Raw genomic sequence first — 57,671 nt, forward strand, 5'->3', positions numbered from 1 at the left:
CCTTGGTAAAGCCCATACCTTTGTAACGTTCAACAAGTAAGTTGATCGTTGCTTGGTATGCTTTCGCGTCTTCAAGAAGGCTCGTCACATCACGAAATAGAATGCCTGGCTTTGGGTAGTCTTGGATGCTTTTGATGCTAGATTTGATCAGTGAAATTGTTTCTGTAGTCATAATACCGATTTACTTAGATTGGCTCATCGCCCTCTCTAATCGCAGTATCACGAGGGCAACGAACAATAGGTTTTCACCACTATGTGCTTATTTTCGTAAAAGTCACAGGCGCTGAAAATACAAACGCCCACTCGAAGAGCGGGCACACTATTCTCTACAATCTTAGTGATTTTCTTCTCGGTCAGCAACCAACTCAATCACAGGCAGACGCATAAACCAGCTGAGTAAAACGATTAGCATCACTAAAAGACCAATTTTTACCCAAACGAGGGGGACAACAACGATTGAAACCATGAAACTAAGCGCAATAAAAATCGCACCACGCTTTTTTACTTTTGAAGTAACAGCCCGATGCTTATGCCAATTGTCGAGAATGGGTCCAAACGTTTTGTGGTTATGTAACCATTGATGAAATGCGGGGCTACCACGCATAAAACATGCGCTAGCAAGCAAAATAAAAGGTGTGGTGGGTAAAAGTGGAAGGGCTATGCCGGCTATGCCGAGCACAATACAGAGTCCACCAACAGTATTGAAAAAGTAACGCTTAATACGAATGGTGAACTCCGGTACAAAATAGCTAGGATTAAAAGCCTGCGTAACCATTCATTACACGAAGCCAGGTTAGCGTTGCAGGAAGTGTTGGGATCAAAAGAACTGCAATAAAACCTAAAAAGTAAAAAATATTATAAGGCTCTTTAAAATCTTTGTCTGCCATGATGTGTCTTCTCACTAGTTGACTTTGCTTCTCCCAAGGCACAGCGTTAAATTATCGTTGCACAAATGGGTCATTATTGTTTTAAGCGCTGACTATACATTAAACAGCCAAATCTAAACACCAGTAAAAAGTAAGGTTATTGAACTAAACGTATGTTGTTTTGGTGGTTCTAAAAAGATAATAAGCAGCGTAAGGACGCTGCTTATTGGTTTGCAAGTCATAATTATACTAGTCGGGATTTCCGGGTAATACTTAAACTAAAACTTGAAGAACCTAAACACCCGATAGACAACTGTCCTGCAACACTAAGCGGTAAATCGCGGGTGATGAAGTTTTTCATACTTCCTCCCCCTAAACGGTTACCTGCTGCGATGTGTTGATTCGTATTTCCGTCAGACCAATGGCTATCTAAACCCGCAGGCAATATAGAGACCGAGGATGAAGCGAGGTCGGCGACACCAAACACAGCATTGACTGCACCCGCACACTCCGAACACTCAATTCCTTTTTCAATGATCCCTACCATGTCCTTGAGATCAGCACTGAAACTTTTCAAGTTACGGAGATAATCGTCAAACAATGCCCTAACGAGCAATGTCGTCGCAACTCCATCATTAGCTTGGGAAGCAGAATCAACGAGATAAAACGCAAATTGACCATTCATTAACCAACGATAATCGAAAACCAAGGGCATCACATCCGTCGATTGCAATAAACGGTACGAGCAGCGCCAATCTCCCTGAGCAGCATCCTTCTCTGGCAATAGCGCTTGCAGTAAATCTCTTGCCGCACTCGGATTCTGTTGTAAATATTCCAGATGCCAATACAGTTCTTGTTCATCTGGGATTTCACCACCATCATCAACTCTAAACCACTGACTTGAAAAGTCACGTTGTTCTGAGAAGTGACTATCGGTATCTTCTAGCGTATTCTCTATCGCCTGAGATAGGTGCTCATAATTACCTATCGGTTTAGGAAGAAAATCTTTAATACCAAATCGCAACGCTTTCGCGACATCGGACATTTCATCCGTGCCTGATACCACGATAAGCGGCATATATGGGTATTCGAGACTAACTTCTTCGACGAACTCGATACCATCTAAGACCGGCATCGATAAATCACATAAGATAAGATCGGGTTGGCATTCCCTGAGTTGTTGAAGCGCTTCTAGACCGTTTCCTGCTTCTACTACTTTAAAACCCTGACTTTCTAAATAGGCATTGGTTACTTTACGAAATATTGGATCATCGTCCACCAACATTATTAGTTTTTGATTAATCACTTCCTGTGCCGAGACCATTGCCGTTTGACTGTGAGTCTTAAACATACCTTTATCCCTCACAAAGCTCAGTCAAAAAAACAGATTTATTATTAAGTCATTATTTTTGTTGTGTTTACTTCCAGCAAAACGTGTCACAGCAAGACCTGAGGCCGCTTCGCCTTGTTATAAAACTTAGCTCGGAAACTGCATTAATACAAATATTACGGCGTATAACAGTATTTACTCAAACAGGGTTGCTGTGTTCAAATGATGCAACATGTTGACTTAAAGCAAGCTTTGATCACAAAGTTAATTATAAATTAACCGTAATCGGTAATTTAATGTGTCTGGAAATATGAAATTAGATGACTTAAACCTGTTTCGACTGGTTGTCGAAAATGGGAGCTACACCGCAACTTCGCGAAAAACCATGATCCCGGTTGCGACCATCACCCGACGCATTCAAGCGCTAGAAGACTCTGTCAATCTTCGACTATTGAACCGTCATGCTCGCAAACTCTCGCTCACTGAAGCAGGGGAACGTTTTTACCATGAGTGCTCTCCTTTACTACAAAGGCTAACAACCGCAGCAGAGGAAATCACTGACGACTGCCGAGGAGCATCCGGCAAGATTAAGATATCCGCACCTTACAACTTAACTAAACGAATGATGATGCCGATGTTCAACAGCTTTATGAAGCAGTACCCGGACATCAACATTGAGCTAACGACAGAGAATAATGCGGACAAGCTTGACCCTACTGAATGGGATGTAATTTTTCGAGTGGGACCGCAACGCGACTCTAGCCTCATCGCTCGTAAGATTGGCGAAGTGAAGGATATTCTCGTTGCAAGCCCTGACTATCTAACCTCGAATCCTGCGCCACATCATGCAGAAGAGCTCTCTAACCATTCATTGCTAAAAGGGTACCCGCTTATTAAGTGGACCTTGATTAATAGCAAAGGCGAGTCTGTGGTGAATGTTGATCGTGGTCGTTTTCAAGCAAACGCGCTCAATGTGGTGCGCAGCGCTTGTTCCGAAGGTTTAGGCATCACACTAATGCCAGATGTCATGATCAAAGAGTACATCGAGAGCGGCGATTTGGTACGCGTACTGCCAGATTGGAGTGCAAACCCGCGCGACATTTATATGCTTTACAACCACAAAGATCACCTGCCAGAGAAAGTTCGCCTCTTTATTGACTTTGTGATCGCTTATAACATTCACTAATTAGATAGCGAAAACAAAAACCAGAGCCGAAGCTCTGGTTTTTTTACGACTTAAGAAAGCGCATCCTATGCGCCTTCGTTATGAAGCTCTAGGTTTGCTAAATCCTGTTGGATTTCAAGTTGTGTTTTCGCATCATCATTACGAAGACCATCTAAGAAATCTAGGTATTGTTGGTCGATATCACCCGTTACGTATTCGCCGTTAAACACGGAAGTATCGAACTGAGTAATGTCTTGGTTTCCAAGACCTACAGCCTCTACCAAATCTTCTAGACGTTGATAAATAAGCGCATCGGCACCAATCTGCTTACAAATTGTATCGTTGTCACGGCCATGGGCAATAAGCTCTGTAGCACTTGGCATATCAATGCCGTATACGTTCGGGAAACGAACTTCAGGAGCCGCTGAGACCATGTACACTTTCTTGGCACCAGAATCACGAGCCATCTCAATAATCTGCTCTGACGTTGTACCTCGAACAATAGAGTCATCCACCAGCAACACATTCTTACCTTTGAATTCCGAACGAATAGCATTCAACTTGCGACGTACTGATTTCTTACGTTGTTGCTGGCCAGGCATGATAAACGTACGTCCAACATAACGGTTTTTCACGAAACCCTGGCGATAAGGGATATCGATCGCTTGAGCGATTTGCAGTGCAATGTCGCAAGACGTTTCAGGGATAGGAATGACAACATCGATATCAAGGTTTGCGTAATCTTCACGAATACGTTCGCCCAGCTTTTTACCCATTTCAACGCGAGCGCTGTATACCGAAATTTTATCGATGAACGAATCCGGACGAGCAAAGTACACGAACTCGAAAATACAAGGGTTAAGCTTAGGATTATCTGCACACTGCTTCGTGTAAAGCTCACCGTCAAACGTTGCGTAAATCGCTTCACCAGGTGCGACATCACGGACGAAATCAAAACCGACCGCATCCAATGCCACCGATTCAGACGCAACCATGTACTCTGCTCTGCCGTTAACTTCACGCTTACCTAAACACAGCGGGCGAATACCGTGTGGGTCACGAAATGCAATCATACCATGACCAATGATCATGGCGGTCACAGCATAAGCACCGCGAATTGTGCGATGAACATTGGTGACTGCGCGGAATACGTCTTCGGTCGTGACATTTCCTTTTACTGAGTCAATTTCGTGCGCCAGTACATTTAGTAATACTTCAGAGTCTGAAGTGGTATTGATATGACGGCGATCTTTTTCAAACAGCTTCTGACGAACTTCGTTAGCGTTGGTCAAGTTACCGTTGTGGGCAAGTGTAATACCGAAAGGAGAGTTTACGTAGAAAGGTTGAGCTTCTGAAGCACTTGAACTGCCTGCTGTAGGGTAACGAACATGACCAATTCCGACCTCGCCTTGCAGGCGCTGCATGTGTCTTGCTTCAAATACATCCTTGACTAAACCGTTCGCCTTACGCAGACGAAAACGATTGCTTTCTATGGTACAAATACCAGCGGCATCTTGGCCACGATGCTGTAACACCGTTAACGCGTCATAAATAGACTGGTTTACAGGCGTTGTGCCCACGATTCCAACAATACCACACATGTCCTAATCCTCGATTTGCGACAGTAGCTGGCACTACTAGATAGTGCCAGACAGAAAACTTGATGTTGCTTGTAAATGCTCGAAGAATGGGGCGATGATACGGCTGAACTCAGGGATCAACTGTGAATCTTTCCACCAATCCGAGCTTGGGAATGCAGTAAACGCATCCATAAAAAACAGCACCGCAGAAACAATTAAGACTCCGCGTAGACCACCAAATACAATCCCGAGAATTCGGTCCGTACCTGATAGCCCTGTTTTTTGTACCAGTTGACCAATGACGTAATTCACCACTGCACCAACTACCAAGGTTGCGACAAATAACGCCGCAATCGCCGCTCCGTTACGAAACATATCATCTTCGATGTTGGTGAAGTACACCGCCAATTTGGCATAGTAATTACTGGAGATAAAAAACGCTCCGAACCAAATCACCAAAGACAAAGCTTCTTTAGCAAAACCGCGAACTAAACTGATCAGAGCTGAAAATCCGATCACACCTAAAATGATAAAATCTATCCAATTCATCTTTTCTTCATCTTAAGTTGGCGCGCATTTTAACAGAAAAAATGCTGACGCAAACGTTTTCTTATGGATTTAATGGCTTAAATTTAAGCAATTGACCTTTTGAACCTGTAATTTTTTGTAATTCTTGAACTTGTCGTTCAAGTTTACTTTTTGACACATCAGGGCCAACAATCACTCTCGTAAACTCGTTTTCTTTCTTTGTGTGAGCTTGATAACCACGCTTTTGCAAATCCGCGACAAGCGCGACAGCATTTTCGTGATTCTTAAGTGCCATCAACTGAATGATCCAAGCTGAATCTTCATATTGATTTTTCTCTTGAACAGGACGAGTGACGACCTCAACTTGCTCTGGTTGTTTGATGACCTCAGGTTTAGATGTTGGCACTGGCTCGGGCTCAGAAACGGCTACTTGAGCATCCTCACGTTCTTGCACTACAGCTTCAACCGGAGAATCCGGTAACGTAATGTCGTCTTCCACTGGCTCTAATATTTCGAAGTTTTCCACATCACTATCAAGTTCTGGTTTGATAGGAATACTGGCAAATTCTTCTTTGTAGTGCAGTTTCTTACCATCTAGCACATCGGGAAGAACAATGACTCCGACTGCGACTAGAATGATGGTGCCGACTAAACGACTTTGGAATTTACTTGCCATCAAAATACCTTTACTTATTTATTATTTGATTGCCAATGTTCCAATACCTCTCCGACGGTATGGAATGAGCCAACCACCAGAATAACGTCTCCTGTCTTTGCGTGGCTTCTCGCACTCTCGAAGGCGTCAACAGGGTTTTCAAAATGAACTTGCCCATCAGGTAAGTATTGGCACAATTCATCAGCGGTCGCCGCTCTCGGTCCAGTAAGCGACGCTGGATACCATTGTGTTGCAACTGGAGTTAGAGCTTCAATGGTTGCTTTAATGTCCTTGTCATGCAGCATTGCAACCACAATATGGATATTCTTACCCAAATATTGTTGCTTCACTCTCTCTACCAAATACTCAGCAGAGTGCGGGTTATGAGCGACATCAAGGACTATTTCAGGTTCGTGATGCAGTACTTGCATACGCCCCGCCAAACGCGCATTATTCAAGCCATTGACAATATTTATGTCAGTGATTTGCAATTCCGAAGCCCCTAGTGCCATCAGTGCAGTGGCTGCATTTTGTAATGGTAGCGATGGGATTGGTAAATCCTCTAACTCAAATGCCCCACTGCTCCACTTCCAACCATTATCAGTTAGTTGGTAATCGTACTGAATACCTACCTGGAAGAACTCAGAACCAATATCGTCAGCATGAGCCGCCACGGTCGCTGGTGGCGTCGGTTGACCACAAATTGCTGGCTTCCCTGAACGGTAAATGCCCGCTTTTTCAAAACCAATAACATTGATGTCATCACCAAGCCAATCCACATGATCGATCGCTAAGCTCGTAATAACAGAAACATCATGGTCAACAACGTTAGTGGCGTCTAGACGGCCGCCAAGTCCTACTTCAAGCAAGACAACGTCAACTTCCTCTACTTGGAAAATACGTAGCGCAGCAAGCGTACCGAATTCAAAGAGGCTAAGGCTCACATCACCACGCTGCTTTTCTACATAATCGAATGCTTCACAGTGCTTTGCATCTACAACGTCAACGCCATTAATGCGTACACGCTCGTTGTAACGAATCAGGTGCGGAGAACTGTAAACACCGACTGAATAGCCAGCATCAAGTAAAATGGCTTCCATTAACGCACACGTTGAGCCTTTGCCATTGGTTCCGGCAACGGTGATTACGGTTGGAGCTGGTTTGGTAAGATTGGCTTTGTTTGCTACCGCTTGGACACGGTCTAAGCCTAGATCAATTGCTGAGGAATGAATATTTGCTAAATAATCAAGCCACATCTTTAATGAAGATGTGGCTTGAGGAGTTGGGTTTTGGGTCATCTAACTTTAACCATTAAATTCTTTGGTTTTTATGTTAGTTGTTACTTTACCCTTTTTCGTCCGCTTCTGGTACAGAATATGGCTCTTCATTTGGAGATTCGTTAACCGAAACCACCAAAGGAGACTTGTGGTTAGTCATCTTAGCGATAAGACCACCCACACGCTGACGCATTTCACGACGGTCAACGATCATATCAATAGCACCGTGATCAAGTAGGAACTCACTACGCTGGAAACCTTCAGGAAGATCTTCACGTACAGTTTGCTCGATTACACGACGACCAGCAAAGCCAATGAGGGCCTTAGGTTCACCGATGTTGATATCACCCAACATAGCCAAACTTGCTGAAACACCACCCATTGTAGGGTCAGTTAGAACCGAAATAAACGGCAGACCCTTTTCTGATAAACGCTCAAGCGCAGCACTGGTTTTTGCCATTTGCATAAGAGACATTAATGCTTCTTGCATACGAGCACCACCACTTGCTGAGAAACAAACAAGCGCACAGTTATTTTCAATGGCTGCATCCACGGCTTTCACAAAGCGAGCACCAACGACTGAACCCATTGAACCACCCATAAAGGAGAATTCAAACGCACACGCCACAAGCGGCAGACCAAGCAATTCACCCTGCATCACAACTAGCGCATCTTTCTCACCGCTATTTTTTTGTGCAGCAGAGATACGCTCTTTGTATCGCTTAGAATCTTTAAATTTCAGTTTATCCTGTGGCTCAAGTTCAGAACCTAATTCAACTCGATTACCTTCATCTAAAAATGTTTCCAAACGACGACGCGCTTTCATACGCATGTGATGGTTACACTTTGGACAAACTTCTAAGTTACGCTCTAGCTCTGCATGGTATAAAACCTGTTCACAAGAGGTACATTTAGTCCACACGCCTTCTGGGATAGAAGCTTTGCGTGAACTTACTAGATTGCTTTTCTCTAAAATCTTTTCAAGCCAACTCATGGAAGACCTTTTCTCTCAACTCTTCCGCTTCATTGCGAAAGATATAAATTCGACATAATACCGACGGATTAAACCATATCTTGCAGCTACTGTAGATAAAAAACTGGTTGTACCTATTTTTGATATCGTAAATAGCGTATGTTTTCCGTTCACATTCAATGTAAACACTACCGATATTTTGAAATAAGTTTGTAAAATTAGTTCAAATTATCTGGTAAAAACAGTGGACCGATCGGCACTTCAGGTAACCCAAACTCTTCTGGGTAGTCTACATCTACCAGGTACAGACCTTCCGCTTTCGCTGTCGCACCCGCTAGTTTGCGATCTTTGGCTTCTAATAACCACTTGATCCATTCAGGACTCTCTTCGCCACGTCCAACTTTTATCAAGCTACCTGTGATATTACGAACCATATGATGCACAAACGCATTGGCTTTAATATCAATAACCACATAGTTTCCATGGCGCGTAACGTTCAGGTGCATCAAGTTTCGAAATGGGCTGCGAGACTGACAATGCGCCGCGCGAAACGACGTAAAATCATTTTCGCCGAGTAGGAACTGCCCTGCTTCATGCATTTTTTTCTCGTCGAGCTCACCATGATAGTGACTAACCCCCGAGTTTAAGATGCCTGGACGTAAAGCATGATTGAAAATAATGTAACGATAACGGCGCGCTGTCGCTGAGAATCTTGCATGGAAATCATCTGAAACTTCCTTAGCCCAACGAACCGCTATATCGCTCGGCATGTTCGCGTTTGCGCCCATGGTCCAAGCTACCATTTTTCGAGTAACGTTGGTATCAAAGTGCACAACTTGTCCCGTGCCATGCACGCCTGCGTCTGTCCGACCAGCACACTGAACTTCAACTGGGTGATTAGCGACGACGGACAATGCTTTCTCTAGCTCTTCTTGGACACTTTTCACTTCTCTTTGGCGCTGCCAACCAAAGTAGTTTGTACCGTTGTACTCGATACCTAATGCGATTCTCATCTTAACCTTCGAACTCTAAAATGGGGCGGGAAGTATATACTCAAGTCACCTCAAGTTGCCAGTTTCACCAAGGGTGACATAAAGGTAGCATCCTACTAACGGGACACAAAAAGGGTAGCAAACGCTACCCTTTTGTTTCGGTTTATCGGCCATTAATGGCATCAATCAGGCTTTTTGCTTCGCGGCGAATATCATCCTCACCGTAAACAATCGCCTCTTCTAGTAGTTTAATCGCCCCTTGAGAATCGTTCATCTCGAGATAGATTTTAGCCAAATCCAGTTTCCCAGCCGCTTCAGCATTGTTATCTACGTCAATATCGCCGATCTCGCCGATAACATCTGGAAACTCGTTCAATCCGACATCGAGCTTAAGGTCTTCTTCTTCGAACTCACCACCTTCTCTGTCGACCTGAGCCATCAATTCATCAATCGTCATAAATTGATTTTTCTTCGGGTCGAAGTCATCCAAGTCGCTTTGCTCTGCCCAGTTTTCTTGCGCGATCTCTGGCTGACTTAGTGCATCACTCGAATTCCAAACATCACGCTGGTCCTCAGGCACTTCTTCAGTAGAACTTACGTTATCAGCGGCGAGTTTAAAGCCATCCCAATCATCTCCAACATCAAGCATGGTTTCAAAATCCATACCTGCACTTGCGATGGTGTCACTGTCTAGTTTACCTTCAAATACTTCTGAGTTTGCGTCTTCCGCAAGAAGGTTAGCCATTGATGATTCATCATCCAAATTACTGAGCGGCTCACCCTCTGTCGCTGTTGGCTGCACTTCTGGGTCAGTATCAAAGCCGTTTTGCTGCGCAAATACTTCAAACAAAGCATCATGATCGTTATCGGCTTGAATAGCTGGTCTCGATGTCTCTGCTTCAACCTTAGGGTTCTCTGGCGCACCCTCGTTCATTGATGCGAGAACATCTTCCTCATTGAACTCTGGAAGATCTTGGTCGTCAAAACTTAACTCTTCATCCTCACCGGAGATTGGTTCTATATCTGCAGTCTCAGAGCTCGGTAATTCTGGCTCTTCTTCCATCGACGCCAAGGCATCTTCTTCGCTGAACTCTGGCAAATCGAGCTCATCAAAATTGAACTCTTCTTCGGACTCAGCTGGCAAGTCGGCTTCAACCTGTTCTGGCTCAACGGACTCGGACGTTTCTAACGCAGGTTCGCCAGCCATAGACGCCAATGCGTCTTCTTCACTAAACTCAGGAAGATCCAGCTCATCAAAATTGAATTCATCTTCTGATTCAGCTGGCAAGTCTGCTTCAACCTGTTCTGGCTCAACGGACTCGGACGTTTCTAACTCCGGCTCATCCGCCATAGACGCCAATGCGTCTTCTTCACTAAACTCAGGAAGATCTAGCTCATCAAAATTGAATTCATCTTCTGATTCAGTTGGCAAGTCGGCTTCAACTTGTTCTGGTTCAACGGACTCGGACGTTTCTAACGTAGGCTCGCCAGCCATAGACGCCAGTGCATCTTCTTCACTGAACTCTGGCAAATCGAGCTCATCAAAATTGAACTCTTCTTCGGACTCAGTTGGCAAGTCGGCTTCAACCTGTTCTGGCTCAACGGACTCGGACGTTTCTAACTCCGGCTCATCCGTCATAGACGCCAATGCGTCTTCTTCACTGAATTCTGGAAGATCCAGCTCATCAAAATTGAACTCTTCTTCGGACTCAGCTGGTAAGTCAGCTTCGACTTGCTCTGGTTTAACAGACTCGGACGTTTCTAACTCCGGCTCATCCGACATAGACGCCAATGCGTCTTCTTCACTAAACTCAGGAAGATCCAGCTCGTCAAAATTGAACTCTTCTTCGGACTCAGCTGGCAAGTCGGCTTCAATTTGTTCTGGTTCAACGGACTCGGACGTTTCTAACGCAGGTTCGCCAGCCATAGATGCTAGAGCATCTTCTTCGCTGAATTCTGGAAGATCTAGCTCATCAAAATTGAATTCTTCTTCTGAATCGTTGGTCGACTCAGTTTCCGGCTCCAATTCAGGTTCATCCAGTAGCCAATCTTCTTCTTGTGGAACACCGAATTCATTTTCTATTGTATTTGGTGTCGGTGTGAAGGCTGGAATGTCTTCCTCTTGCTCAACGTGAGGCTGTACCTCAGCATCGGACTCCACGGATGGTTCTTGTGTTGAATCAGTATCGGTAGCCTCTTGTTGTAGTGATGAAGCTTCCTCTATCTCCGTTTGTGTTTTTTCAACTTGCTGCGGTAAATCGTCTTCACTATCAAATAGAGCGTCAAGTTCAGCAGAAAAATCCGCTTTTTCTTGTTCTGTTGGCAGAAGTTCTTCACTGTCTGACTCAAATAGGTCGTCTAGCTCGCTCATTAAAGGATCATTCTCTGGTGAGAGGTCCTCTAAATCACCAAGAAATTCATCGCTGCTAAATGGCTCTGAAGCAGCCTCTGGCTCGGTTAATGGTTGCTCTTTTGCAGCTTGTTGCGTGTCTGGTTGGCTTTCACTTAATAAAGCGTCGATGTCCAATCCAGACTCAATGTCCTGATCTTCATGAGTTTGTTCTGACTCAACTACGGAAGATGGCTTTTCGTCGGCGTCTGGCTCACCAAAACCAAGTGATTTCAGTAACTCTTCCTCTTCCGATTTATTCTGCTCTGGGCTCTCGTCCTCTCGAATCAGATCATCAAACGGATCTAAATCAGCTTCAGTCTCTTCATCAAGTTCAGAGGTAACATCATCAATGAGTTCATCCAGTAAGTCTGTGCTATCTGCGTCTAACTCTTCGATCGAGTCATCACCTTCAAAACCAGAGATTGCTTCTAGCTCGTTTAGTGGATCAAACTCGTCTGTGTCATCTTCATCAAAATCAATGAGTTCATCGAGTAGCTCTGTACTGTTTTCATCTAGAACAGGACCTTCATTGGCGTCAGCTTCTCGAACTTCCGATTCGCTAGCCGGTTGTTCATACTGGGCCAATAGCTTATCGATATCGTCGTCAGATGCCTCTCCTACACTAAAGTCATCATCCGACACAGGCTGTTTTAACTCAGGCTCATCAGTATCTAAATCGAAGTCATCGTTGCCAAGTTCAGCAAACAAGTCATCAAGCATATCCTGGTCGACAGTGTCACTTGGTAACTCTTCTGACGGCTCATCGGCTGCAAGTAACTCGGCAAATGCGTCGTCTGAAAGCGAGTCTGATTTCTCATTCGTATCATCCGAAAGATCGAAGCCAGACTCATCGTCATCGAGCACTTCTAGTTCTGGAGCAACCTCATCTAAGGCTCGCTCCATTTCTTCTAAACCAAGCGCTTTTTCTTCGCCGTTGACTTGGATACCATTGTTCGATGATTCAAACTCATCCAGACCAACATCTAGGTCGCCGTCATCGCCAATATCTGCAAATGGGTCATCATCCCCTTCTAGGTTGAAATCCAGTTCTTCATCGTCAAGGTTGGCAAAGACGTCTTCTTCTAAATCTGGCTTCTCTTCTTGTGTAGCCTGAGTACTAATATCTTCATCTGCGAACAACTCATCATCAAGTGTGAGTTCTTCATCCAGCTCGTCCGTCGCCGCTAAACCAATTGGCGCAGCTAATGGATCGGTTTCCTGCGGCGATTGCTCAGCAGGCTCTTCCTCTTTGTTTTTAGAACGGCGACCAAGCAACATCACAACCAACAGTGCCAGCAATGCACCTGGAATAAGCGCCGCTAAGCCGACAAGCCAACCATTAGACAAAATCTTGTCAATCGTACTTGGCTGCATGCGTTGTTGCTCAGCAAGGCGCTGGCGCTCTTCAGCAAGCAGTTTCTCGACTTCCGAGCGAATGCGTTCTTCGTCATTCAGCTCATTTTTCAAGGTTTCAACTTCGCTTTGCACTTCTGACAACATTAAGCGAAGACGATGGTTCTTCTCTTCCAATGACTCTAATTCACTTTGTGAGCCTTGAAGTTTGTCTTTTAACGCACTGACCTGCTTTTCACCCTGCGGAGAGGTGTTCACAGGTGGCGCAGGAATAACTGGTATTGTTTTTTGAACCGGTTTTGGTTCCGCAGCTACAGTAGTTTCTGGCTTAGGAGCAACAGGCTTGGGTTCTACTTTTATTTGTGGCTTTGGTTGCTCGGTGACGCGTTGCGCTGGCGTGGCTCTATTTGTCGGCTTCGGCTGTTTTAACTTAGCCTCGTGCGCCTTCATAATCGCAACAGCTTGCTCTGTAGTCGCGCTTTGCACTTGCTCTAGAGACGGTACTCGTAGTCGACTCCCTGGGATCAACTCATGAATGTTTTGGTTCTCAAACGCTTGAGGGTTAATTCGATAAATGGCAAGAAGCGTTTGTTGAACGGTAACACCGCGTGAAGGTCGTAACTCTGAAGCGATCGACCATAGTGTTTGATTTTCACCAGTCGGACCAAAGAAACGTGACGGCTGAGTATTTGCAGGAGGAGCAGGTAATGCTCGCTCAATATCTTCAGCATAGCTCGGAGATGATTGCACTTCACCAGACGGTCCAACAAGACGAATTCCTTCGGCTTGAACCACTGATAATGTCTGAGTCGCGCTCATCAACACAAGGGCTGCTAACAAACGCTTATAATTTTGACGCATAGAAGGCTCAGTTTTGTGCTAAATACAATTTGAAATGGTGATCGGTTAAATATATCGGATATCACATGCAAAACTATAGCGTTGAGAATAAAAAATGTGTGGCTCTCGCCATATTCGTACTAATCTCACACTATTTTGTTTCGTTCGTACAAAAAAGCCTCGCACTGTGCGAGGCTTTGAAATGAACTGTAAGCGACTTAGTAGTAATCGCGGATCAGAACTTCTGCGATTTGCACCGCGTTAGTTGCCGCGCCTTTACGCACATTATCAGCAACAACCCACAGATTTACGCCACTATGATGGCTGATATCGTTACGGATACGGCCAACCATTACATGGTCTTTACCGCCCGCATCGCGAACTTGTGTAGGGAAGTCTTCACCGTGGAACACTTCGATACCGTCAGTTTGTTCAAGCAAGTTAACGACTTCTTGTGCATCGATAGGTGAACGAGTCTCAATGTGAAGTGCTTCTGCGTGACCGTAGAATACAGGAACACGTACACACGTTGGATTGACTGTGATTGATGGATCGTTAAAGATCTTCTGTGTTTCCCACACCATTTTCATTTCTTCTTTGGTGTAGCCGTTTTCCATCATCTGATCGATTTGTGGAATACAGTTAAACGCGATCTGTTGAGAGAATTGCTTCTTGTCTGCGGGCAGACCGTTTAGCAGCTTCGCCGTTTGACCTGCTAGCTCATCGATACCCGCTTTGCCTGCACCAGACACCGATTGGTAAGTTGATACGTTAATACGCTCAATGCCCACCGCATCGTGAATTGGTTTTAGTGCCACCAGCATTTGGATGGTTGAACAGTTCGGGTTCGCGATGATGTTACGGTTACGAAACTCTGCAATCGCTTCTGGGTTTACTTCTGGCACAACAAGAGGAATGTCGTACTCGTAACGGAAGTGTGATGTATTGTCGATAACAATCACGCCTTCATCAGCGGCAATTGGAGCCCACTTGGCTGATAGCTCACCACCAGCAGAAAACAGTGCGATATGCGCTTGAGACCAATCGAACTCTTCTACGTTTTGAACGCGTACCGTTTTACCATTGAAGCGGTAAGTCTTGCCTTCGCTGCGCTCACTCGCGAGTAGGAAGATTTCGCCTACTGGGAATTTGCGCTCTTGAAGCACATCCAAAATTGTTTCACCGACCGCACCGGTCGCACCTAAAATGGCAACATTATATTGCTGGCTCATTGACTTACCTCAATCTGAAAACCTAGTTCTGCTAATGGAGCAAGGTTACATGTTTTGTTACCCACTAGCGTGACAGCGCTGTATTCACGGCGATCCCAGTAGTTTTTACGCATCAGGTCAAAAGCGCCTGGCTTACTGATTTCACGGCGGAAAAGAGCGTCATCTCTACGCACATCATAGATTAACTGCGTGATGTTATGCAGTGTTGCTTCGTCCCAAGCTCTGTCCAATACCATAGTAGGAACAGGCGCGGTTGGCAGTAAATCGCTGGCATGCGCACGTAATTCGTTATTTAAGAACTCACAGTAGCTGTTGAAAATCATCGTTGTACCGCGAGCTTTCCCTTCCAAGCCGTAGCCTGCAACGTGAGGGGTTGCGAATGCTAGCAGAGGCAGAAGCTCCATATCAACCTCTGGTTCAAATTCAAATACGTCGAGTGCCGCTGTAAAGCCATCATTTTTCAAAAGACGTTGCTTCAAAGCAGCGTTGTCAACGATGGGACCTCGAGCCGCGTTAATCAAAATTTGATCGCTGCGGAGACCATTTAATACCTTCTCATCAATCAAATGATGCGTTGGGTATGGGCCATCTTTGGTGATTGGCGTATGTAGTGTAATGATGTCTGAGCTTTCAATCAGTTCTGTCAACGGAGTAAAGCTACGAGGATCACCAGCCTCTTGTTTGAATGGGTCATTGATGAGAACTTTAATACCCATGCCTTTCAAACATTTCTCTAGGTAGCTACCTACTTGGCCTGCACCAATAATACCTACCGTCTTGTCAAATACCGAGAAACCTTGTTGCTGAGCGAGCACCATCATCACGCTGAACGCGTATTCCGCTACACCCACTTTGTTACACCCTGGCGCAGCAGTGAAGAAAATGCCTTTCTCTTTTAAGAGTGCTTGGTCAACATGATCCATGCCTGCCGTGGCCGTACCAACAAACTTCAGCTTGTTTGCTTTGCTGATCAGGTCAGCATTCACTTTGGTGACTGAGCGAATCATTAGGGCATCAACATCCACTAAATCATCGGCGGTCAGTGTACGACCTGGTTTTAGAATTACGTTACCGAGTTGGCTGAATAGCTCTTCAGCATACGGCATATTTTCATCAACAATAATTTTCATAGCGCCAGCGTTCTAACATCCATTTGTAAGAGTTCGTTTATTCGCAAGATGCGAAACTAAAGCGATTGTGCCCTTTTCCCGAAAAATCTCAAGATATAACACCAATAAACCTCAAGGAGGTAACTCCTATAGAATCGATTGACGGGAAGCCTAGAGAAAAGCAGAAACAGAGAAAAGAAAAAGCCCGGCTAAATAGCCGGGCAAAGTTCCAGAACAAAAGGATCCTATCCCGCTCTCCATGGGATAGAGTCTGCGTCTGTTCGATCAGTGTGACTGATCAAGCTCTGGAAACTGGATTGTTGGCGTTTACAGTACTCTCGCAAGGCGCCAACAAATTCAGTTAACCTTGGTACTTTTTAATAACCAAAGTTGCGTTTGTGCCGCCAAAGCCAAAGCTGTTTGACATTACGGTCGTTAGCTCTGCATCACGTGCTTCTGTCACGATGTCCAGACCTTGTGCTGCTTCGTCCAAGTTTGAAATATTGATGCTTGGAGCAATGAAGTTTTTGTCTAGCATAAGTGTTGAGTAAATCGCTTCGTGCACGCCCGCTGCGCCGAGTGCGTGGCCAGTCATTGCTTTTGTTGCAGAGATTGCAGGGCTGTTCTCACCAAACAATTGTTGGATAGCACCAAGCTCTTTCACGTCACCAACTGGTGTCGATGTGCCGTGCGTGTTGATGTAATCCACACCATCAACGTCTTGCATCGCCATCTTCATACAACGAATTGCGCCTTCACCTGATGGCGCTACCATGTCGTAGCCATCTGATGTCGCACCGTAACCTACGATTTCACCGTAGATTTTCGCACCACGTGCCAGTGCGTGCTCTAGTTCTTCAATAACCAGCATGCCGCCGCCGCCCGAGATAACAAAACCGTCACGGTCTGCATCGTATGTACGAGATGCTTTGTCTGGCGTGTCATTGTATTTGGTTGACAGTGCGCCCATCGCATCAAACATCATAGTTTGAGACCAATCTAGCTCTTCGCCGCCACCAGCAAAAACAATATCTTGTTTGCCTAGTTGAATAAGCTCCATAGCATGGCCGATACAGTGTGCAGATGTTGCACATGCAGAGCTCATTGAGTAGTTCACGCCACGAATCTTAAATGGCGTAGCAAGACAAGCAGAAACAGTAGAAGACATAGTACGAGGAACCATGTAAGGACCAACTCGCTTTACGCCTTTGGCGCGCATCGTGTCTGTCGCTACCGTTTGATTGTATGCAGAAGCACCGCCAGAACCTGCAACGATACCGGTACGATCGTTTGAAACCTGCTCTTCTGTAAGACCAGCGTCTGCGATTGCCTGCTCCATTGATAGGTATGCATAAGCAGCCGCATCACCCATAAAGCGCATCTGCTTACGGTCGATGTGTTCCGCCGGGTTGATTTTTAGGTCACCCCATACTTGCGAACGAAGACCGTGTTCTTTGAACTGCTCAGATGCAGTGATGCCAGATTTGCCCGCTTTAAGAGACGCTAGAACTTCTTCGACGTTGTTACCGATACTTGAAACAATACCCATACCGGTGATTACGACTCGTTTCATTATGACATTCCTATAATTCAAAAATCCGCTAGATGATAACTAAGATAGTCAACAAAAGTGGTCAGCTTTCCCATAAATTCGTACAATCGCCCCATTCTTACCGCGCCAAATCACAAATTTGCACCATTATGACTTCAATAAAAAACGCAGAACTTGGTTGGAACGAAGCTGGTACTCCGGTTTCAGACCAATTTGATGATGTTTACTTCTCTAACGTAAACGGTCTTGAAGAGACACGCTACGTTTTCTTAAAACAAAATCATCTCCCAGAAAGATGGCAGGAATTTGACCAAAGACGTTTTGTCATTGGTGAAACAGGATTTGGCACGGGATTAAACTTCTTAGCAGTATGCCAGTGGTTTAGTGAGTTTCGTCGTCAGCATCCGGACGCAACATTGAAAGAGCTGCATTTTATTAGCTTTGAAAAATACCCATTAAGCAAAGCCGATTTAAAGAAGGCGCATGAAGCTTGGCCTGAGCTAGCTGAATACGCGGAAAAGTTACAAAAGCACTACCCTGCCGCTGTGCCGGAGTGTCATCGCATTGTTTTAGAAGACGGCGCAATCACACTCGACCTTTGGTTTGGTGACATTAAAGACTGCATGCCGCAAGTCCCATACAACGAACAAGGTTTGATTGATGCTTGGTTCTTAGATGGATTCGCGCCAAGCAAAAACCCAGAAATGTGGAACCAAGGCCTGTTCAACAACATGGCAAAGCTAGCCAAGCAAGATTGTACAGTTGCCACGTTTACCGCAGCAGGCTTTGTACGTCGTGGTTTGAACGAAGCTGGCTTTACAATGAAAAAGGTGAAAGGTTTCGGCACTAAGCGAGAAATGATCGCCGGCTCTATGGAGCAACGTGAAAAGCAATCGAACCATCTCCCTTGGTTCAATCGCTCAGCATCTAGCAATCTTGATTCGATTGCCATCATTGGTGGTGGTATAGCTAGCGCGGCGTTAGCGAAAACGTTAGTTCGTCGTGGCCAAAACGTCACCCTTTACTGTAAAGACAAACAACCAGCCAAAGGAGCTTCAGGCAATCGACAAGGAGCCGTTTATCCACTGCTTAATGGCCCGCACACGGGCGTTTCGCGTGTGTTTGCTCCTGCATTTTTGTTCGCACGTCAGTTTGTTGAACAAGCAGCACAAGAGATCGATTTTGATCATGACTGGTGTGGCGTAACTCAGTTGATGTGGGATGACAAATCCACAGACAAACTGGAGAAAATGCTTGCGGGTAACTTCACTCCAGAGCTCATTCAAAAGCTGTCCGCCGAGGAAACTGCGAACACTATCGGGTTACCTATTGATATGGCGTCTGTGCACTACCCAATGGGAGGGTGGCTGTGCCCTGCCGAGTTAACTCGCGGGTTAATTAAACAATTGGAGAAGACGTCGTTACTCTCAACGAAGTTTGAACATCTTGTTGAGGCATTAGATTGGGATGAAAAGCGTCAGCTCTGGCTACTAACGGCGAGTGGTCAAACATTTGAGCACTCAACGGTTGTAATTGCGAACGGCCATGAGTTCCAGACATTGAGTCAAACCGCTTCCCTACCAATGGGACAAGTGAAAGGACAAGTCAGTCATGCGCCAGCAACCGAAACGCTGAGTCAGCTGAAAACGGTGTTGTGTTACGACGGTTACATGACACCTGTTAACCCAAGTAATCAACACTTGTGTATCGGTGCAAGCTACGACCGCAGTCACCTTGACTACGAATTTGATGAAAACGCCCAAAAAGATAATGCGGAAAAGCTAGTGAAATGTGTACCGAATCAAACATGGGCAAAAGAGGTAGATATCACTGGTAATCAATCTCGCCAAGGTATTCGTTGTGTTAGCCGAGATCACTTACCATTTGTCGGAAATGTGGGTGACTTTGAGACGATCAAAACGCAATACGCCAACTTACAAAATCAAAAAGAAGAAGAGGTAGAAACCATTCATCAGTACCCTAACCTATTCTGCTTCTTAGGTTTAGGGTCTCGTGGACTGAGCTCTGCACCATTATTAGCTGAAGTGTTAGCCTCCCAGATCTGTGGGGACCCGCTGCCATTACCTGTTGATGTATTGACCGAACTTCACCCAAGTCGAATGTGGGTTCGTAAACTAAGAAAAGGCAAAGCCATTACCGAGCTGTAAGAGTATTCTCTCGTTTTAATTCCCGACACAGATACGTGTCGGGAATCGCTAACTCATTAAGTCGCTCGTACTGAGATTACTTCAGCAGTGCAACTGCCTGTTTCACTTGCTCTGCCACTTCTGGGTTTACAACCTTACCCGATTCCACGTCAAAATTTTCGTAGAAGCTCGGCACAGATAACGATGCCTTTACATCCGCGCCAAAAAATTGTGCAGAACCTGTCGCCGCCGCAAGAACACTTTGTGCACCACCGGGACCTGGGGAAGTTGCTAAATAAACGACAGGTTTGTTTTGAAATACATTACGCTCAATGCGCGTCGCCCAATCGAACAAGTTTTTATAGGCCGCTGGGTACGAACCGTTGTGCTCTGCGAAGGAAACAACGAGAGCGTCAGCCTCCGCCAAGTCACGTAAAAACGCGACAGCCCCTTCAGCTTGACCTATTTCTTTCTCTTTGTCCTCGCTAAACATTGGCGCTTGATAATCGTTTAAGTCTAGAACATTCACTTGAGCGCCTTCGACTTGGTTTGCTGCGTATGTAGCAAGTAGTTTGTTGATTGAGGTAGAGCTGGTAGATGCACCAAATGCGACAATTTTCATGGTTGTAATCCTTTGTTCACGTTTTATGCTGATCAGAATAAAAGTTGAACTGTTTCGCTACAACCACAAAAATTTTATGGAGAGGTTCGAATTTTTCGAAGTAGTAAATGACTAGGATTAAATAAAGGGAAAACGCTGCTTGGGGATTAAGCCTGAGCCTGGAGCTCTTGCCACAAATCACTGACAATCACGCGATCGGCCGGGCTTAACTCGGTACGCGCATCTTCTAAGCTGCTCTCAATGCGTGACTTCAGCTCAGTAATATCGCTAATCCCTTCTTCTTCACAAGACGCCGCGGATAAAGAGATGTGACCACGTAAATAACCACCAGCAAACAATTCATCGTCAGATGCTGTTTCAATTCGAGCATCAATCAGTTCCAGTAGTTTTTCTTCAAATTCAATAATCATGGTGTATCTCTGAGGTTATTAGTGGTTATTTAACGCAAAAGTCCGACGCTTCCAGTGGCTTAGTTTGATAAAATGCGCGCAGGGCATCAGAAAGCATTTTCACTCGCAAAGGCAAGCCAACGTCCAAAATACCTAGCACTTCTTTATGCACTTTTTTCATAAAGCCGAGCCTATCTGGTTCAAAATCGCCGTGTAGATTGTCACAACTCACCGTAAAAGGGAAGCCAGCGCTTTGTGCCAGAATCCATTCATAAGCTTGAGGTCGCACTTCAACTTTCTCAAACTCCGCTTGAACTTCTGCTGTTCGCCCATCGGGTTCATACCAATAGCCAAAATCTTCCAGCAAACGACGCTCTGGACCAGCCACACACCAATGCGAGATCTCGTGTAAAGCAGAGGCGTAAAAACCCCGAGCAAAAATAATCCGATGATGAGGGTGTTCATCATCAGCAGGAAGATAAATAGGCTCATCACCACCTAACTCTAATTTCGTATTAAATTGTTCTAAAAAGGTGTCATTAAAAATGGTGATTAAGTCTTGGTATTCGTGGGTCATCGTCGAGTTTGTACTTCAGTTTGACATGCGCTGCATATTGTCGCTGTTTTTAGCTATGAGGTAAAGGCAACCCCACATTTTTGGTTATTAGTTGAATTTATCTGAACATCGCTTTCTCCATACAATTTCTCATTCGTCAGCGTACTTATTTACCACTACACTCTCGCCTTATTTTGATGCCGTTCAAACCGCTATTTTTAAGCCGTTTGATTACAAACATGTTGCTGGTTTTAATCACTTTTTAAGAGAGATAGAACCGTTTGTAAGTGTTGTTACTTCGCCTACGCTGATTCTCGTAGAACGTAGTGACTTTTTACGTTGAGTGTTTCCCTATGTTGCTAAGTGTGTTGTATATCATTGGTATCACGGCTGAAGCCATGACAGGTGCGTTAAGTGCTGGTAGAAGAAAGATGGACTGGTTTGGTGTTATGTTGGTGGCCAGCGCAACGGCCATTGGTGGTGGCACCGTACGTGACATTCTATTAGGCCACTACCCTCTTGGTTGGGTAAAAAACCCAGAGTTCCTTGCAATTACGTGTGTTGCAGGTGTGCTAACAACAGGTTTAGCGAAATGGGTGATTAAGCTGAAAGGTCTGTTCATTCGCCTCGATGCATTAGGTTTAATCGTGTTTAGTATCATCGGAACAAAAATTGCGATGGGCATGGGCTTGCACCCTGGTATTTGTATGGTTTCAGCGTTAGTAACTGGTGTATTCGGTGGGCTACTTCGCGACTTAATCTGTCGCCAAACACCATTGGTACTGCATGAAGAGCTTTACGCTTCTGTCGCTCTTATCGCATCAGGAATGTACTTAGCGCTATTAGAATTCAATGTTCCCGATGTCACTGCCACTATTATTACACTGGTTACTGGTTACATGTTGCGTATGGCTGCGGTACGCTTTAAGTGGCGCCTGCCTTCTTTCCATTTGGAAACCGAAGGCTCGATTCATTAAGCAAAAACTACTTAAACAAAAAAGGTTGCCTGATAAAATTGTGCCACCCGCGATTCAGTGAGTGGCGTAATTTTATATTCAGTCATCCTGAACAGCGACGAAGGAGCATGATTCAGGATCTATTATCCGAGCACTCTGTTGTCAGAGATGTTTCTTTCTCTTTTCATCGTGCTGAAATTAGATTCCTAGTCTCGCTATAGCTCGCTGGAATGACACAAAGCTCTTAAATCTTCGGTGTTTCAGTTGTTACGCCATGGTTTTGACCACGGTGGCGTAGTAAATGATCCATCACCACAATAGCCAGCATCGCTTCTGCGATAGGCACAGCACGAATACCCACACATGGGTCATGACGACCTTTGGTGATCAACTGAGTTGGTTCACCTTCTTTTGTGATGGTCTCACCCGGCACAGTGATACTTGATGTTGGCTTAAGCGCAATGTTTGCGACAATGTCTTGACCAGTCGAGATACCACCAAGAATGCCACCCGCATGATTACTACCAAAACCTTCAGGAGCAAGCGTATCACGGTGCTGACTGCCTTTTTGGTTTACCACCTCGAAACCGTCTCCGATTTCCACGCCTTTCACCGCGTTGATGCTCATTAGTGCGTGCGCGATGTCTGCATCCAAACGGTCAAATACGGGTTCCCCAAGACCAACAGGCACGTTAGTTGCCACAACCTGGATTTTTGCGCCAATAGAGTCGCCTTCTTTTTTCAGGTCACGGATAAGTTGGTCAAATGCTTCTACTTTGTCAGCATCAGGGCAGAAGAATGCATTGTTCTCGATTTCGCTCCAATCTACCTTGTCGATAGATACATCACCCATTTGTGACAAGTAAGCACGAATCTCAACACCAAACTCATCTTTTAAGTATTTCTTCGCGATTGCACCAGCCGCCACACGCATTGCGGTTTCACGAGCTGAAGAACGGCCGCCACCGCGATAGTCGCGGATGCCATATTTTTGGTGGTAAGTGTAATCAGCATGACCCGGTCTGAACTTATCTTTGATGTCAGAGTAGTCTTTTGAGCGCTGGTCGGTGTTTTCAATTAGCAAACCGATCGATGTGCCCGTGGTTTTGCCTTCAAAAACGCCAGAAAGAATTTTAACTTCATCCGGTTCACGACGTTGTGTGGTGTAACGTGATGTGCCTGGACGACGGCGGTCGAGATCGATTTGTAGATCTGCTTCTGTAATTTCCAACCCCGGAGGACATCCGTCTACGATACATCCCAGTGCGATACCGTGACTTTCCCCGAATGTCGTCACTCGGAAATGTTGTCCGATACTGTTTCCTGCCATTACTTCCTCAAGTTTTTTATCGCCACGCTCTCTCAAAACAGAGCATAGCTGCTTTCCAATTCTTCGTGGATTCATAGTGGCTTTATTACGTTTTGATGTAAAGAGTTAATATCGGCGAGGTATGCATAAAAAAACACCGAGCATAAAGCTCGGTGTTTTAATGTTTAGTGCAAGACTCTATTAGTCTTTGTACAGTTTAAACTCTTCTGCACACTCAACCAGCTGGTCACGCGTTAGCATAAATACGCCATGACCGCCGTTCTCGAACTCAATCCAAGTAAATGGAATCTCTGGGTACTGTTCCATCATATGAATCATTGAGTTTCCGACTTCACAAATAAGAATGCCGTTATCTGTTAGATAATCTGGCGCGTTAGCAAGAATACGACGCACTAGTTTTAGACCATCCGTACCCGCGGCTAAACCAAGCTCAGGCTCATGCGTGAACTCATCTGGCAGGCTGTTCATGTCTTCTTCATCCACATATGGTGGGTTGGACACGATTAGATTGTATTTCTCTTTTGGAAGATCACGGAACAAATCAGAGCGAATTGGGAACACTTGCTGCTCCATACCGTGATCTTGTACGTTTTGCTCAGCCACTTGTAGAGCATCTGTAGAGATGTCGATCGCATCCACTTCTGCTTCAGGGAAAGCGTGCGCACAAGCAATCGCAATACAACCAGAACCCGTACATAGGTCCATGATGCGCGTAGGTTCTTCCACCAACCAAGGTTGGAATTCCGCTTGAATCAATTCGCCGATAGGAGAGCGTGGCACAAGTACACGCTCATCAACGAAGAACTCAAGACCGCAGAACCATGCTTTGTTTGTTAGGTATGCTGTTGGCGTACGCTCGTTGATGCGTTTTACTACGCGCTCAACAATACGCAGACGCTCGCTTGTCGTTAGGCGAGAGTTCAATACGTGCGGAGGCACATCAATCGGCAAGTATAAGGTTGGCAGGATAAGCTGAACAGCTTCATCCCACGCATTATCAGTACCATGACCGTAAAACAGGTTCGCTGCATTAAAGCGGCTTACCGTCCAACGAATCATATCTTGAAGGGTATGCAGTTCCGATACCGCTTCTTCTACAAAAATCTTATCCAAAATTGCCTCCGAAAAGCGCTACAATACTGCCAATAAAGTTTATTAATGAAATTGTTTACCTAATGAGCAAAAAAGACACCGAGAACGATGACGATTTCGCCTTGTTTCAGGAAGCAGTACAGGGCGTAAAAAAGTTGCGACAGGATACCATAATCCAGCAACCAAAAAAAAATACTAAGCAAAAAGAAATCAAGCGCTCCAACCGTGAAGCGAGTGACTCTGAATTTTACTTTTCAGATGAGTTTGTCCCTCTATTAAACGATGAAGGTCCAACTCGTTATGCACGTGACGACGTCTCCACTTATGAAGTCAAACGTCTACGTCGTGGCGTGTATGTACCGGACGTGTTCCTCGATATGCACGGCATGACACAGCAAGAAGCAAAACGCGAGCTTGGTGCGATGATAGCCTATTGCATCAAAAACGAGATTCATTGTGCGTGTGTGCAACATGGTATTGGGAAACACATCCTGAAACAGAAAGCCCCACTTTGGTTAGCACAGCATCCTGACGTTATGGCTTTTCACCAAGCGCCACTAGAATTTGGTGGTGATGGTGCGTTGTTAGTGTTGCTTTCAATTCCTGAAAAGTAACAGGCTTACCGTAGACACGATGAAACGAAAAGGCAGGGATCTCCTGCCTTTCTTATTCTGTCTCTAATTTGCAAACGCTTATTTTGGTTTAGACACTTATGGCGTAATATGCCATAGCACTTCACCATTTTGTGTTTGTAAATCATATTCAATGCACACTAGGCCTGATGTAGGAAACATCGGAGGTGTCATGTCTTTTACAAACTCTGAAGTCAGATAACCGACCAAAGGCAAATGCGATACGAACAAAAGCGAGTCCAATTGTTCGACTTCGATTAACGCACTTGCGAAATCGAAGACATGCTCGGACTGGCCATAAGGTGTAATATCTTCACAAGTTTCAATGCTTTTTGCAGAGAAATACGCACTGATCTCTTGCCAAGTTTGTTGAGCTCTAATGTACGGACTCACCAACACTTTATCGAATTGCGCAAAACCCTGTTCTTTACAGGCTCTCGCAACCGCTTCTGATTCGACTCTGCCTCTTGGGGTCAATTGTCGTGCTGCGTCTGAATCTGCAAAATGCTCGGCTTCACCGTGACGCATGATGAATATTTTCATGTTATTTCCTAGGGATAGCTAACGCTACCAAAAGGTTGACTGCTATCTTTATTAGATAGACGGGGCTAACTTTAACAATGACGAAACAAAAATACTGATATAATTATCTGTTCATTATACCAATTCGCTTGTTAAAGATAGCGACTTTCTTAACAATCTATTAAAAGAATGTACTCAGTTCATCACACTATTTAACTGTGCAATGAGTTCAGAGCATTCACTCAAACAGTTCTTCCCCATACGCAAACGCGATGGGCCTGTGCAGAAGTCTACGAATAACAAAAATACGGCAAGCAGTATTTGTCGAAACGCAAACTTTGCGCCCCCCGCGAGGGGAGCCTAAATTACTGTAATGCGAAATCTGGAGACGCATCGTGCATCTAAGTCCTAACGATTCAAATCAATACCGCTACATTACCTTGAGCAATGAACTGCGTGTACTGCTGATTCATTCCGATACAGCTCAACAGTCGGCAGCTGCTCTGGCAGTGAACGTTGGACACTTCGACGACCCAAACGATCGCCAAGGTCTGGCACACTATTTAGAACACATGCTTTTTTTGGGTACGGAAAAATACCCTAAAGTGGGCGAGTTTCAAAGCTATATTAGCCAACACGGTGGAACAAACAACGCTTGGACTGGTACAGAGCACACTTGTTTCTTTTTCAATATTGCTCCAAATGCCTTTGAAAGTGCCTTAGATCGATTTAGCCAATTTTTTACCGCACCTTTGTTTAACGAAGAAGCATTAGACAAAGAACGCCAGGCTGTCGACTCCGAATACAAGCTCAAACTCAATGATGATTCTCGTCGCCTGTATCAAGTTAACAAAGAAGTCATCAATCCAGAGCACCCGTTTTCAAAATTCTCTGTCGGAAACTTAGATACTCTTGGCGACCGAGATGGTAAATCCATCCGCGACGAAATTGTGGAGTTTCACCACTCTCAGTATTCCGCCGATTTGATGACACTGACTCTATTTGGGCCACAGTCGCTCGATGAACAGCAAGCTTGGGTAGAAACCATGTTTGCTGACATCCCAAATCACCACCTTCGTGGAAAATCGATTGATGTACCGATAGGCACTGAGGAAAGCACGGGCATTTTGGTTCAAGTCGAGCCGCTCAAAGAGTTCCGTAAACTGATTCTCACATTCCCCATGCCGGGAATGGATGCGCATTATAGCGTGAAGCCACTCTCCTACTTTGCTCACCTGTTGGGTTATGAAGGAGAAGGCAGTTTGATGCTTCAACTCAAAGAAAAAGGCTGGATTACCTCTCTCTCAGCGGGCGGCGGCGCGAGTGGCAGTAACTACCGAGACTTTACCGTAAGCTGCACCCTGACGCCAAACGGCTTAGATCATGTTGATGATATCGTTCAAGCGGTTTTTCAATACCTCTCGATGATCAAACAAGACGGGTTAGATGAATGGCGCTATCTCGAAAAACAAGCGGTATTAGAATCGGCTTTCCGCTTCCAAGAGCCATCGCGCCCAATGGATCTCGTCAGCCATCTGGTGATCAACATGCAGCACTATCAACCGGAAGACACGGTTTATGGTGACTACAAAATGGCGGGCTACGATGAGGAGTTACAGCGTTCATTGCTGCGATACTTAACCATCGATAATGTACGCGTCACTTTGATTGCTAAAGGCCTGGAATACAACCGTACTGCCGAATGGTACTTTACCCCGTACTCCGTCACACCTTTTAGTGAAGACCAACGTCGTTTCTATCAACAAATCGACCCAAGCTGGCAATTCGTCTTACCGGAAAAGAACCCTTATATTTGCTACGATCTCGACCCCATGCCACTCGAAAATGGTGATTCACTGCCAGAGTTGATTGAGGATCTCGAAGGGTTTCGGCTGTGGCATTTGCAAGATGACGAATTTCGCGTGCCTAAAGGTGTCGTTTATGTCGCTATCGACAGCTCTCATGCCGTTGCATCACCAAAGAACATCGTCAAAACGCGCTTATGTGTAGAGATGTTCCTCGATTCGCTAGCAAAAGAAACCTATCAAGCAGAAATCGCAGGGATGGGTTACAACATGTACGCTCACCAAGGTGGCGTGACCTTAACCCTCTCAGGGTTCAGTCAAAAGCTGCCTCAGTTGCTAGAAATGATTCTGCACCGTTTTGCTTCTCGAGATTTCAGCCCTGCTCGCTTTGAAACCATCAAACAACAACTGTTACGAAACTGGAGAAATGCTTCACAAGATCGCCCTATTTCGCAGCTGTTTAACGCACTTACTGGGTTACTTCAACCCAATAACCCGCCTTTCGCAACCTTAGTCGAAGCGCTAGAAGAAATCGAAGTCGATGAACTCTCGGTATTCGTAGAATCCATTCTTGCAGAACTGCACGTTGAAATGTTTGTTTACGGAGACTGGCAACGCCAGCAAGCCCATGACATGGCAACGACTTTAAAAGATGCTCTAAGAGTTAACGAGCAACGTTATGAAGAAGCACTTCGTCCGCTCATTATGCTAGGTAAAAATGGCAGTTTTCAACGTGAGGTGCATTGTAATCAGCAAGATTCCGCGGTCGTTATTTACCACCAGTGCGAGGATATTGAGCCTCGCAGTATCGCGCTATACTCATTGGCCAATCACCTTATGTCGGCAACGTTTTTCCACGAAATCCGTACCAAGCAGCAATTAGGTTACATGGTAGGCACTGGCAATATGCCGCTAAATCGTCACCCTGGTATTGTACTGTATGTGCAGTCACCTAATGCAGCACCTGCCGAGCTGGTTACCTCAATCGATGAGTTTTTAAATGCCTTTTATATGGTGCTGTTAGAGTTAAACGATTACCAATGGCACAGCAGTAAGCGCGGCTTGTGGAACCAAATAGCAACGCCGGACACCACACTTCGAGGTCGGGCTCAACGTCTTTGGGTTGCGATAGGAAACAAAGACACTGAGTTTAACCAACGTGACAAGGTACTGGCGGAGTTGAAGAAGCTGACGCGCGCAGACATGATTCGCTTCGTTGTGAACGAATTGAAACCTCGTACTGCAAATCGTTTGATCATGCACTCTCAAGGTCAAGCGCATTCGGAGGCTCCGCGCATCCATCTAGGACAAGAAATAGGATCGATTGAAGAGTTCCAACTTCGGCCAAAAGATTGCGGCTTGGGGTGATCTAGTTGCGCAGAAATAAAATTGTCGATTACTAGAATGAACCTACAAACCCATGAGGTTGTCGGTCTCATAGATTGAATCGGCACCATAATTGGCAGAAAATTGAAATTACGCCATTGCGGCTTATGCTCTAATTACCGCACTAAAAATAACTTAATGAGGTAATCATGAAAAAAGCACTTTTACTTGTGGCTCTTATACTGCCATTGGCATCTGCTCACGCTGAAATCTCAGTCAAAGGCGATGGCTTCGAATTAAGTGACGACTGTGTGCGCCTTAGCGGAGACAATGTATCCATCAAATCAGATGATTGCTCTTCAAAGCAGTGGAATGATAAAGACAAAAAAGGTAACAGCAGCGTTCACGGGGACGACAACCCAGGTAAAGGCCACAATAAAGATAAGAAAGACAAGAAGAAGTAACCATTTCTTCTTTATGAAAAAGGCTTGCCACTGGCAAGCCTTTTTCTCTACCGCAGCAACGTTTAATAGAACGTTGTCCCTTCACCAGCTCGAGTAAGCAAACCATCACATGGCGCGTAACGATCGCCATACTTCGATGCAAACTCATTCATTTTCTCTACGAGCTCTTTAATGCCAAATTGGTCCATGTAACGGAACGGACCACCCAAGAACGGTGGGAAACCAATACCAAATATCGCGCCAATATCACCGTCACGTGGCGAGCGAATGATACCATCATCCAAACAACGTACCGCTTCATTCAACATTGGCAGCACACAGCGCAACGCAATATCGTTATCGCTTAGCTTAGATTCAGGGTCGAGCTTAAGCAGTTTGTAAACTGATTTGTCGACATCTTTCTTCTTGCCCTTGTAAGTGTAAAAGCCCTTACCACTCTTGCGCCCTTTACGTCCATCATTTAACAAGATATCAAACACATCCGGGCCTTTGAATCGGTCACCTAACTCATTAACCAGAATCGGCATAATTTTCGCGCCAATGTCGACACCGACTTCATCCAGTAAGGTAATCGGGCCAACAGGGAAACCAAAGTCAAGCAACGCCGTATCAATCTTTTCGATCGGTTCGTTAGCCAGCAGAATATGCGCCGCTTCGTTCATGTATGGCGCAAGAATGCGGTTCACGTAAAAGCCCGCTTTGTCTTTCACTACGATCGGGGTTTTACCTTGCTTCTTAGCAAGTGCAACAACTGTTGAAACGGTTTCATCTGACGTCGTTTCATGCGGAATCACTTCCACCAAAGGCATTTTTTCTACTGGGCTGAAGTAATGCAAACCAACTACGTTTTCTGGACGCTCTGCTTTTTCTGCAATTTTGTGGATAGGCAACGAAGAAGTATTGGTCGCAAAGATAGTTTCTGTCTTAGCGTTCGCTTCAATGTCCGCCACCATTTTTTGCTTAAGATCTAAGTCTTCAAAAACGGCTTCAATTACGACATCAATATGATTAAAACTGGTAAAATCGACACCACCAGACAGTTGCAGCATTTTCGCTTGCAGATCGGCCTTGGATAGAATGCGACGTTTGCGCTGTTTCTCAAATAACTTGTAGTTGTAGTTGAGCGCGTTTAAAACGCCATCGTTGCTAACGTCTTTGATGCGAACAGGTACTTTTGCTTTTGCAACAGACACATGGCTGATTCCGGCGCCCATCAGACCACCACCAAGCACACCAACTTTATGAACTGGTGCTGGTTTCGCATCCGTGCCATTTTCTTTCTTCATTTCTGTTGTGGCAAAGAAGATCGAACGGAGCGCTTTTGACTCTGAGCTCATCACAAGCTCACCGAAGCGCTTCGCTTCAAGTTCTTGACCTTTAGCGAAGCCTTTCTCTAAGCCATGTTGAATAACTTCTAGAATTGCAACCGTTGCTGGATAGTTACCGCGAGTTTTTTGATTCGTTTTCTTCGCAGCTTGCTCAAATACAAACTTGCGCCCTAGCCCGCTACCAGACATCACCTTTTCTTTCGTCGATAGCTTTTTCGTGCCCTTGTTTTTACCTTTGTCGATAAACTGTTTTGCTACGTCGAGCAAAATGGTGTCAGGCACACAGGCGTCCACAACGCCCAATTTTTTAGCTTTCTTCGCACGAAGTTGTTTACCCGTCAGGATTAAGTCCAACGACGGTAACAGGCCAATCAAACGTGGCAGACGCTGAGTACCACCAGAACCTGGCAATAAACCAAGTTGTACTTCTGGCAGACCTAAACGCGTTTTGTCAGAATCCGTACAAACACGATAATCACATGCAAGAGCCAGTTCTAAACCACCGCCCAAACATGGGCCATGAATAGCCGCAACGACAGGATAAGGTAAGTCCGATAGCTGCTGTAACAACTCCTGACCTTGCCTTGCTAAGGCTTCCGCTTCACTTGCTGTGGTGCATGCTTCTAGCATTCGAACATCAGCACCCGCAACAAAATTGTCCGGTTTTAGGGAGTGGATGATCATCCCTTTAATACCACTGGAGTCTTTTAGCTGAGCAAAAATTTCTTTCATTTCGTCAGCAAAAGCCGCCTGCAGCGTATTCATTTTTTCATTAGGAACATCGATGGCTAACCAAGCAATATTTTGCTCATCAACCTTTAGACTAAATGCTTTTTGCTCGCTCATTACTCAACCTCCAGAATCATTGCCGCACCAAGACCACCAGCAGCACATGCAGTATTCAATGCAATACCACCGCCACGGCGTTTTAGCTCTCGTAGGGTTTGCGTCATCATACGCGCACCAGTCGCAGCAAATGGGTGACCATAAGCAATTGATCCGCCAAGCACGTTGAACTTATCCATGTCAATTTCACCAATCGCTTTTGAGCGACCAAGGTTTTCTTGAGCAAACTTATCGGAAGCAAACATCTTCACATTCGCCAATGCTTGAGCAGCAAAGGCCTCGTGCATGTCGATCAACGTCAGGTCTGACAGTTCCAAGCCTGTATTTTCAAGCACTTTCGCTGTGGCATAAGTCGGCCCCATCAGCATGTCCTTTTCCACGCCGATAGCAGAGAATGCATAACCTCGGATGTAACCAAGGATCTCCATTCCGAGCTCTTTCGCTTTACCTTCTCGCATCAACATCACTGCCGCACCACCATCAGTCAATGGCGTACTGTTCGCTGCCGTAACACTGCCATACTGACGATCAAACGCAGGTCGCAATTTCGCGTATCCCTCAACCGTTGAGTCATGACGGATATTGTTGTCTTCCGAAATCCATTTTTTGTATGGTTCAGGGAAAGCCGTCATCACTTCATCTTGGATTTTTCCTTCTTTCCAAGCCTGAGAAGCCAGCGTATGAGAACGATGTGCAAGCGCATCCTGTTCTGCGCGAGAAATACCATGTGTTTTAGCCATTTGCTCTGCAGTTTGTCCCATGGATAAACCCGTAGAGTACTCTGCTACTGCTGGTGGCACTGGCATCAGGTCTTTAAAGCTCAAGTTTTTGAGGATACTAAGCTTCTGACCCATTGTTTTTGTCTTACTAAGAGCAAGCAGATTAGCGGCCAGTTTCTTTGATACGCCAATAGGCAGGACGGAAGAAGAGTCTGCACCGCCAGCAATACCAATATCGATGGTTCCCGCCATGATGCTTTCTGCGACATTAACCGCCGCTTGAAAACTCGTCGCACACGCTCGAGTCACACTGTATGCATCAGTATGGATGTTCATACCAGTGCCTAACACGATTTCTCGTGCGATGTTTGGCGCTTCAGGCATTTGTACTACTTGTCCAAATACCACTTGTTCGATTAGCTTCGGATCAATATCTGTTCGAGCAAGCATTTCGCTTACTACCATTTTCCCTAAATCGACCGCTGGCACTTGGCTAAATTCCGTGCTTTGACGAGCAAAGGGAGTTCGAAGCCCCGCGACAATAGCGACACGCTCACCATTGCGTGTTTTTACTTCCTGCTTGCCCATTGTTTCTCCTTAAATACAAGAGGTCTGACCTGATGCATTGTAATGAATTTGTTAAATTTATCAAACGTGCGTTTAAATAAACGTGAAGCAAGTAGTTCAATTACTCTACTTCTTTGATTCTTATGCGATTACTAATGGTTAACTATAGAGAGTTAAAACGGTAAGAGGTATACGGAAAGTAAAATCGAAGCAAAAAAAAAACCACACATAACTGTGTGGTCGGAATATCTATAAAACAATTAACTTACGCCAATTGAAAAGTAATCAGTTTCCTGATTAGGAGAAAGTAAAGTCAGCCTTCAAAAGGAAGTGTCATCTTGCTCAACATGTTAGTCGCAATGACTAACGAGATGACAAGGTGTACTATAACCCCTTCACTGCTTGATATTTTGAAATAGATCAATTTTATAGTGATTTTACGAGTTTTAAGCTCACCTAGAGCGATTATTGATTCAAAATAATTCAAGAATCCACCATCAGAAGTCCCTTTTAATGCTCCATCGAGTGAACTTATCCAAGCCATTGATTACTAATGATGATATTGTTAACAATATATATCAATTCGTGTTCGATGATATCTGACATTTGCGTATACACTTTTAGGTAACCACATGGCTTATTGTGTCAAAGGGGTTGCATGACAAATCCTGCAACCAAAACCGCTAAGCGATGAAGCAAGTAAAGTCATGCTCAGAACAAATAAGAAACTCACAGAGCGAGGATGGAGGCTCCTGTGGCCATATTAAAAATGTTTGGAAAGAAAAATTCCAACAGTCCGGTCAACTCTGATATGGACAAGCAAAGAAAATACGAAGCGCTCGTCCGAGGGTATCATCGTGACTTGTACCGCTACGCATATTGGTTGTGCAAAGATAAAGCGGTCGCGGAAGATCTAGTTCAGGAAACCTGTCTTAGAGCTTGGAAGTCACTCGATAGCCTCCAAGACGAAAAAGCTGCCAAGTCTTGGCTCATCACAATATTGAGACGAGAAAATGCACGCCGCTTCGAACGTAAACAATTTGATTTAGTTGATATCGATGATTACGGCAATGATGCTAAAGTCAGCGATGACTCACATCATCAGCAAGAATGGCTGCAGGCACAGATCATGAAGCTCGATGTTGAATATCGTGAGCCTTTATTTCTCCAAGTTGTCGGTGGTTTCAGTGGAGAAGAAATTGGCGACATTCTTGATTTAAATAAAAACACAGTGATGACTCGACTATTTCGCGCTCGTAATCAACTTAAAGAGATGTTGGATTCTCAAGATACCAAGAGAGGACAAAAGAATGGATGATTTAGAATTTCGTCGTCGTATTTTGTCGGATCCAAAACAAAAGGATGAAGAGATTCTGCAAGCTTTAGCTGGTAGCGACGCCAACAATAAGTTTGTTGATGACGTTTTGGATCTCGATGTAAAAATTAAACAAGCCATGAATGTGGATGTACCCGAAGATCTCGCAGATAAGATTTTATTTAGCCAGACGTCGAGTGCACTTGATGAAGAGAAGGTCGTAAGACCAAACTTTGTCCGCAAAGCAATGGCACTTGCTGCTTCTATTGCGTTCACCGCAGGGTTATTAGTTGGTCAAGTAAACTGGGGAAATGTTTTGGTGTCTCCAGCACAAGCCAGTTTAGCGGATACCGCGATGAAACACGTTATTCATGAAGAACCGTTTGTTCGTCATCTTGATGAGGATGTACCGAGCTCGCAAATTAATGCGAAAATGTCGCCATTTCATTACCAGTTTAGTGAAAACTTTCCATATCACGTTTACTACCTAAACCACTGCGGTTTTGGTGAATCCAATGCGGTGCATATGGTGTTCCAAGGTCCAAAAGGTAAAGTAACGTTATTTATTACTGGTATTCCAAGCGAACAAAGTACCGACTTTAATAAGGATGGCATGACCGGAATCGTTCAGCCCGTCGGGAGTTCAAGCCTGATTTTAGTCGGGGAAGAAGGTGAAAATATTGATGCGCTCGCTACGACTCTTGCATCAATGATTAAGCCAATGTAACAACTTCGACGATTTCCAGCCTTCAAAAGGTTAAATGCCGCTAAATGATCTTATTTAGCGGCATTTTTGTATAAATAGAACACAAAACATTCACCACCCCTATCGCATTTAGAGCTTAAACTCTAAATTATGCATTTTAAGTGCAATTTCCCGTCTTTTAGACATCATTTCTGCAATTTTTATTCCATTTTATCCAATGGTCGGATTTGTCCAAGCAATTATTGATACTACTATCTGCGCCACTGAGCAAAAGCTCAATTTATCGTCCAAAGAGACGAATCTAATAAGGAAAAACAAATGACTCAGAACACGCGTCTGTTTAAAAAGACTCTCCTAGCAGTAACGGTAGCTTTTGCCTCAGGTCAATCGATGGCAGCGGGTTTCCAAATCAACGCTCAATCAGCAACTGGCATCGGCCGTGCATTTGCTGGTGATGCAGTAATCGCAGATAACGCCGCGGTAATGGCTCGTAACCCAGCAGCAATGGCTCTATTTGATAAAATGGAACTTTCGTTAGGCTTCGAAAGCATTACTTCAATGATTGAAGTGAAAGATGCGAAATATAACGTTAATACTCCTTTGGGCTCCAGTACTGTAAGTGTTGCTGATACTGATGATGTGGGTGATACGTCAATAGCTCCAAACATTCACCTAATCGTTCCAGTAAATGACAAGTTTGCATGGGGCGTAAACGCATACTCTAATTTCGGCACTAAAACTGAATTTTCAGATAACTACACCGCAACCGAGTACGGTGGTCTTACGGATGTAAAAAGCTTCAACTTTGGATTGGCGGGTTCTTACCGTTTAAACGAACAATGGAGCTTTGGTGCTGGTTTAGATTTAATCTACGGCCAAGGCACAATGAAGCGTACAACTAGCTCTTCAGTCCCAGGGGTTGGCGGTCAAAAAATTCTGGACGTAGATAAAGCTGATGGTTGGGCTGTTGGTTTTAACGTTGGTACTGTGTACGAACTAGATGAAAACAACCGTTTTGGTCTAGCGTATCGTTACAGCCCTGAATTTACGGCGAAAGACGACAAAGGTCAGGAAATCACGCTACCTCTACCAGATATGGCCGAGTTTTCTGGTTTCCACAAAATCCAAGACACTAAGTTTGCTGTACACTACAGCATCCAATACATCGGTTGGAAAGATTTCGACCAAATTGATTTTGAGAACCTAAATCAGGGTTTACTTAAAGGTGGTTACTCGAAAGACTATCAATGGCAAGATGGCTGGCACTACGCAATTGGTGGTACTTACTACCTAAACAACAACTGGACACTTCGTGCTGGTTACATGTACGACACAAGCGCTCAAGATAAAGTAACGTCTATCTCGGTACCAGACTCTGATCGCCAGTGGTTCTCCACAGGTTTCTCTTACCATATTGATAATAGCTCAAACATCGATTTTGGCTTCACGTACTTGTTAGGTGAAGATGTAAAAGTTAATGAGAATACTCAATTATCTCCTGTTCTTTCTACCGGTGTAACAGCAACAACTCATGCTGATGCAATTCTATTCGGCTTACAATACAGCCGTAGCTTCTAAACGCTTCGCTGTTAGTTAGTAGAAAAATACTTTATATAAAAGGCTGGATTTCCAGCCTTTTTTCATATCTGCGATTTATTGCCCACTCAATTTGAGTGAACACGTGTATCTAAATCTCACAATTAGGACGCACAGCTGTTCGCTGAATTCCGTTTACAAGCCTTTCACAGTTAGATTATTAAACCGCACAAATAACATTTAAAAGCATAATATTCCAAATGACCACTTACGCTGGATTTTCATTTCTAAAGTAAAAACTCTACCTTTAAACTTTTGTCCCACGTTATAAACAAATCAGCGAACATTCGAATGAAAACCAACAAGACTCTTCTATCAACAGCAGTGGCATTAAGCCTACTTGGCGCAACGGGCATGGCTAACGCAGCAGGTTTCCAACTTGCTGAATATTCTGCAACAGGCCTAGGTCGAGCATATGCTGGTGAAGCTGCAATGGCTGACAACGCAAGTGCACAATGGCGTAACCCAGCAATGCTAACTTATTTGGAAGGCACTCAAGTGTCCGTTGGTGCAATCTATGTGAACCCAAATATTGATATTGAAGGTGATGTAAACTTCCACGGTAGCACTTCTTCTGCATCTTCAGATGACTTCGCACATGATGCAATCATTCCAAACTTCTACCTATCACACCAATATAATGAGAAATTCGCGATTGGTTTGGCATTTGGCACCAACTACGGCATGGAAACCGATTTAGGTAAAGGCTTTGGTGCCTCGCACTTCGGTAACGAAGCAAGCGTAACGACAATGGAAGCGAACTTGAACGCAGCTTACAAAGTCAATGAATCAATCAGCGTTGGTGGTGGTATCCGTTACATCATCGGCGAAGGCAGCTTTGGCGCAGCAGCTCCTAAGAATAACGTTGTAGGGTTAAATCCTGAAACTAATCAACCAATCAGTGTTCCTCAAGGTACTGCTCTAAAATACATGGAAGGTGACGATACCGCTTGGGGCTGGCAAGTTGGTACAGCATGGCAGATCAATGAAAATAACCGTATCGGCTTCGCGTACAAATCTGAAGTTGAACTAAAGCTTGAAGGCCATGCTGAAGGTCTTGGTTTTGGCTTCGGTACTTCTGAACGCGACAACGGCTACATGTATCTAAACCTGCCTGCAACGGCTGAATTGGCAAGCTTCCACCAAGTAACAGACCAACTTGCGTTACACGCAAGCGTTAACTGGACGGATTGGAGCTCTTTCGAGAAATTGGAAGCACGTCTAAATACTGCTGGCACGCATATGGTTAAAGTAGAAAACTGGGAAGACAACTATCGCTTTGCTGTTGGTGCTACTTACCAGCTTGATCCTAAGCTAGCGCTACGCACTGGTATTGCATACGATACTTCAGCGGTAAGCGACAAAAACCGCACGATTACTATTCCAGAAACTGACCGTACTTGGCTAAGTATTGGCGCAACGTACGATTGGACGAAAGACTTCAGCCTAGACGCTGGCTTCACCTATATTTTTGCGAAAGACGCACCAATCGTTGAGTCTCGTGGTTACAAGTCAGACGACACTGCAGAACAAGTCGGCGGCCAATTCGTAGGCGAAACTACGGGTAATGTTTGGCTAATCGGTGTTCAAGCAAACTACCGTTTCTAACCAAGCTGCAAAATACAAAAAAGGCTTAGCATCAGCTAAGCCTTTTTTCATTTCTCTATTGTGAAGAACAACGCTTAAAAGTCTTCTAGATATTCATCTAAATACTCTTCTTCTTCGATGTTAACTTCTTCTACCGTTTCAACTTCTGCTTTAAAGTTTTGACGCTGGATATAAACATCGCGAGTTAGAATATATGGATCCGGCGACGAGTCTAGCTGCGCTTCTTGCGGTACTAATAAAGCACGCTTCTCCATTCCTTCAAACGCCCACTTACCCAAACTCGCCCAGAAGTTGAGATAAGAGAGGGGTAAATACGTACTATCTACGGTATCTGTCACTTCACGTAAGGTATACGGACCATAACCTGGAACCATGAAGTAAGGACCATTTCCAACACCATAGTGGCCTACTGCATCACTGAACGCTTTCTCGTCGTACTTCGTAATACCCGCGGCACTTGCAATATCGAATAAACCGAAAATACCGAACGTCGAGTTAATCCAAAAACGGTTAAAGTGGTCCACGGCTTTCGTACCATTACCCATGATTAAGTTATTAACCATGCTTGCTGGCTCATCTAAGTTCGATAAGAAGTTAGCAATACCAGAACGAATAGGAACTGGCGTGTATTCTACATACGCAAGTGATACAGGACGAACCAAATACGGATCTAAATATTCGTAGTTGAGTTCCCACATGGTTCGGTTAAAGCCTTCCAACGGGTCATACACATCAGAAGTCGTTTGATTTGTTTCTTGTCCTGTTACTGCTTCATCAGGCGCACTTGAACAGCCAACCAGTCCAACGGCTAACAGCAACAAGAAGGTAGATTTACCCTTGTTATACATTTTATTTTCCATAACGACTATTAATGTACCTAAGTCACCCCGATTAACCATAGTACGTATGTTGAGCAGGATACATAGTAAAGATGACTCAGATATGGGAATAAATAAAGGCCAGCAATCGCTGGCCTTCGGTATTCTACTCGATCGTTTAGAGTCATACCACTAAAGGCAACTGACTCTACCTCGTTGTCATGTTTCAGAGACAGATGTTAACAATTAATACTGCTGATCAATGGTCACTTCTACTGGTGCGCCAAATTCAACGACGTCACTTTCTCCGTGCCAATCTTGATCACGCGTTGCTACGTTACCGTCAGAATCTACACGCACACGGACGATTAGCTTATCGAGTGAAGATAACTTTTGCCCTTGCATCATGGCATTGCCATCATCTAATACGACTGTGCGAGGGAAAGTACCTAGCGGATAACGAGCAGCAGCCACAGGCATTGGGGAGCCATCTGAACGATGTACTGACACAATCAGAACTGCGTTTGGATCCAACTGAGCATTTGGTGCCACATCAATTGTCACAGCTACACTCTTATCCTGTGAAACCGCTTCGCCCATTTGCTTACGAGCACTCTCAATACTGCGTGACAACATCTCGTAGCGGCTATCTTCTGGACCAATCATTTGCTGCATGATTCCCCAGTACTTGATGGCAGCCGGGAAGTCTTGACGCTCAAACGCATCAAACGCTAACAAAGAAAACACACGCAGATCGACATAGTCTTGCTGCATCAGCTTGCCGAGTAATGAGCGAGCCGTCGCTTGATCCATTTCCTCTTGAGACAGCATCAGAGCTTGTGCATAACCCAACATCACATCTGGGTCTTTTGGCTCTAGGCGGTACGATTTTTCCATCGCATCGATAGCTGTGGTGACATCACGATTTGCTAACGCAATACGACCTAGCAGTAACCAACCTGTCGAGTCTTCCGGCTGGTAATGTAAGCGAGTTCGAAGGGCAAGGGTCAAATCCGCCATTTCATCGTCACTCAGCGGCTCAGAAGAAGCCGACATCAGCTTTTTCGATAACTCAGGTAGATTTGCAGACACTTCTTGCCATTGAACAATATCGTCTGACGCGCCAAATTTATAATACAAACCATAGCTCAGCACCACCGTCAGAATTACCGATGGAACTAAAACTGCGATTGGAGAAACCTTGGTTTCTTTTTGCGCTCTATCACCAGGGATATCGTCAAGCAGTGATTGCTTTAGATCAGAAATCAGTTCGTCTTCACTTTCAACCAGACCTTCATCAGTTTCTTCTGCAAGCTCAGATAGTCGGTCTTTATAAAATGCCTTGTTGAGCTCATCGCGTAACACATCATCATTGTTCGCTTTTTGTTTAAGCAGCGGCAAAGCCACCAGCGCACAAGCAATAAGCGTGAGAACAACGGTGGAAATCCAAAATAGTGTCATTACTTCTTATCTCCGTTGTTCTCTTCTTCAAGCAATGCTTTTAAACGAGCTTCTTTTTGCTCATCCCATTGCTCGTCACTGCTCGCTTTTGCCTTAACTTTAGATTTACGGCTACGCAGCACAATCAAACCAAAACCACCCAGTACTACAGCGAGTGGCCCTAGCCACAAAATCGCAGTCGCGACCGTAAATGGTGGGTTGTAAGTCACGAAGTTACCGTAACGGGCGATCATGTAATCAACAATCTCATCTTTGGACTTACCTTCTTTGGTCATTTCATACACCTTATGGCGTAAGTCCTGAGCAAGTTCAGCGTTAGAATCCGAGATCGTGTTGTTCTGACATTTAGGGCAACGGAGCGTATGGCTTAACTCTTTGAACTGCTGTTCTTGTTCCAAATTATCAAACTCGTACACTTCAATGGCCGCATGAGCAGCAAGAGATAATGTCATCGCAGCAAAAACGGCAAGAATTAGCTTTCTCATTGCTTCGCCTCCTCAACCAATTTGTTGTAAAGCGGCTCCAGTGTTTCTGACCAATTACGTGGGTTTACATCCCCTACATGGCGATAGCGAATCACACCATTTGCATCAATAATGAATGTTTCTGGAGCACCATAAACGCCAAGGTCAAGGCCAAGCATACCACTGCCATCAAATAGGCTGATCAAGTACGGGTTGCCGAGATCATTCAGCCAACCTATTGCTTTATTACGATCATCTTTGTAATTCATACCGATGATCTTAACGCCCTTACCCGCCAATTCGTTTAGGTATTTATGCTCTGCATAACACGTTGGGCACCACGTTGCCCAAACGTTCAAGAGCAACGGTTCACCTTTAAAAATTGATTGGTCGTACTGTTTTCCAGGCTCAGCCAGGTCTTCTAAATGAAATTCAGGAACTGGCTTGCCAACCAAAACCGACTCCAATTTAGTTGGATCATCGCCCTCTTGGTTACGCATTAATTGGGTTGCGAAAATGCCCGCTAGAATCATGAAAGCGACAAGCGGAATAAATAAGATTTTCTTATTCATGTTATGCCTCCTGCTCTTTTGACTTCGCATTTTTCTTCGGCGATTTACGGAAGCGGTAGCGTTTATCAGAAATCGCTAGTGCGCCGCCTAATGCCATAATCAAAGAGCCAGCCCAAATCCAACGAACGAACGGTTTATAGTAAATACGAACAGCCCAAGATCGGTTGTCGTCTAAACGTTCACCCATTGCAATGTATAGGTCGCGGCTAATACCACGGTCAATGGCTGCTTCAGTCATCATAGACTTAGCCGTACGGTAGAAGCGCTTCTCTGCGTGAAGCGTATTCACGTATTTGCCATCGTGTGTGATCTCAAAGTCTGCGATGTAGCCATCGTAGTTTGGACCATCTTTATCACGCAAGCCTGAGAAGTAGAAATCATAGCCTTGAATTTGGAAGTGTTCACCAGGTGCTAAACGTACATCACGCTCGATGCTGTAGTTCTGTACCATCGCAATACCGATAACAGATACCGCCAGACCAACATGACCCAACATCATTGCCCAGTGGCTACGTTGCAGCTTGCGAACACCTTCACTAAAGCTATGACGGTGCGTTGCTCGCTCGTACAGTTCAAAGCCATGCATCGCAATAATCCAAATCGCCATCACCCAACCAATGTAAGCCATGGTTGAGAAGAAATCGGCAAACAGGTACACGCATAGCGCGGCCAAGGCGAAAGCAAGCACACCTGAAACGAGCATTGGCTTCACAAGTTTAGATAAATTGTCTCGCTTCCAACGAATAAGAGGGCCAATACCAAGCAGGAAAGCAAATGGCATCATTAACCACGCAAATAGCATGTCAAAGAATGGCGCACCGATAGAGACCGACCCCAAACCAAGCTGCTTGTGTACGAGCGGCAACAGTGTCCCCACTAACACCACAACAAGAGCGGCGATAAGTAATACATTGTTGGCTAAGAGCGCATTTTCACGTGAGACTAAGTCGAAGTTACCTCGTACACGCACTGCTGCCCCTTTTACGGCAAACAGCAATAAAGAGCCGCCGATAACGAAAACGAGGAAGCCTAGAATAAACATACCGCGCGACGGGTCAGACGCGAACGCGTGCACCGATACTAAAATACCGGAACGGACTAAGAAGGTGCCCAACAAACTCAACGAAAATGCAGAGATTGCCAATAGTACCGTCCACGCTTTAAATGTGCCGCGTTTTTCTGTGACGGCAAGAGAGTGCATTAATGCGGTACCCGCTAACCAAGGCATGAATGATGCGTTTTCTACTGGGTCCCAGAACCACCAGCCACCCCAGCCAAGTTCGTAGTAAGCCCACCAAGAACCTAGTGCGATACCAAGTGTTAAAAATACCCATGCTGCGGTTGTCCAAGGACGAGACCAACGAGCCCAAGCCGTATCAAGGCGTCCGGTCATTAGGGATGCGATCGCAAAAGAGAACGCAACCGAGAAACCAACATAGCCCATGTAAAGCATTGGCGGGTGAACAATCAAACCAGGATCTTGAAGCAGAGGGTTCAAGTCACGTCCGTCAACCGGGAAGAACGGTAACGTACGTAGGAATGGGTTCGACGTTAGGATGATAAACAGTAGGAAACCCACTGAGATCATGCCCATAACAGCAAGTACACGTGCAACCGACTCTTGCGGCATACCACGACTAAACGTCGCTACTGCGACAGTCCAAGCAGCTTGGATTAACACCCATAGCAACAGTGAACCTTCGTGTGCACCCCATACTGCGGTTAAACGGTAGTACCAAGGAAGCTGACTATTCGAGTTGCTCGCTACATACTGTAACGTGAAGTCGTTGGTATAAAATCCCCAACATAAAATGGCGAAAGAGAACAACAGCATCAGGAACATAGACCAAGATAGCGGTCGCGCTGTGTTCATGAGCATGGTGTTATTATTCGATGCTCCCCACAATGGCAATACGCTCAACAGCACTGCCATTGCAAGCGAAAGAATGAGAGCAAAGTGACCGATTTCAGCAATCATTGGCCGCTTCCTTGTTTCTGTTCGGTGCTGTATTGAAGCGGTTCATGCGTTTTCTTCATCGCTTCTGCAATTTCTGGTGGCATGTATTCTTCATCGTGCTTCGCTAGGACCTCAAATGCCTCAACTGTCGTGGCATCTTTCAGTACACCTTGAGCAACAATACCCTGCCCTTCACGGAACAAGTCAGGAAGAATACCGTCATAGGTAATCGTCACTTTCGGACCGACATCGTGCAGGTCAAAACTCACTTTCAAAGAATTAGGATCTCGACGAACTGAGCCCACAACCACCATTCCACCGATACGCAGACGCTGGCCTACTTCTGGCTTGGTGCCATCTGGCTTACCATTAACCAATTCCGTTGGAGTATAGAAAAGGTCCATATTTTGGTTAAGCGCATAAAGTATCAAACCAATGGTGGCACTAATACCGATAAAGATCGCTAGTACAATACCTAGCCTCTTTTTACGTCTCGGGTTCATAAGGTGTTCTCCATGTTCTTCGCTGCGTCGATACGAGCTTGACGGTCAATTTTTGCTTTCACTTCTTTCAATAATGCATCACCGCGGCGAAGGCTAGTGATCAGAAGAATCAGCATGGATAAGAAAGTAATACCAAACGCACTCCATACGTATGATGCATAGCCACCCATGGCAAAAAAGTCGCTCAGAGATTCAAAATGCATAATCAGTTACCTCACTGAGTTTGTTCTGTTGCGAGTTTGCGCACCCAGGGGCGGTGACTTTCTTTACTGATGATTTCGTTACGAAAACGGACCATCGTCACGGCACCAAAGAAGAACGCAAAGCCAAAGATGTTCAGCAATAACGGCCAAAGCATGTCGGATGAAATGGAAGGTTGCTCAAATTTCGTGATCGTCGCACCTTGATGAAGCGTGTTCCACCATTCCACGGAAAAGTGAATGATAGGTAGGTTTACTACGCCTACGATCGCTAAGATACCAGCGGCTTTTGCGGCGGTTTTTTGATCGTCAAACGCATGGTAAAGCGCAATCACACCAAGGTAGAGAAATAGAAGAATCAATTCAGATGTAAGACGGGCATCCCATACCCACCAAGTGCCCCACATAGGCTTGCCCCAAACAGCACCTGTAAGTAGAGCAATAAAAGTAAATACTGCACCAATCGGAGCCATCGCAAGTGCCGCCATATCAGATAGGCGAACTTGCCATACTAGGCCAATAAATGCAGCAATCGCCATCGACATATAAACGCCCATAGACCAAATAGCTGATGGGACATGAATGTAGATAATTCGGAAACTGTCACCTTGTTGGTAATCTGAAGGCGCAAATGCAAGCCCCCAAACCGTACCAACCGATAAGCATACGAGGGCCAATACAGAAAACCAAGGCAGAAACTTACCACTCAAACGATAAGCTGCTTCTGGCTTGGCATAAGGATGTAGCCATTTCCACATGTTTTGTTCTCACTCTTACTTCAGGGACACTGTCTAAAGGGTTGAGACCGTAGCAGTGCTTTAATAATAATTCTTTGATCAAGCGCCACTTCATTGGCACTTTATTGAGTTAGTTGACACTAACTCGTAATGCGGCACTGATGGCAAAAGGCGTTAATGTCATCGCCCCCATTAGCATCGCACCTAAAATCGCTAGTTGACCGTTATACGCCATACCGAGTGCGGCAGCATCAATTGCCGATGTTGCGAAAATCAAAATTGGGATGTAGAGCGGAAGAATAAGCAAACTCAAAAGAACGCCACCCTTTTGCAACCCAACAGTCAACGCCACACCAATGGCGCCAATAAAACTTAGTGTTGGTGTACCGATCATCAAGGTTAATACAACCGATAGCCAAGTATTGAAGTCGAGCGAAAGTAAAACCGCCAATAATGGGCTAATTAAAATCAGAGGTAACCCTGTTAACAACCAATGTGCTATGACCTTTGAAACCACTACAAGTTGCAATGGAATCGGCATTAGCATCATTTGTTCTAGTGCACCGTCTTGAAAATCATCACGAAATAGACGCTCTAATGATAATAAGGCGGACAGCAATGCGGCAACCCAAACGATGCCCGCTGCAATACGTGCTAACAAATTAGGTTCTGGTCCAATACTCAGAGGAAAGAGAGTAATGACAATAATAAAGAACCACAGCGGGTTCAGAATGTCTGCCTGACGGCGAAATGCGATTAGGAGCTCACGACGAATGATGGTGGTCATCGAGGAAATCATATCAGTCACCCAGCTTTATTTTTCTAAGTTTCGGGCTGTCCGCAAACATATCTTGATGCGTCGTCAACACAACAATACCGCCATTATCAGCATGACTTGCGAACAAAGATTCAAGCACCTTGACACCTTGCTTATCAATGGCAGTCAACGGCTCATCTAAGATCCATAAAATTTGCTTACTGAGCCATAACCTTGCCAATGCGACTCGTCGTTGCTGACCTGCGGAAAGTTGTGCTACAGGCACATCTTCTCGACCAGCTAATCCTACTTGAGTCAAAGCGATAAAGATTTCTTCGTCTGAAGAGCGATTATTTTGAATAGATTGATAAAAACGTAAGTTTTCTAATGCGGTAAGCTCTCGTTTCACTCCTGTTTGATGTCCTAAGAAAAGCAGATCTTGATGGAAAACATCACGAGATTTTTCAACCTCTTCGCCTTTCCATTTAATGACACCTTCTTCTCTATCACCTAACCCTGTCACAATCCGTAGCAATGTAGTTTTACCAGTACCATTACGCCCTTCGATCTGGACCAATTCACCAGGCTTAATTTCAAACTGCAGGTTTTCAAACAGAACCCTTTCATCACGGATTGCTGTCAGGTTAGACACTTCTAACATAGAGCTTCAACTAAAAAATGAACGAGCCGCTATATTAGCACAGCTTAGTTATGACAAAACAGGATAAGAGGGCTAGGTTACATGTAAGTTCATGTATTTTTGTTAATTAATCATCACACTTTAATAAAATTAACTATAAGTAGTTATAAGCGCTCATTTTGAATTTGAGAGGCCAGAGCTAAGAGCAAGATCGACTGAAGGTTATCTAGGGTTGTATTTAAGAAGAGCATTAGCGGCTAAAAACAAAAAAGAGGCGTAATAACGCCTCTTTTTTATCGCTTGATAACCTTTAGCGTCGACGACGTCCACGCGCTGGATATTCTGCGTCATCTGATGGCTGACCACTTAATGGTGGAATCTTCTCTTTCCCTGCCAGTTTCTTCTGCAGTGAAAGCATCAACTCAGCTTCGGCTTTTGGTAGTTCGCACTCTTCAATCAGCTCGTTGATATCAGCGCCAAGCTGTACCATTTTAGAAGCGCGACTGTACAAGCGACCATCAGTATCAGCGTGTTCGAGTTCGCGAATTCTCTCGTTTAAGTGCTGAATAATGTCTTGTTGCTCGGTCACTTTTTGTCCAAGACCAACAACAACCGAGCGCACTTCGAGTAACTGCTTACTCAACTTTTGCACTTCTTTATCTGCGTGTCGAGATTGAGCTCGTTGTTGATCTAACTGCTTTTGTAACCCCGAGCGAATCCGCAGTTGCAAAACAACCAATACCAACACGATAAAAGCGACGCCACCCGCAAGGAATGGGGCAGATAAAAGAGTCTCTTCAGCCATCATCATTCAGCCATTAAAGGTGAGCCATCTCGTCCCACTCGTCATCTGTTAGCAGCTTGTTCAAATCCACAAGGATAAGAAGCTTGCCGTCACGGTTGCTCACACCCTGGATGAACTTCGCACTCTCGTCGGTACCAACTGAAGGCGTCGTATCAATTTCAGAAGAACGCAGATAAACGACTTCTGCCACGCTATCTACTAAGATACCAATCACTTGACGCTCAGACTCGATCACAATAATACGAGTGTTGTCGGTGACTTCGCCTTCCATCAGGCCAAAACGTGAACGTGTATCGATAACAGTAACTACATTACCGCGTAGGTTGATGATACCAAGTACATAATCTGGTGCACCTGGAACAGGGGCAATTTCAGTATAACGAAGTACTTCACGAACTTGCATTACGTTGATGCCGTACGTTTCTTCTTCTAGCTGGAACGTCACCCACTGAAGAACTTCGTCATTCGATGCATCTTTCTTCACTTCTACTTCAAAAGCTTGAGACATAGTTAATCCTCGTTAATGTCGTTCCCGACTTAAATCTAATTCAGTGATTTGACATCTAAACCGGCGTTTAGCATGTCAATGAGCGCCTGGACATGAATTAAGGCACACATTTTTTCTTTTACCATGCCCGCTAGCCAAGGGCGTTTACCCGCCTGCTCACGCCAGCGAACCTTGTCGATATTAAGCGTTTCAGTCCCCATTAATTGGTTACTGGCCAACCCCCACATGCTCTCACCAAGCATGACGACATATTGGTAGTTATCTTTATAGCTATCATCACGAAGCTTATCTGCCATCACCCATTTCGCGGTATCGACGACATCAAACTGCTGCTCGCGATTTGTTTGTAGCCCCAAATACCAGGCGGGTTTTCCTATCAAATGGTTAAGCTCGCTAATGCGATGAATACCACCTAATTCATCAAGAGGTACAGCAAACGTGACACCATTCACATCAAAGTAAAGAACTTGGAAGTCCTCACTTCGCTTCGTGCTTTCCCAGACCGTTGGTATATCGGAATCTGCTTGTGTTTCGAGTTCAGTATCGACGTTCGATTCTATATTGATACTTTGTTCGATCACTGCGTGAGGTTCATCCACCTCTGGTTGCGCTTCCTCAAAAACTGGCTCATCAATCACCCAGTCCTGTATTTCCTCAACACCCTGAAGCTCAGGCACCTCACTAAAGGTTTGTACCTCAGGCTCAGCCGCTTTTATCTCTGCGGCAATATCAATCGTATTTTGTTCAAGAATACTATCAATATCCAACTCAGCCACTGGGTTGCTTGCTTCAAGCTGACTTAATAGCCTTTGAACATCTTCCAGGTTTGGAGCTTCCAACTCTGGCGGATATGTTTCTTGAAACTGGTACGTTTCTGGCTCCGAGTATTGTAGCTGTAATTCTGGCTCTGGCTCTGGCTCTGGCTCTGGCTCTGGCTCTGGCTCTGGCTCTGGCTCTGGCTCTGCAGATGATACCTCTTGAGCCAACAGGTCAAGGTCTTCCTCAAGAGTCGTTATTTCAGTTTCATCATCCAGTAATGCATTAAAGTAGTCATCAAGTGCTTGTTCACTGGACAGCACATCATTACTGCTCATCGAACGCCAACCTCTCCAGGTAAATCAGTAGCTGTTTATAGGCAAACACACCACGGCTACCAGATGCAAAGTGCGAAGCTGGCAAGTGCTTTAAACTGGCATCGCGGAACTTGGTATCTATAGGCACCGCTGAGGTCCACACTTGATTTGGGTAATCTTTTTTCAGTTGCATCAATGTCTGCAATGACGCTTTCGTGCGCTTATCGTACATGGTTGGGACGATAGTCACTTTGAAACCGCCCGGGCGAGATTTTTGCATAATGGTTAGCGTACGCATCATGCGCTCTAGACCTTTCATCGCCAAAAACTCTGTTTGAACAGGAATCAAAATTCGGTCACTGGCTGCCAACGCGTTCACCATCATCACGCCAAGGATTGGCGGACAATCAATCAACACATAGTCATAGTCTTGTGAGACAGTTTGCAGCGCCCGTTTTAAGATTAATCCCATACCACTGCGATTACCCATTACGCGATCAAGCGTGGCAAGGGACATATGCGCGGGAATGATATCCATTCCTTCCAGCTCTGTTTCTAAAATCAACGGCTTAACCGTCTCACGAGAAAAGGTCTTCAACTGGAATAAATCAAATAGGCTCGAAGTTACTGCATCAGGATCATAACCGAGATAAGTAGTCAGTGAGGCGTGAGGATCAGTATCAACCATCAATACTCGATGGCCTTTCTGGCTCAATAAGCCCGCCAATGTCACTGTTGAGGTGGTTTTACCCACGCCTCCTTTCTGGTTAGCTACACTCCAAACAATCATGATGAATCCTAAGCTAGGCCAACTTCCACCAACATGCGTTCAGCAATGCGGTCAAGCGGTAAATCTTCTGAAGAAATGCCTGCTTTAGCAACCGCTTGGGGCATGCCATAAACAACACAACTTTCTTCATCTTGTGCCCAAATAGTTGAGCCTGAAGACTTCAACATGCGAGCGCCCTCACGACCGTCTGCACCCATGCCTGTCAACACTAAAGAGAGCACTTTGTCGCCATATACTTTTGCGGCAGAACCAAAAGTCACATCCACACATGGTTTGTAGTTCATGCGGTCGCCGCCATCAATAATGCGAAGACGAGCAGCGCCCGCTCGTCCATCCACCATCATTTGTTTCCCACCTGGTGCAAGGTATGCCACACCGGGCTGTAACACATCGCCATCTTGTGCTTCTTTCACTTGAATCTTACACAAGGTGTTCAAACGACTGGCAAACGCAGCAGTAAACGTTGCTGGCATGTGTTGAATCAATACAATCGGATGCGGATAGTTCATCGGCAAACGCGTCAGAATTTTTTGTAGAGCAACGGGGCCACCTGTTGATGTGCCAATTGCCGTCAGTTGATACTTCTTACCAGAAGCACGGTACTTTGTCGCAGCAGGTCGAGTTGGTGTTGGAGTCACAGGTGAAGCCGTTCTTGAACCTAATGATCGAGTAGTCGTGCTGGTACTCGCTGTTGGGCGAGCGATAGGTCGACGCATGAAAGCGCGCTTCGAGGCAATCTGAATCACACGCTGTTGAAGTAATGACACCGCTTCTTCACGGTTACGCGCAATGTCCTCAAACTTTTTCGGTAAGAAGTCCAATGCGCCCGCATCTAGCGCATCAAGCGTAGCTTTCGCCCCGTCGTGGGTCAGGGACGAAAACATTAGAATTGGCGTTGGAGCAGCGGCCATTATTTCACGTACAGCTGTAATGCCATCCATCACTGGCATTTCAATATCCATCGTGATGACGTCAGGTTTGAGAGATTTGGCTTTCTCAACCGCCTCTCTACCATTTACCGCAACGTCAATCACTTCTAGGCGCGATTCTGAGTTGATGATTTCGCTCACGCGACGTCGGAAAAAACTCGAATCATCAACGACTAGTACTTTAATCGCCATCTTATTCCTTTTAATAACGTCAGCTTTGCTTAAAGGCGTGAAGCCGCAGCATATCGCTTAAGTAAATCAGGCACATCTAGAATTAATGCAATATGGCCATCGCTAGTAATTGTCGCACCAGCCATACCTGGAGTGCCCTGTAATAGATTATCGAGTGGCTTAATAACCACTTCTTCTTGACCAATAAGCGTATCCACAACAAAACCAACGCGTTGGTTACCAATCTGTACAATCACCACGTGACCGTGACCTGTACGCTCTTGGACGTTTTGCGATTTAGATGCTAACCAGTTTTGTAAGTAAAATAGTGGGATAGATTTCTCTCGCACAATGATCGTCAGCTGACCATCTACCACGTTTGTACGGCTAAGATCTAAGTGGAAAATTTCACTCACCGAAGCCAGTGGTAGAGCAAACGGATGACCGCCAACACCAACCATCAGAGTCGGTAAAATCGCTAACGTTAGTGGTACTTTGATCGTAATCTTAGTGCCCTTGCCTAGCTCAGAATCGATATCGATTGAACCGTTTAAGGTATTGATCGCCGTCTTAACCACGTCCATACCCACACCACGACCAGAGATGTCAGAAATTTTATCTTTACTTGAGAAACCAGGTGCGAAGATAAGGTTGAAGCACTCTTTGTCTGTTAAACGCGCCGCCGCATCTTCATCCATCATGCCACGCTTCACCGCGATGCCACGAAGTTTGTTCGGGTCCATACCGCCACCATCATCTACGATGGATAGTTCAATATGGTCCCCTTCTTGCGATGCTGACAAAATCACTTTACCTGTGCGTGATTTGCCTGCCTTCGCGCGTGCGTCTGGCATTTCAATACCGTGATCAACTGAGTTACGCACCAAGTGAATCAACGGATCGGCCAATGCTTCTACAAGGTTTTTATCGAGATCGGTTTCTTCACCGCGCATTTCTAGCACGATGTCTTTATTTAGGTTACGAGCCAAGTCACGGACAACGCGTGGGAAACGGCCAAACACTTTCTTAATTGGCTGCATACGCGTTTTCATTACCGCGCCTTGTAGATCCGCAGTTACCACATCAAGGTTAGCGACCGCTTTGGACATCTCTTCGTTGTCGCTATTCAAACCAAGGCTTAGTAGACGGTTACGCACCAATACGAGCTCACCCACCATGTTCATGATGGTATCAAGCGTCGAGGTATCAACACGAACGGTTGCTTCAGCCTGAGGTTTTTTAACCGCTGGTGCTTTGGCTTCTTCTTTTACCGCGACTGGTTTAGATTCTGGCTTTGGTGCTGGCGCTGCTTGAACAGGTGCTGGCTTAGCAACAGGCTCAGGTTTCGCAGGGCTTTGCTCTACGTTTGCTGAAGCAGGCTTCGTTGCCATGTCCAATTCTTCTAGCGTTGGGCCTTTACCTGAACCATGTAGCTCATCGAGTAACTTTTCGAACTCTTCGTCCGTCATTAAGTCACTGTCTTGATTTGATGAAGATGCCACTGGAGCGGAAGGCTCTGCCGCTTTAGGTGGCTCTACTGGTACGGATGCAGATGCAGATGCAGCAGCCTCTGCCGTAGAAGGGCTTTTTCCTACACCGTGCAGTTCATCGAGTAAGCGTTCAAACTCATCATCAGTGATATCACCACTTTCAACTGATGGTGCACTCGATTGAGGCGGTTCAGATGGCGTTGTAGGTGTCGCAGACATTGAGTTGCCTGGCGCTGAACCTTTACCATGAAGCTCATCAAGTAGCTTTTCGAATTCGTCTTGGGTAATTTCATCAACAGAGCCGACACTTGATGGTGCTGACGGCGCAGCAGGTTCTTCGATGATAGGCTCGGGAATAATAGGCTCTGGAGTAGCCACTGGTTCTTCAACTACGGTTGCCGCTACTTCATCTTCTGACTCAGGTTTGCATAGACGATGAAGTTCTTCAAGAAGCTCAGGGTCCGCAGCTTCTAACGGCTCACGATCTTGAACAGCCTGGAACTGGGTATTAACCGTATCCAAGGCTTTTAGCATCGTATCCATTAAGTTTTGCGTTACCGTGCGTTGACCGTTTCGTAAAACGTCGAACACGTTCTCCGCACCATGACAAGTATCGACTAGCTCTGCCAATGAAAGGAAGCCGGCACCGCCTTTTACGGTATGAAACCCGCGGAAAATAGCATTAAGTAAGTCTTTGTCTTCTGGGTTATTTTCCAATTCAACCAACTGCTCAGAAAGCAGCTCGAGAATTTCCCCAGCCTCAATGAGAAAGTCCTGAAGAATATCTTCGTCTAAATCGTAGCTCATACGTTACCTTTAAAATCCAAGACTGGACAACAAGTCATCGACTTCGTCCTGCGATGAAACCGCATCTTCTCTCAGTTCTGGATGAAGAATCGGGCCTTCGGCTTCGCTTGTTTGTGTATTCTTTTTATCTGCCGGTTCTGACAAAACTTGAATATGTTCTTCAAGTTTATTTCCAGAGAATACGGTTAGGATTTCCACTAAGCGGCCTTCAACTTCATTAACCAACGTAATTACGCGGCGAATGATTTGGCCAGTTAGGTCTTGGAAGTCTTGCGCCATGAGAATTTCGGTCAATTGGCCGCGCAATTCAGTGCTGTCACCTTCGACTTGCACTAATAGCCCGTCGATTCGGTGACACAGTGCTTTAAATTCGCTTAATTCTATGCGCCCGTGCATGAGTTCATTCCATTGAGGACGAACTTTTAGAAGGCAATCATGCAGGTTATCAGCGATAGGAAGGCAGCAGTCGACCGCATCCATTGTTTTGTTGGCTGCAAGCTCTGTCTTCTCGATCACATAATTGAGACGATCCCTAGCGTTAGGGATTTCGTCTTTCGCAATTTCGGTCATGCGCTGATCGAGACTGAACTGCTTGAGTGATTCGTGAAGGTCTCGAGTTAACGCTCCAATTTCTTGCAGCATTGGGTTATCGGCACCTTCGTAGATCGAGGCAACAAGCATATTGGCTTGGTCTTGTTCCCCGTTTTCTAGCATTTGAACGAGTGACTTCGCCTGCTCTAGTGAGATCATTCTGAATAGACCCTTTTACGTTTAGTTCTTCTTATCACTTTGAAAACGCTAAACGAGTCATTTAATAGGTATTTAATAATTGGTATGAATGACTCGAATAACAAAGAGAAAGAGAGAGTTATAAACGCTCGAAAATTTTATCTAATTTTTCTTTTAATGTTGCAGCAGTAAATGGCTTAACAATGTAGCCGTTTACACCTGCTTGAGCAGCTTCAATGATCTGCTCACGCTTCGCTTCAGCCGTGATCATTAGAACTGGCAGATGCTTAAGTTCTGCATCCGCGCGGATGTGTTTAAGCAAATCGATGCCTTGCATACCTGGCATGTTCCAGTCAGTTACAACAAAATCGAAGTCACCTTTTTTCAGCATTGGTAATGCGGTTAAACCATCGTCCGCTTCTTGAGTGTTATTGAAACCCAAGTCACGAAGCAGGTTTTTAACAATACGGCGCATTGTTGAGAAATCATCAACAATAAGGATCTTCATGTTTTTATTCAAAATTGCCTCCACTGAATCGTAAAATCAGTGTTTTTAGTCATTTTGTGTCCACGCACTGAGCTTGGTACGTAAACGTTGCATCGCTTGACTCAGTATTTGACTTACGCGAGATTCGCTTACGCCTAACACATCGCCAATTTCTTTCAAATTGAGTTCTTCATCATAATAAAGCGAAAGAACCAAAGCTTCACGCTCTGGAAGCTGTTTTATTGATTCAACCAGTGCTTTTCGAAATGATTCATCAACTACCCCTTTGAATGGGTTGCTGTCATCGGTTTCATCCGCCGGTGAAATCACATCATCAGAAACGCCTAAATCTTCAATACCGACTAATTTTGAGCAGTTGATATCGGTAAGAGCACTATGATATTGATCCAGTGTCATACCGAGATGCGTGGCTACTTCAGAATCAGTAGGATCTCGATTTAATTCGCCTTCCAGCTCCGCAATCGCTTGGTTAATCTCTCGATTATTTTTATGAACAGAACGCGGTACCCAATCGCCTTTACGCATGTCATCTAACATTGCGCCACGAATACGGATACCTGCATAAGTTTCAAAGCTCGCACCTTTAGAACCATCATAATTCTGCTGAGCTTCGATAAGACCGATCATGCCGGCCTGAATTAAATCCTCTACCTGAACACTCGGCGGTAAACGGCCTAGTAGGTGGTGAGCAATGCGCTTAACCAACACTGAATAACGTTCAATGAACGCCTGCTGGCTATTAAATTTGCCATGTTGGTCATAGGTTATCGCTTTATTCACCAAAAGGGTCCTCTGCGAATTCGGTACGATTTAGCAACCTTTCCACAAAAAATTCCAAGTGTCCACTTGGTGTTTTCGGTAGTGGCCACGTCAACGCTTTGTTTGCTAGTGAGCTGATAGCTAAAGCAGCAGGCGAGCGTGGGAACGCATCAACGACAATTTTTTGTCTTTTTACAGCCTGTCGTACTTTATCATCTAATGGAATACATGCTACGAGTTCAAGGCTAACATTCAAGAATCGCTCTGTGACTAGTGTCAACTTTGCAAACAATTCTCGCCCTTCACGGTAGCTTCTGACCATATTTGCTACAACTTTAAAGCGTTGAACTTGGTGTTCTTTACTCAACAGCTTGATTAATGCATAGGCATCTGTGATTGACGTCGGTTCATCACACACAACTACAACCACATCTTGAGCTGCTCGCGAAAAACTGATTACCATGTCAGAGATACCAGCAGCGGTATCAATCAGCAGGACATCCATTTCGTCTTCAAGACTACCAAATGCTCGGATGAGTCCGGCATGCTGAGCGTGAGAAAGCTCTGTCATGCTCTGTGTGCCAGAAGTTGCAGGAATTATCTTTATACCATAAGGCCCTTCGACAATCGCATCTTTTAGCTCACATTCACCCGCTAAGACATGTCCTAGATTACGTTTTGCACGAATTCCGAGCATCACGTCCACATTGGCCAGACCTAAATCAGCGTCGAGAACCATCACCTTCTTGCCTTGGCGAGCCATACAAATCGCCAGACCCAGTGTTACGTTTGATTTCCCCACACCACCTTTGCCGCCAGTAACAGCAATCACTTTGGTCAACGATGGTTGTGTTAAGCGACGGAGGCCGCTTGCTTGATCGTGTATCATATTCTCAGTCATAGTAGTCCGCCGCCTTAGAGTCCTTCACTGTCACTGTTCCAAAAGTGAGGTTCGTTCTCTGTCGACTTCTCTAACAGTTCATTTGCTTTCGCAAGCATATATTTTGGTTGCGCTATCACAATGTCTTCTGGTACGCGCTGACCATTAGCGATGTAAGCTACTGGCATTGCGTTTTGAATCACTACACTGATGAATTCGCCTAGGCTTAATGACTCATCAAGCTTCGTCATAATACAACCCGAAAGTGGTATACGTCGGAAGTGATCCAGCGTTTCTTGTAGAACACGACGTTGTGCGGTAGCCGGCAAAACAAGGTAGCTGTGAATCACTTCCCCGCTCTCTTGCATTAGAGTGTCGAGCTGCTCGGAAAGCCTCACATCTCGTTGCCCCATCCCTGCCGTATCGACCAAAATCAGTCTTCTGTTTCTTAGCTGATATATAACATCGGCTAACTCGTTAGAATCTTTAGCAACTCTTACGGGACAACCCATGATTCTTCCATAAATTGAGAGCTGCTCATGTGCACCTATGCGATATGTATCTGTTGTCACAAGGGCTACATTGTCGGCACCGTATTCCATGGCTGCGCGTGCTGCGAGTTTCGCTACGGTCGTTGTTTTCCCAACCCCCGTCGGACCCAACAATGCGACTACGCCACCACGTTTTAAAATGTCCTGTTTAGGAATATTGATTTGATCCGCCACCAGCGACAATAACGCTTTCCACGCTCGCGCTGGCTTTGTATCTTCCGGAATATAACAGGCCATCTGGTCTGCTAACTCCGGAGAAACGCCCATTCGCTCTAAGCGCTTAATCAGCATTGCTCTTAGCGGCTCACGGCGTTCTACTTCTTGCCACATCAGGCCAGAAACTTGGTGCTCCAACAGGCGACGAATTGACGTCATCTCTTCGCGCATGCTTTCTAGCTCATCGGCCGATTCGTCACGCTCATCACTTGGGCGACGTCGGTCATAGCGCGTCGGGTCCAGCTTGGGCGTCGGACGTTCAAATCGATTGTCCTGTGCGATTAGCTTCGCCAAAGGTGAATCTGGTTGATATGGCGCTGGCTTTTCTTGGTTGTAGCCGTCGCGATGCTTATTTTGGCGTTGCAGCAAAGCAGAGAGCGAATCTTCATTTTCCGCTACATGGTCGTCAGCATCTGCTGCACCACCGCTATATTGCTTAAGCATATTAGCGAATCGCTGCGTCATTGAGCCTGTTTTTTCATTGTTACTGTTATTACTGTTCAGGCTAATTTTATCTTCATCTAAATGACGATCTTGGTAACGATCAGCAGAAGACGATGACATTTGACGATGTTCGTTATAGCGATTCGATTGAGAAGCACCGCGATTTTGCTGTGACGCTGCGCTTGCTTGAGACGGATTAGATTCACTATCTATCGCCGCAACAATCGCTACTCCACCAGCCACTTTCTTGTTTGACATGATCACCGCTTCCGCGCCTAACTCCTCTTTCACTTGGAGCAGCGCCGTTCTCATGTCTTTGGCAAAAAATCGCTTTATTTTCAAACTATGAATCCATTAATGATGCGTGAGATCAGTTACCCACGGCTTGCACAATTCTGATCTGTTTTTCATCCGGGATTTCTTGGTAAGACAGTACCCGGAGATTAGGTATTGTGTTCTTCACAAATTTCGCCAACGTCGAGCGTAATACACCAGAAGTAAGCAGAACGGCAGGTTCGCCTTTCAGTTCTTG

Annotated in this window: 54 protein-coding genes (2 of these 54 cut by a window edge); 10 read left to right on the forward strand and 44 right to left on the reverse strand. The window is 45.2% G+C overall.

What is annotated here, in order from left to right; all coding sequences use genetic code 11:
• The 4 genes from apt to R7R78_RS07470 form a co-directional block, all read right to left on the reverse strand.
• A protein-coding gene (apt, locus tag R7R78_RS07455; RefSeq protein WP_225473383.1) for an adenine phosphoribosyltransferase crosses the window boundary here: on the reverse strand, nt 1–172 show its 5' end (the start). The gene continues 374 nt to the left of window position 1, outside the view; 172 of the gene's 546 nt are visible here — the first part of the coding sequence; it begins with the start codon at nt 170–172; its stop codon lies off the left edge, out of view.
• A gap of 162 nt (nt 173–334) precedes the next feature.
• Nucleotides 335–775 carry a YbaN family protein gene (locus R7R78_RS07460; RefSeq protein ID WP_044129468.1) on the reverse strand — a complete coding sequence of 147 codons (441 nt, stop codon included), beginning with the start codon at nt 773–775 and terminating at the stop codon, nt 335–337.
• Nucleotides 756–887, reverse strand: a complete 132-nt coding sequence (locus tag R7R78_RS07465; protein ID WP_005380608.1) for a hypothetical protein — start codon at nt 885–887, stop codon at nt 756–758. The genes R7R78_RS07460 and R7R78_RS07465 overlap by 20 nt, the downstream gene beginning before the upstream one ends.
• A 223-nt stretch (nt 888–1,110) precedes the next feature.
• Nucleotides 1,111–2,217, reverse strand: a complete 1,107-nt coding sequence (locus R7R78_RS07470) for a response regulator (RefSeq protein ID WP_225473384.1) — start codon at nt 2,215–2,217, stop codon at nt 1,111–1,113.
• A 289-nt stretch (nt 2,218–2,506) separates the two neighbouring features.
• Here R7R78_RS07470 and R7R78_RS07475 point away from each other — a divergent pair, with 289 nt between their 5' ends.
• Nucleotides 2,507–3,382 carry a LysR family transcriptional regulator gene (locus tag R7R78_RS07475; protein WP_005384959.1) on the forward strand — a complete coding sequence of 292 codons (876 nt, stop codon included), beginning with the start codon at nt 2,507–2,509 and terminating at the stop codon, nt 3,380–3,382.
• Nucleotides 3,383–3,447: 65 nt separating this feature from the next.
• Here the strand turns inward: R7R78_RS07475 and purF are convergent, their stop codons facing one another.
• The 10 genes from purF to fabB all read right to left on the reverse strand — a co-directional run bounded on the left by purF (nt 3,448) and on the right by fabB (nt 17,865).
• A complete protein-coding gene (purF, locus tag R7R78_RS07480; protein WP_005380592.1) occupies nt 3,448–4,962 on the reverse strand; it encodes an amidophosphoribosyltransferase in 1,515 nt (504 codons plus the stop codon).
• Nucleotides 4,963–4,998: 36 nt separating this feature from the next.
• Nucleotides 4,999–5,490, reverse strand: a complete 492-nt coding sequence (locus R7R78_RS07485; RefSeq protein WP_005380590.1) for a CvpA family protein — start codon at nt 5,488–5,490, stop codon at nt 4,999–5,001.
• A 61-nt stretch (nt 5,491–5,551) separates the two neighbouring features.
• Nucleotides 5,552–6,145, reverse strand: coding sequence for an SPOR domain-containing protein (locus R7R78_RS07490; protein WP_005380588.1), 594 nt, complete (start codon nt 6,143–6,145; stop codon nt 5,552–5,554).
• Nucleotides 6,146–6,159: 14 nt separating this feature from the next.
• The gene (gene folC / locus R7R78_RS07495) at nt 6,160–7,422 is read right to left on the reverse strand and encodes a bifunctional tetrahydrofolate synthase/dihydrofolate synthase (protein WP_213970724.1); all 1,263 of its coding nucleotides are present in this window, start codon (nt 7,420–7,422) and stop codon (nt 6,160–6,162) included.
• 46 nt (nt 7,423–7,468) lie between these two features.
• Nucleotides 7,469–8,395, reverse strand: coding sequence for an acetyl-CoA carboxylase, carboxyltransferase subunit beta (gene accD / locus R7R78_RS07500; protein ID WP_005380583.1), 927 nt, complete (start codon nt 8,393–8,395; stop codon nt 7,469–7,471).
• Nucleotides 8,396–8,592: 197 nt separating this feature from the next.
• Nucleotides 8,593–9,387 carry a tRNA pseudouridine(38-40) synthase TruA gene (truA, locus tag R7R78_RS07505; RefSeq protein WP_005380566.1) on the reverse strand — a complete coding sequence of 265 codons (795 nt, stop codon included), beginning with the start codon at nt 9,385–9,387 and terminating at the stop codon, nt 8,593–8,595.
• A 142-nt stretch (nt 9,388–9,529) separates the two neighbouring features.
• Nucleotides 9,530–13,972 carry a FimV/HubP family polar landmark protein gene (locus R7R78_RS07510; RefSeq protein ID WP_225473385.1) on the reverse strand — a complete coding sequence of 1,481 codons (4,443 nt, stop codon included), beginning with the start codon at nt 13,970–13,972 and terminating at the stop codon, nt 9,530–9,532.
• 197 nt (nt 13,973–14,169) lie between these two features.
• Nucleotides 14,170–15,183 (reverse strand): aspartate-semialdehyde dehydrogenase, encoded by a 1,014-nt coding sequence (locus tag R7R78_RS07515; protein WP_005380562.1) that lies wholly within the window; start codon nt 15,181–15,183, stop codon nt 14,170–14,172.
• A complete protein-coding gene (locus R7R78_RS07520; protein WP_005380560.1) occupies nt 15,180–16,313 on the reverse strand; it encodes a 4-phosphoerythronate dehydrogenase in 1,134 nt (377 codons plus the stop codon). Before R7R78_RS07520 ends, R7R78_RS07515 begins: the two co-directional genes overlap by 4 nt.
• A gap of 340 nt (nt 16,314–16,653) precedes the next feature.
• Entirely contained in the window at nt 16,654–17,865 is a 1,212-nt protein-coding gene (gene fabB, locus R7R78_RS07525; RefSeq protein ID WP_005380557.1) for a beta-ketoacyl-ACP synthase I, read from the reverse strand.
• Nucleotides 17,866–17,993: 128 nt separating this feature from the next.
• On the opposite strand from fabB, the gene mnmC reads away from it, so the two are divergent.
• The gene (gene mnmC / locus R7R78_RS07530) at nt 17,994–20,012 is read left to right on the forward strand and encodes a bifunctional tRNA (5-methylaminomethyl-2-thiouridine)(34)-methyltransferase MnmD/FAD-dependent 5-carboxymethylaminomethyl-2-thiouridine(34) oxidoreductase MnmC (protein WP_213908094.1); all 2,019 of its coding nucleotides are present in this window, start codon (nt 17,994–17,996) and stop codon (nt 20,010–20,012) included.
• A 76-nt stretch (nt 20,013–20,088) separates the two neighbouring features.
• Here the strand turns inward: mnmC and R7R78_RS07535 are convergent, their stop codons facing one another.
• From R7R78_RS07535 to R7R78_RS07545, 3 genes are all read right to left on the reverse strand, one after another.
• Nucleotides 20,089–20,613 (reverse strand): NADPH-dependent FMN reductase, encoded by a 525-nt coding sequence (locus R7R78_RS07535; RefSeq protein WP_005380552.1) that lies wholly within the window; start codon nt 20,611–20,613, stop codon nt 20,089–20,091.
• A 146-nt stretch (nt 20,614–20,759) separates the two neighbouring features.
• Nucleotides 20,760–21,023, reverse strand: a complete 264-nt coding sequence (locus R7R78_RS07540) for a YfcL family protein (RefSeq protein WP_005380548.1) — start codon at nt 21,021–21,023, stop codon at nt 20,760–20,762.
• A 25-nt stretch (nt 21,024–21,048) separates the two neighbouring features.
• A complete protein-coding gene (locus R7R78_RS07545) occupies nt 21,049–21,579 on the reverse strand; it encodes an elongation factor P hydroxylase (RefSeq protein WP_005380546.1) in 531 nt (176 codons plus the stop codon).
• A 332-nt stretch (nt 21,580–21,911) separates the two neighbouring features.
• Here R7R78_RS07545 and R7R78_RS07550 point away from each other — a divergent pair, with 332 nt between their 5' ends.
• The gene (locus R7R78_RS07550) at nt 21,912–22,535 is read left to right on the forward strand and encodes a trimeric intracellular cation channel family protein (protein ID WP_005380544.1); all 624 of its coding nucleotides are present in this window, start codon (nt 21,912–21,914) and stop codon (nt 22,533–22,535) included.
• 223 nt (nt 22,536–22,758) lie between these two features.
• Here the strand turns inward: R7R78_RS07550 and aroC are convergent, their stop codons facing one another.
• Nucleotides 22,759–23,844, reverse strand: coding sequence for a chorismate synthase (gene aroC, locus R7R78_RS07555; protein ID WP_033907375.1), 1,086 nt, complete (start codon nt 23,842–23,844; stop codon nt 22,759–22,761).
• Between the two features lie 180 nt (nt 23,845–24,024).
• A complete protein-coding gene (prmB, locus tag R7R78_RS07560; RefSeq protein ID WP_005380541.1) occupies nt 24,025–24,957 on the reverse strand; it encodes a 50S ribosomal protein L3 N(5)-glutamine methyltransferase in 933 nt (310 codons plus the stop codon).
• A gap of 62 nt (nt 24,958–25,019) precedes the next feature.
• Between prmB and smrB the strand changes: the two genes are divergently transcribed.
• Nucleotides 25,020–25,550, forward strand: coding sequence for an endonuclease SmrB (gene smrB, locus R7R78_RS07565; RefSeq protein ID WP_005380539.1), 531 nt, complete (start codon nt 25,020–25,022; stop codon nt 25,548–25,550).
• Between the two features lie 96 nt (nt 25,551–25,646).
• Here the strand turns inward: smrB and sixA are convergent, their stop codons facing one another.
• Nucleotides 25,647–26,111, reverse strand: a complete 465-nt coding sequence (gene sixA / locus R7R78_RS07570; RefSeq protein WP_005380537.1) for a phosphohistidine phosphatase SixA — start codon at nt 26,109–26,111, stop codon at nt 25,647–25,649.
• A 374-nt stretch (nt 26,112–26,485) separates the two neighbouring features.
• Here sixA and R7R78_RS07575 point away from each other — a divergent pair, with 374 nt between their 5' ends.
• Both R7R78_RS07575 and R7R78_RS07580 read left to right on the forward strand, forming a co-directional pair.
• Nucleotides 26,486–29,263, forward strand: coding sequence for an insulinase family protein (locus tag R7R78_RS07575; protein WP_017635935.1), 2,778 nt, complete (start codon nt 26,486–26,488; stop codon nt 29,261–29,263).
• A 167-nt stretch (nt 29,264–29,430) separates the two neighbouring features.
• Nucleotides 29,431–29,685, forward strand: a complete 255-nt coding sequence (locus R7R78_RS07580; RefSeq protein ID WP_005384444.1) for a hypothetical protein — start codon at nt 29,431–29,433, stop codon at nt 29,683–29,685.
• 62 nt (nt 29,686–29,747) lie between these two features.
• Here R7R78_RS07580 and fadJ read toward each other — a convergent pair whose 3' ends face one another.
• Complete coding sequence (gene fadJ, locus R7R78_RS07585) at nt 29,748–31,859, reverse strand: fatty acid oxidation complex subunit alpha FadJ (RefSeq protein ID WP_225473386.1); 2,112 nt, start codon at nt 31,857–31,859, stop codon at nt 29,748–29,750.
• Nucleotides 31,859–33,166, reverse strand: coding sequence for an acetyl-CoA C-acyltransferase FadI (fadI, locus tag R7R78_RS07590; protein ID WP_005384447.1), 1,308 nt, complete (start codon nt 33,164–33,166; stop codon nt 31,859–31,861). The genes fadJ and fadI overlap by 1 nt, the downstream gene beginning before the upstream one ends.
• A gap of 721 nt (nt 33,167–33,887) precedes the next feature.
• Here fadI and R7R78_RS07595 point away from each other — a divergent pair.
• The 4 genes from R7R78_RS07595 (at nt 33,888) to R7R78_RS07610 (ending at nt 38,370) form a co-directional block, all read left to right on the forward strand.
• The gene (locus R7R78_RS07595; protein WP_005380528.1) at nt 33,888–34,463 is read left to right on the forward strand and encodes a sigma-70 family RNA polymerase sigma factor; all 576 of its coding nucleotides are present in this window, start codon (nt 33,888–33,890) and stop codon (nt 34,461–34,463) included.
• Nucleotides 34,456–35,187, forward strand: a complete 732-nt coding sequence (locus R7R78_RS07600) for a DUF3379 domain-containing protein (RefSeq protein WP_025767180.1) — start codon at nt 34,456–34,458, stop codon at nt 35,185–35,187. The genes R7R78_RS07595 and R7R78_RS07600 overlap by 8 nt, the downstream gene beginning before the upstream one ends.
• 297 nt (nt 35,188–35,484) lie before the next feature.
• Nucleotides 35,485–36,744 carry an outer membrane protein transport protein gene (locus R7R78_RS07605; RefSeq protein ID WP_154205112.1) on the forward strand — a complete coding sequence of 420 codons (1,260 nt, stop codon included), beginning with the start codon at nt 35,485–35,487 and terminating at the stop codon, nt 36,742–36,744.
• Nucleotides 36,745–37,053: 309 nt separating this feature from the next.
• A complete protein-coding gene (locus tag R7R78_RS07610) occupies nt 37,054–38,370 on the forward strand; it encodes an outer membrane protein transport protein (RefSeq protein WP_054576273.1) in 1,317 nt (438 codons plus the stop codon).
• Between the two features lie 74 nt (nt 38,371–38,444).
• Here R7R78_RS07610 and R7R78_RS07615 read toward each other — a convergent pair whose 3' ends face one another.
• The 22 genes from R7R78_RS07615 to flhA form a co-directional block, all read right to left on the reverse strand.
• The gene (locus R7R78_RS07615) at nt 38,445–39,218 is read right to left on the reverse strand and encodes a VacJ family lipoprotein (RefSeq protein WP_005380523.1); all 774 of its coding nucleotides are present in this window, start codon (nt 39,216–39,218) and stop codon (nt 38,445–38,447) included.
• Nucleotides 39,219–39,434: 216 nt separating this feature from the next.
• Nucleotides 39,435–40,649, reverse strand: a complete 1,215-nt coding sequence (gene ccmI / locus R7R78_RS07620; protein WP_025767178.1) for a c-type cytochrome biogenesis protein CcmI — start codon at nt 40,647–40,649, stop codon at nt 39,435–39,437.
• Entirely contained in the window at nt 40,649–41,134 is a 486-nt protein-coding gene (locus R7R78_RS07625; protein ID WP_005380519.1) for a cytochrome c-type biogenesis protein, read from the reverse strand. Before R7R78_RS07625 ends, ccmI begins: the two co-directional genes overlap by 1 nt.
• On the reverse strand, nt 41,131–41,685 hold the full coding sequence (locus tag R7R78_RS07630) for a DsbE family thiol:disulfide interchange protein (protein ID WP_005380518.1): 555 nt from the start codon (nt 41,683–41,685) through the stop codon (nt 41,131–41,133). Before R7R78_RS07630 ends, R7R78_RS07625 begins: the two co-directional genes overlap by 4 nt.
• Nucleotide 41,686: 1 nt before the next feature.
• Nucleotides 41,687–43,663, reverse strand: coding sequence for a heme lyase CcmF/NrfE family subunit (locus tag R7R78_RS07635; protein ID WP_017635943.1), 1,977 nt, complete (start codon nt 43,661–43,663; stop codon nt 41,687–41,689).
• Nucleotides 43,660–44,145: a cytochrome c maturation protein CcmE gene (gene ccmE / locus R7R78_RS07640; RefSeq protein ID WP_005380516.1), complete on the reverse strand. Its 486-nt coding sequence runs from the start codon at nt 44,143–44,145 to the stop codon at nt 43,660–43,662. The genes R7R78_RS07635 and ccmE overlap by 4 nt, the downstream gene beginning before the upstream one ends.
• The gene (gene ccmD, locus R7R78_RS07645) at nt 44,142–44,348 is read right to left on the reverse strand and encodes a heme exporter protein CcmD (RefSeq protein ID WP_005380515.1); all 207 of its coding nucleotides are present in this window, start codon (nt 44,346–44,348) and stop codon (nt 44,142–44,144) included. Before ccmD ends, ccmE begins: the two co-directional genes overlap by 4 nt.
• Before the next feature lie 11 nt (nt 44,349–44,359).
• On the reverse strand, nt 44,360–45,103 hold the full coding sequence (locus R7R78_RS07650) for a heme ABC transporter permease (RefSeq protein ID WP_005380513.1): 744 nt from the start codon (nt 45,101–45,103) through the stop codon (nt 44,360–44,362).
• Nucleotides 45,104–45,212: 109 nt separating this feature from the next.
• Nucleotides 45,213–45,881 carry a heme exporter protein CcmB gene (gene ccmB / locus R7R78_RS07655; RefSeq protein WP_005380512.1) on the reverse strand — a complete coding sequence of 223 codons (669 nt, stop codon included), beginning with the start codon at nt 45,879–45,881 and terminating at the stop codon, nt 45,213–45,215.
• Nucleotide 45,882: 1 nt separating this feature from the next.
• Nucleotides 45,883–46,500, reverse strand: coding sequence for a cytochrome c biogenesis heme-transporting ATPase CcmA (gene ccmA / locus R7R78_RS07660; protein ID WP_005380511.1), 618 nt, complete (start codon nt 46,498–46,500; stop codon nt 45,883–45,885).
• A gap of 289 nt (nt 46,501–46,789) precedes the next feature.
• Entirely contained in the window at nt 46,790–47,284 is a 495-nt protein-coding gene (locus R7R78_RS07665) for a DUF2802 domain-containing protein (RefSeq protein ID WP_025998721.1), read from the reverse strand.
• A gap of 13 nt (nt 47,285–47,297) precedes the next feature.
• Nucleotides 47,298–47,792 (reverse strand): chemotaxis protein CheW, encoded by a 495-nt coding sequence (locus tag R7R78_RS07670; protein ID WP_005380507.1) that lies wholly within the window; start codon nt 47,790–47,792, stop codon nt 47,298–47,300.
• Between the two features lie 35 nt (nt 47,793–47,827).
• Nucleotides 47,828–48,886 (reverse strand): chemotaxis protein CheW, encoded by a 1,059-nt coding sequence (locus R7R78_RS07675; RefSeq protein ID WP_053349547.1) that lies wholly within the window; start codon nt 48,884–48,886, stop codon nt 47,828–47,830.
• Nucleotides 48,876–49,655, reverse strand: a complete 780-nt coding sequence (locus R7R78_RS07680) for a ParA family protein (protein ID WP_005380505.1) — start codon at nt 49,653–49,655, stop codon at nt 48,876–48,878. Before R7R78_RS07680 ends, R7R78_RS07675 begins: the two co-directional genes overlap by 11 nt.
• An 8-nt stretch (nt 49,656–49,663) precedes the next feature.
• Nucleotides 49,664–50,776: a protein-glutamate methylesterase/protein-glutamine glutaminase gene (locus R7R78_RS07685; RefSeq protein ID WP_005380504.1), complete on the reverse strand. Its 1,113-nt coding sequence runs from the start codon at nt 50,774–50,776 to the stop codon at nt 49,664–49,666.
• Between the two features lie 29 nt (nt 50,777–50,805).
• A complete protein-coding gene (locus R7R78_RS07690; RefSeq protein ID WP_225473387.1) occupies nt 50,806–53,052 on the reverse strand; it encodes a chemotaxis protein CheA in 2,247 nt (748 codons plus the stop codon).
• Nucleotides 53,053–53,061: 9 nt separating this feature from the next.
• Nucleotides 53,062–53,802, reverse strand: a complete 741-nt coding sequence (locus tag R7R78_RS07695) for a protein phosphatase CheZ (protein ID WP_005380502.1) — start codon at nt 53,800–53,802, stop codon at nt 53,062–53,064.
• 118 nt (nt 53,803–53,920) lie between these two features.
• Entirely contained in the window at nt 53,921–54,289 is a 369-nt protein-coding gene (gene cheY, locus R7R78_RS07700) for a chemotaxis response regulator CheY (RefSeq protein WP_017635949.1), read from the reverse strand.
• Between the two features lie 45 nt (nt 54,290–54,334).
• Nucleotides 54,335–55,069: an RNA polymerase sigma factor FliA gene (locus tag R7R78_RS07705; protein ID WP_005380499.1), complete on the reverse strand. Its 735-nt coding sequence runs from the start codon at nt 55,067–55,069 to the stop codon at nt 54,335–54,337.
• A complete protein-coding gene (locus R7R78_RS07710; RefSeq protein WP_005380498.1) occupies nt 55,062–55,949 on the reverse strand; it encodes a MinD/ParA family protein in 888 nt (295 codons plus the stop codon). The genes R7R78_RS07705 and R7R78_RS07710 overlap by 8 nt, the downstream gene beginning before the upstream one ends.
• A 14-nt stretch (nt 55,950–55,963) precedes the next feature.
• Nucleotides 55,964–57,481, reverse strand: coding sequence for a flagellar biosynthesis protein FlhF (gene flhF, locus R7R78_RS07715; RefSeq protein WP_033907111.1), 1,518 nt, complete (start codon nt 57,479–57,481; stop codon nt 55,964–55,966).
• A gap of 28 nt (nt 57,482–57,509) precedes the next feature.
• On the reverse strand, nt 57,510–57,671 hold the end of the coding sequence (gene flhA / locus R7R78_RS07720; RefSeq protein WP_025998722.1) for a flagellar biosynthesis protein FlhA. The gene runs 1,938 nt beyond the window's last position; 162 of the gene's 2,100 nt are visible here — the last part of the coding sequence; its start codon lies beyond the right edge, outside the window; the stop codon is at nt 57,510–57,512.

The organism is Vibrio sp. 2134-1 (assembly GCF_033339495.1).

Bases quoted from the DNA above. Each gene is read 5' to 3' on its own strand.
- R7R78_RS07460 (WP_044129468.1), bottom strand. From the start codon at position 775: ATGGTTACGCAGGCTTTTAATCCTAGCTATTTTGTACCGGAGTTCACC.
- R7R78_RS07465 (WP_005380608.1), bottom strand. From the start codon at position 887: ATGGCAGACAAAGATTTTAAAGAGCCTTATAATATTTTTTACTTTTTA.
- R7R78_RS07470 (WP_225473384.1), bottom strand. From the start codon at position 2,217: ATGTTTAAGACTCACAGTCAAACGGCAATGGTCTCGGCACAGGAAGTG.
- R7R78_RS07475 (WP_005384959.1), top strand. From the start codon at position 2,507: ATGAAATTAGATGACTTAAACCTGTTTCGACTGGTTGTCGAAAATGGG.
- purF (WP_005380592.1), bottom strand. From the start codon at position 4,962: ATGTGTGGTATTGTTGGAATCGTGGGCACAACGCCTGTAAACCAGTCT.
- R7R78_RS07485 (WP_005380590.1), bottom strand. From the start codon at position 5,490: ATGAATTGGATAGATTTTATCATTTTAGGTGTGATCGGATTTTCAGCT.
- R7R78_RS07490 (WP_005380588.1), bottom strand. From the start codon at position 6,145: ATGGCAAGTAAATTCCAAAGTCGTTTAGTCGGCACCATCATTCTAGTC.
- folC (WP_213970724.1), bottom strand. From the start codon at position 7,422: ATGACCCAAAACCCAACTCCTCAAGCCACATCTTCATTAAAGATGTGG.
- accD (WP_005380583.1), bottom strand. From the start codon at position 8,395: ATGAGTTGGCTTGAAAAGATTTTAGAGAAAAGCAATCTAGTAAGTTCA.
- truA (WP_005380566.1), bottom strand. From the start codon at position 9,387: ATGAGAATCGCATTAGGTATCGAGTACAACGGTACAAACTACTTTGGT.
- R7R78_RS07510 (WP_225473385.1), bottom strand. From the start codon at position 13,972: ATGCGTCAAAATTATAAGCGTTTGTTAGCAGCCCTTGTGTTGATGAGC.
- R7R78_RS07515 (WP_005380562.1), bottom strand. From the start codon at position 15,183: ATGAGCCAGCAATATAATGTTGCCATTTTAGGTGCGACCGGTGCGGTC.
- R7R78_RS07520 (WP_005380560.1), bottom strand. From the start codon at position 16,313: ATGAAAATTATTGTTGATGAAAATATGCCGTATGCTGAAGAGCTATTC.
- fabB (WP_005380557.1), bottom strand. From the start codon at position 17,865: ATGAAACGAGTCGTAATCACCGGTATGGGTATTGTTTCAAGTATCGGT.
- mnmC (WP_213908094.1), top strand. From the start codon at position 17,994: ATGACTTCAATAAAAAACGCAGAACTTGGTTGGAACGAAGCTGGTACT.
- R7R78_RS07535 (WP_005380552.1), bottom strand. From the start codon at position 20,613: ATGAAAATTGTCGCATTTGGTGCATCTACCAGCTCTACCTCAATCAAC.
- R7R78_RS07540 (WP_005380548.1), bottom strand. From the start codon at position 21,023: ATGATTATTGAATTTGAAGAAAAACTACTGGAACTGATTGATGCTCGA.
- R7R78_RS07545 (WP_005380546.1), bottom strand. From the start codon at position 21,579: ATGACCCACGAATACCAAGACTTAATCACCATTTTTAATGACACCTTT.
- R7R78_RS07550 (WP_005380544.1), top strand. From the start codon at position 21,912: ATGTTGCTAAGTGTGTTGTATATCATTGGTATCACGGCTGAAGCCATG.
- aroC (WP_033907375.1), bottom strand. From the start codon at position 23,844: ATGGCAGGAAACAGTATCGGACAACATTTCCGAGTGACGACATTCGGG.
- smrB (WP_005380539.1), top strand. From the start codon at position 25,020: ATGAGCAAAAAAGACACCGAGAACGATGACGATTTCGCCTTGTTTCAG.
- sixA (WP_005380537.1), bottom strand. From the start codon at position 26,111: ATGAAAATATTCATCATGCGTCACGGTGAAGCCGAGCATTTTGCAGAT.
- R7R78_RS07580 (WP_005384444.1), top strand. From the start codon at position 29,431: ATGAAAAAAGCACTTTTACTTGTGGCTCTTATACTGCCATTGGCATCT.
- fadJ (WP_225473386.1), bottom strand. From the start codon at position 31,859: ATGAGCGAGCAAAAAGCATTTAGTCTAAAGGTTGATGAGCAAAATATT.
- fadI (WP_005384447.1), bottom strand. From the start codon at position 33,166: ATGGGCAAGCAGGAAGTAAAAACACGCAATGGTGAGCGTGTCGCTATT.
- R7R78_RS07595 (WP_005380528.1), top strand. From the start codon at position 33,888: ATGGAGGCTCCTGTGGCCATATTAAAAATGTTTGGAAAGAAAAATTCC.
- R7R78_RS07600 (WP_025767180.1), top strand. From the start codon at position 34,456: ATGGATGATTTAGAATTTCGTCGTCGTATTTTGTCGGATCCAAAACAA.
- R7R78_RS07605 (WP_154205112.1), top strand. From the start codon at position 35,485: ATGACTCAGAACACGCGTCTGTTTAAAAAGACTCTCCTAGCAGTAACG.
- R7R78_RS07610 (WP_054576273.1), top strand. From the start codon at position 37,054: ATGAAAACCAACAAGACTCTTCTATCAACAGCAGTGGCATTAAGCCTA.
- R7R78_RS07615 (WP_005380523.1), bottom strand. From the start codon at position 39,218: ATGTATAACAAGGGTAAATCTACCTTCTTGTTGCTGTTAGCCGTTGGA.
- ccmI (WP_025767178.1), bottom strand. From the start codon at position 40,649: ATGACACTATTTTGGATTTCCACCGTTGTTCTCACGCTTATTGCTTGT.
- R7R78_RS07625 (WP_005380519.1), bottom strand. From the start codon at position 41,134: ATGAGAAAGCTAATTCTTGCCGTTTTTGCTGCGATGACATTATCTCTT.
- R7R78_RS07630 (WP_005380518.1), bottom strand. From the start codon at position 41,685: ATGAATAAGAAAATCTTATTTATTCCGCTTGTCGCTTTCATGATTCTA.
- R7R78_RS07635 (WP_017635943.1), bottom strand. From the start codon at position 43,663: ATGATTGCTGAAATCGGTCACTTTGCTCTCATTCTTTCGCTTGCAATG.
- ccmE (WP_005380516.1), bottom strand. From the start codon at position 44,145: ATGAACCCGAGACGTAAAAAGAGGCTAGGTATTGTACTAGCGATCTTT.
- ccmD (WP_005380515.1), bottom strand. From the start codon at position 44,348: ATGCATTTTGAATCTCTGAGCGACTTTTTTGCCATGGGTGGCTATGCA.
- R7R78_RS07650 (WP_005380513.1), bottom strand. From the start codon at position 45,103: ATGTGGAAATGGCTACATCCTTATGCCAAGCCAGAAGCAGCTTATCGT.
- ccmB (WP_005380512.1), bottom strand. From the start codon at position 45,881: ATGATTTCCTCGATGACCACCATCATTCGTCGTGAGCTCCTAATCGCA.
- ccmA (WP_005380511.1), bottom strand. From the start codon at position 46,500: ATGTTAGAAGTGTCTAACCTGACAGCAATCCGTGATGAAAGGGTTCTG.
- R7R78_RS07665 (WP_025998721.1), bottom strand. From the start codon at position 47,284: ATGGCTGAAGAGACTCTTTTATCTGCCCCATTCCTTGCGGGTGGCGTC.
- R7R78_RS07670 (WP_005380507.1), bottom strand. From the start codon at position 47,792: ATGTCTCAAGCTTTTGAAGTAGAAGTGAAGAAAGATGCATCGAATGAC.
- R7R78_RS07675 (WP_053349547.1), bottom strand. From the start codon at position 48,886: ATGAGCAGTAATGATGTGCTGTCCAGTGAACAAGCACTTGATGACTAC.
- R7R78_RS07680 (WP_005380505.1), bottom strand. From the start codon at position 49,655: ATGATTGTTTGGAGTGTAGCTAACCAGAAAGGAGGCGTGGGTAAAACC.
- R7R78_RS07685 (WP_005380504.1), bottom strand. From the start codon at position 50,776: ATGGCGATTAAAGTACTAGTCGTTGATGATTCGAGTTTTTTCCGACGT.
- R7R78_RS07690 (WP_225473387.1), bottom strand. From the start codon at position 53,052: ATGAGCTACGATTTAGACGAAGATATTCTTCAGGACTTTCTCATTGAG.
- R7R78_RS07695 (WP_005380502.1), bottom strand. From the start codon at position 53,802: ATGATCTCACTAGAGCAGGCGAAGTCACTCGTTCAAATGCTAGAAAAC.
- cheY (WP_017635949.1), bottom strand. From the start codon at position 54,289: ATGAAGATCCTTATTGTTGATGATTTCTCAACAATGCGCCGTATTGTT.
- R7R78_RS07710 (WP_005380498.1), bottom strand. From the start codon at position 55,949: ATGACTGAGAATATGATACACGATCAAGCAAGCGGCCTCCGTCGCTTA.